The organism is Halomicrobium sp. IBSBa (genome assembly GCF_017612575.1).
Lineage (GTDB): Archaea > Halobacteriota > Halobacteria > Halobacteriales > Haloarculaceae > Halomicrobium.
Genome location: NZ_JADPQC010000003.1, coordinates 54,227 through 111,897, shown reverse-complemented (window position 1 = coordinate 111,897; position 57,671 = coordinate 54,227). Strand labels below are relative to the sequence as shown.

The 57,671-nt window shown below is 64.2% G+C and carries 54 protein-coding genes and 1 tRNA gene (2 of these 55 running past the window's edge); 31 read left to right on the top strand and 24 right to left on the bottom strand.

Translation table 11 applies throughout. The features are described 5' to 3' along the window. From IL252_RS10125 to IL252_RS10110, 4 genes are all read right to left on the bottom strand, one after another. Positions 1-537: the 5' portion of a DHH family phosphoesterase gene (locus IL252_RS10125; protein ID WP_208627904.1), read on the bottom strand. The gene continues 954 nt to the left of window position 1, outside the view; 537 of the gene's 1,491 nt are visible here — the first part of the coding sequence; the start codon lies at positions 535-537; the stop codon falls past the left edge of the window. 35 nt (positions 538-572) lie between these two features. Continuing rightward, positions 573-1,001, bottom strand: coding sequence for an HTH-type transcriptional regulator LrpA1 (gene lrpA1 / locus IL252_RS10120; RefSeq protein WP_153553435.1), 429 nt, complete (start codon positions 999-1,001; stop codon positions 573-575). A gap of 73 nt (positions 1,002-1,074) precedes the next feature. Beyond that, complete coding sequence (locus tag IL252_RS10115) at positions 1,075-2,013, bottom strand: thiamine pyrophosphate-dependent enzyme (RefSeq protein ID WP_208627903.1); 939 nt, start codon at positions 2,011-2,013, stop codon at positions 1,075-1,077. A 3-nt stretch (positions 2,014-2,016) separates the two neighbouring features. Continuing rightward, positions 2,017-3,918: a 2-oxoacid:acceptor oxidoreductase subunit alpha gene (locus IL252_RS10110; protein ID WP_208627902.1), complete on the bottom strand. Its 1,902-nt coding sequence runs from the start codon at positions 3,916-3,918 to the stop codon at positions 2,017-2,019. Positions 3,919-4,151: 233 nt separating this feature from the next. Between IL252_RS10110 and IL252_RS10105 the strand changes: the two genes are divergently transcribed. Beyond that, positions 4,152-4,871 carry a DICT sensory domain-containing protein gene (locus tag IL252_RS10105; protein ID WP_170094149.1) on the top strand — a complete coding sequence of 240 codons (720 nt, stop codon included), beginning with the start codon at positions 4,152-4,154 and terminating at the stop codon, positions 4,869-4,871. A gap of 45 nt (positions 4,872-4,916) precedes the next feature. On the opposite strand, the gene IL252_RS10100 is transcribed toward IL252_RS10105, so the two are convergent. The 6 genes from IL252_RS10100 to IL252_RS10075 form a co-directional block, all read right to left on the bottom strand. Continuing rightward, on the bottom strand, positions 4,917-6,071 hold the full coding sequence (locus IL252_RS10100; RefSeq protein WP_170094148.1) for an acyl-CoA dehydrogenase family protein: 1,155 nt from the start codon (positions 6,069-6,071) through the stop codon (positions 4,917-4,919). Between the two features lie 69 nt (positions 6,072-6,140). Then, positions 6,141-6,743 (bottom strand): chemotaxis protein CheC, encoded by a 603-nt coding sequence (locus IL252_RS10095; protein ID WP_170094147.1) that lies wholly within the window; start codon positions 6,741-6,743, stop codon positions 6,141-6,143. A gap of 133 nt (positions 6,744-6,876) precedes the next feature. Next, positions 6,877-7,542 carry an O-methyltransferase gene (locus IL252_RS10090; RefSeq protein WP_208627901.1) on the bottom strand — a complete coding sequence of 222 codons (666 nt, stop codon included), beginning with the start codon at positions 7,540-7,542 and terminating at the stop codon, positions 6,877-6,879. Between the two features lie 91 nt (positions 7,543-7,633). Further along, the gene (locus IL252_RS10085; RefSeq protein WP_208627900.1) at positions 7,634-8,431 is read right to left on the bottom strand and encodes a BtpA/SgcQ family protein; all 798 of its coding nucleotides are present in this window, start codon (positions 8,429-8,431) and stop codon (positions 7,634-7,636) included. A gap of 47 nt (positions 8,432-8,478) precedes the next feature. Next, positions 8,479-9,069, bottom strand: a complete 591-nt coding sequence (locus IL252_RS10080; RefSeq protein ID WP_208627899.1) for a thioredoxin family protein — start codon at positions 9,067-9,069, stop codon at positions 8,479-8,481. A 61-nt stretch (positions 9,070-9,130) separates the two neighbouring features. Then, entirely contained in the window at positions 9,131-9,451 is a 321-nt protein-coding gene (locus tag IL252_RS10075) for a hypothetical protein (RefSeq protein ID WP_153553443.1), read from the bottom strand. A gap of 100 nt (positions 9,452-9,551) precedes the next feature. On the opposite strand from IL252_RS10075, the gene IL252_RS10070 reads away from it, so the two are divergent. From IL252_RS10070 to IL252_RS10030, 9 genes are all read left to right on the top strand, one after another. Continuing rightward, on the top strand, positions 9,552-10,046 hold the full coding sequence (locus IL252_RS10070; RefSeq protein WP_208627898.1) for an Lrp/AsnC family transcriptional regulator: 495 nt from the start codon (positions 9,552-9,554) through the stop codon (positions 10,044-10,046). Beyond that, positions 10,043-11,194: a pyridoxal phosphate-dependent aminotransferase gene (locus IL252_RS10065; RefSeq protein WP_208627897.1), complete on the top strand. Its 1,152-nt coding sequence runs from the start codon at positions 10,043-10,045 to the stop codon at positions 11,192-11,194. The genes IL252_RS10070 and IL252_RS10065 overlap by 4 nt, the downstream gene beginning before the upstream one ends. Before the next feature lie 109 nt (positions 11,195-11,303). Next, complete coding sequence (locus tag IL252_RS10060; RefSeq protein WP_208627896.1) at positions 11,304-13,799, top strand: type II/IV secretion system ATPase subunit; 2,496 nt, start codon at positions 11,304-11,306, stop codon at positions 13,797-13,799. Continuing rightward, positions 13,796-15,835: a type II secretion system F family protein gene (locus IL252_RS10055; protein WP_208627895.1), complete on the top strand. Its 2,040-nt coding sequence runs from the start codon at positions 13,796-13,798 to the stop codon at positions 15,833-15,835. The genes IL252_RS10060 and IL252_RS10055 overlap by 4 nt, the downstream gene beginning before the upstream one ends. A 432-nt stretch (positions 15,836-16,267) precedes the next feature. Continuing rightward, positions 16,268-16,690, top strand: a complete 423-nt coding sequence (locus tag IL252_RS10050; RefSeq protein ID WP_244257038.1) for a hypothetical protein — start codon at positions 16,268-16,270, stop codon at positions 16,688-16,690. 2 nt (positions 16,691-16,692) lie between these two features. Beyond that, complete coding sequence (locus IL252_RS10045) at positions 16,693-17,271, top strand: hypothetical protein (protein WP_208627894.1); 579 nt, start codon at positions 16,693-16,695, stop codon at positions 17,269-17,271. Continuing rightward, positions 17,265-18,167, top strand: coding sequence for a hypothetical protein (locus tag IL252_RS10040; RefSeq protein WP_208627893.1), 903 nt, complete (start codon positions 17,265-17,267; stop codon positions 18,165-18,167). Before IL252_RS10045 ends, IL252_RS10040 begins: the two co-directional genes overlap by 7 nt. A 14-nt stretch (positions 18,168-18,181) precedes the next feature. After that, entirely contained in the window at positions 18,182-18,613 is a 432-nt protein-coding gene (locus tag IL252_RS10035; RefSeq protein WP_244257036.1) for a hypothetical protein, read from the top strand. Positions 18,614-18,636: 23 nt separating this feature from the next. Beyond that, on the top strand, positions 18,637-19,347 hold the full coding sequence (locus IL252_RS10030; protein ID WP_244257024.1) for a hypothetical protein: 711 nt from the start codon (positions 18,637-18,639) through the stop codon (positions 19,345-19,347). Between the two features lie 508 nt (positions 19,348-19,855). Here the strand turns inward: IL252_RS10030 and IL252_RS10025 are convergent. The 4 genes from IL252_RS10025 to IL252_RS10010 all read right to left on the bottom strand — a co-directional run bounded on the left by IL252_RS10025 (position 19,856) and on the right by IL252_RS10010 (position 25,522). Further along, entirely contained in the window at positions 19,856-23,704 is a 3,849-nt protein-coding gene (locus IL252_RS10025) for a CARDB domain-containing protein (protein WP_244257021.1), read from the bottom strand. Between the two features lie 982 nt (positions 23,705-24,686). Further along, positions 24,687-24,944 (bottom strand): hypothetical protein, encoded by a 258-nt coding sequence (locus IL252_RS10020; RefSeq protein ID WP_208627891.1) that lies wholly within the window; start codon positions 24,942-24,944, stop codon positions 24,687-24,689. 110 nt (positions 24,945-25,054) lie between these two features. Next, positions 25,055-25,246 carry a hypothetical protein gene (locus IL252_RS10015; RefSeq protein ID WP_208627890.1) on the bottom strand — a complete coding sequence of 64 codons (192 nt, stop codon included), beginning with the start codon at positions 25,244-25,246 and terminating at the stop codon, positions 25,055-25,057. A gap of 204 nt (positions 25,247-25,450) precedes the next feature. Continuing rightward, positions 25,451-25,522 (bottom strand) — tRNA-Ala (locus IL252_RS10010). A gap of 226 nt (positions 25,523-25,748) precedes the next feature. Between IL252_RS10010 and IL252_RS10005 the strand changes: the two genes are divergently transcribed. Genes IL252_RS10005 through IL252_RS09985 form a run of 5 tightly spaced genes read left to right on the top strand, consistent with a single transcriptional unit; the run spans position 25,749 to position 29,007 of the window. Beyond that, positions 25,749-26,243: a hypothetical protein gene (locus tag IL252_RS10005; RefSeq protein ID WP_244257010.1), complete on the top strand. Its 495-nt coding sequence runs from the start codon at positions 25,749-25,751 to the stop codon at positions 26,241-26,243. Further along, positions 26,240-26,833 carry a hypothetical protein gene (locus tag IL252_RS10000; protein WP_208627888.1) on the top strand — a complete coding sequence of 198 codons (594 nt, stop codon included), beginning with the start codon at positions 26,240-26,242 and terminating at the stop codon, positions 26,831-26,833. Before IL252_RS10005 ends, IL252_RS10000 begins: the two co-directional genes overlap by 4 nt. Beyond that, complete coding sequence (locus tag IL252_RS09995; RefSeq protein ID WP_208627887.1) at positions 26,821-27,816, top strand: hypothetical protein; 996 nt, start codon at positions 26,821-26,823, stop codon at positions 27,814-27,816. The genes IL252_RS10000 and IL252_RS09995 overlap by 13 nt, the downstream gene beginning before the upstream one ends. Further along, positions 27,813-28,256, top strand: coding sequence for a hypothetical protein (locus IL252_RS09990; RefSeq protein WP_208627886.1), 444 nt, complete (start codon positions 27,813-27,815; stop codon positions 28,254-28,256). Before IL252_RS09995 ends, IL252_RS09990 begins: the two co-directional genes overlap by 4 nt. Beyond that, positions 28,249-29,007 carry a hypothetical protein gene (locus tag IL252_RS09985; RefSeq protein ID WP_170094127.1) on the top strand — a complete coding sequence of 253 codons (759 nt, stop codon included), beginning with the start codon at positions 28,249-28,251 and terminating at the stop codon, positions 29,005-29,007. Before IL252_RS09990 ends, IL252_RS09985 begins: the two co-directional genes overlap by 8 nt. 91 nt (positions 29,008-29,098) lie before the next feature. On the opposite strand, the gene IL252_RS09980 is transcribed toward IL252_RS09985, so the two are convergent. Continuing rightward, positions 29,099-30,841, bottom strand: coding sequence for a hypothetical protein (locus IL252_RS09980; protein WP_208627885.1), 1,743 nt, complete (start codon positions 30,839-30,841; stop codon positions 29,099-29,101). Positions 30,842-31,161: 320 nt separating this feature from the next. On the opposite strand from IL252_RS09980, the gene IL252_RS09975 reads away from it, so the two are divergent. The 5 genes from IL252_RS09975 (at position 31,162) to IL252_RS09955 (ending at position 34,815) form a co-directional block, all read left to right on the top strand. Further along, positions 31,162-31,626, top strand: a complete 465-nt coding sequence (locus IL252_RS09975; protein ID WP_208627884.1) for a 30S ribosomal protein S15 — start codon at positions 31,162-31,164, stop codon at positions 31,624-31,626. Positions 31,627-31,629: 3 nt separating this feature from the next. Next, entirely contained in the window at positions 31,630-32,730 is a 1,101-nt protein-coding gene (locus IL252_RS09970; protein WP_208627883.1) for a hypothetical protein, read from the top strand. Further along, positions 32,727-32,963, top strand: coding sequence for a KEOPS complex subunit Pcc1 (locus tag IL252_RS09965; RefSeq protein ID WP_170094123.1), 237 nt, complete (start codon positions 32,727-32,729; stop codon positions 32,961-32,963). Before IL252_RS09970 ends, IL252_RS09965 begins: the two co-directional genes overlap by 4 nt. Further along, positions 32,960-33,580, top strand: a complete 621-nt coding sequence (locus tag IL252_RS09960) for a 30S ribosomal protein S3ae (protein WP_153553458.1) — start codon at positions 32,960-32,962, stop codon at positions 33,578-33,580. The genes IL252_RS09965 and IL252_RS09960 overlap by 4 nt, the downstream gene beginning before the upstream one ends. Before the next feature lie 101 nt (positions 33,581-33,681). After that, on the top strand, positions 33,682-34,815 hold the full coding sequence (locus IL252_RS09955) for a GNAT family N-acetyltransferase (RefSeq protein WP_208627882.1): 1,134 nt from the start codon (positions 33,682-33,684) through the stop codon (positions 34,813-34,815). A 192-nt stretch (positions 34,816-35,007) separates the two neighbouring features. Here the strand turns inward: IL252_RS09955 and IL252_RS09950 are convergent, their stop codons facing one another. Continuing rightward, positions 35,008-35,421, bottom strand: a complete 414-nt coding sequence (locus IL252_RS09950) for a plastocyanin/azurin family copper-binding protein (protein ID WP_208627881.1) — start codon at positions 35,419-35,421, stop codon at positions 35,008-35,010. 91 nt (positions 35,422-35,512) lie between these two features. Between IL252_RS09950 and mvaD the strand changes: the two genes are divergently transcribed. The 5 genes from mvaD (at position 35,513) to IL252_RS09925 (ending at position 39,610) form a co-directional block, all read left to right on the top strand. After that, entirely contained in the window at positions 35,513-36,484 is a 972-nt protein-coding gene (mvaD, locus tag IL252_RS09945) for a phosphomevalonate decarboxylase MvaD (protein WP_208627880.1), read from the top strand. Positions 36,485-36,626: 142 nt separating this feature from the next. Continuing rightward, positions 36,627-37,451: a YqcI/YcgG family protein gene (locus IL252_RS09940; RefSeq protein ID WP_208627879.1), complete on the top strand. Its 825-nt coding sequence runs from the start codon at positions 36,627-36,629 to the stop codon at positions 37,449-37,451. Between the two features lie 4 nt (positions 37,452-37,455). Then, on the top strand, positions 37,456-38,004 hold the full coding sequence (locus IL252_RS09935) for a cysteine hydrolase family protein (protein ID WP_208627878.1): 549 nt from the start codon (positions 37,456-37,458) through the stop codon (positions 38,002-38,004). Between the two features lie 58 nt (positions 38,005-38,062). Further along, a complete protein-coding gene (locus tag IL252_RS09930; protein ID WP_208627877.1) occupies positions 38,063-38,794 on the top strand; it encodes a GNAT family N-acetyltransferase in 732 nt (243 codons plus the stop codon). Between the two features lie 168 nt (positions 38,795-38,962). Further along, complete coding sequence (locus IL252_RS09925; protein WP_208627876.1) at positions 38,963-39,610, top strand: hypothetical protein; 648 nt, start codon at positions 38,963-38,965, stop codon at positions 39,608-39,610. 138 nt (positions 39,611-39,748) lie between these two features. Here the strand turns inward: IL252_RS09925 and IL252_RS09920 are convergent, their stop codons facing one another. Then, on the bottom strand, positions 39,749-40,624 hold the full coding sequence (locus IL252_RS09920; protein WP_208627875.1) for a hypothetical protein: 876 nt from the start codon (positions 40,622-40,624) through the stop codon (positions 39,749-39,751). A gap of 311 nt (positions 40,625-40,935) precedes the next feature. Here IL252_RS09920 and IL252_RS09915 point away from each other — a divergent pair, with 311 nt between their 5' ends. From IL252_RS09915 to IL252_RS09905, 3 genes are all read left to right on the top strand, one after another. Beyond that, complete coding sequence (locus tag IL252_RS09915) at positions 40,936-42,153, top strand: NAD(P)/FAD-dependent oxidoreductase (protein ID WP_208627874.1); 1,218 nt, start codon at positions 40,936-40,938, stop codon at positions 42,151-42,153. A 47-nt stretch (positions 42,154-42,200) separates the two neighbouring features. Continuing rightward, positions 42,201-43,268: an mRNA surveillance protein pelota gene (locus tag IL252_RS09910; protein ID WP_153553466.1), complete on the top strand. Its 1,068-nt coding sequence runs from the start codon at positions 42,201-42,203 to the stop codon at positions 43,266-43,268. Positions 43,269-43,355: 87 nt separating this feature from the next. Next, positions 43,356-44,510 carry an ATP-binding protein gene (locus IL252_RS09905; RefSeq protein WP_208627873.1) on the top strand — a complete coding sequence of 385 codons (1,155 nt, stop codon included), beginning with the start codon at positions 43,356-43,358 and terminating at the stop codon, positions 44,508-44,510. Positions 44,511-44,551: 41 nt separating this feature from the next. Here IL252_RS09905 and IL252_RS09900 read toward each other — a convergent pair whose 3' ends face one another. From IL252_RS09900 to IL252_RS09890, 3 genes are all read right to left on the bottom strand, one after another. Then, positions 44,552-45,322 carry an MBL fold metallo-hydrolase gene (locus IL252_RS09900; RefSeq protein WP_208627872.1) on the bottom strand — a complete coding sequence of 257 codons (771 nt, stop codon included), beginning with the start codon at positions 45,320-45,322 and terminating at the stop codon, positions 44,552-44,554. A 179-nt stretch (positions 45,323-45,501) separates the two neighbouring features. Then, complete coding sequence (locus tag IL252_RS09895; protein ID WP_208627871.1) at positions 45,502-46,329, bottom strand: winged helix-turn-helix domain-containing protein; 828 nt, start codon at positions 46,327-46,329, stop codon at positions 45,502-45,504. Positions 46,330-46,441: 112 nt separating this feature from the next. Further along, on the bottom strand, positions 46,442-47,314 hold the full coding sequence (locus tag IL252_RS09890; RefSeq protein ID WP_208627870.1) for a dihydrodipicolinate synthase family protein: 873 nt from the start codon (positions 47,312-47,314) through the stop codon (positions 46,442-46,444). A 105-nt stretch (positions 47,315-47,419) separates the two neighbouring features. On the opposite strand from IL252_RS09890, the gene IL252_RS09885 reads away from it, so the two are divergent. From IL252_RS09885 to IL252_RS09875, 3 genes are all read left to right on the top strand, one after another. Continuing rightward, on the top strand, positions 47,420-50,164 hold the full coding sequence (locus IL252_RS09885) for an ATP-dependent helicase (RefSeq protein ID WP_208627869.1): 2,745 nt from the start codon (positions 47,420-47,422) through the stop codon (positions 50,162-50,164). A gap of 118 nt (positions 50,165-50,282) precedes the next feature. Continuing rightward, positions 50,283-50,744 carry a PH domain-containing protein gene (locus IL252_RS09880; RefSeq protein WP_208627868.1) on the top strand — a complete coding sequence of 154 codons (462 nt, stop codon included), beginning with the start codon at positions 50,283-50,285 and terminating at the stop codon, positions 50,742-50,744. Then, a complete protein-coding gene (locus IL252_RS09875) occupies positions 50,741-52,390 on the top strand; it encodes a PH domain-containing protein (protein WP_208627867.1) in 1,650 nt (549 codons plus the stop codon). Before IL252_RS09880 ends, IL252_RS09875 begins: the two co-directional genes overlap by 4 nt. A 46-nt stretch (positions 52,391-52,436) precedes the next feature. Here the strand turns inward: IL252_RS09875 and IL252_RS09870 are convergent, their stop codons facing one another. From IL252_RS09870 to IL252_RS09855, 4 genes are all read right to left on the bottom strand, one after another. Next, complete coding sequence (locus IL252_RS09870) at positions 52,437-53,273, bottom strand: phosphatase PAP2 family protein (protein ID WP_208627866.1); 837 nt, start codon at positions 53,271-53,273, stop codon at positions 52,437-52,439. 368 nt (positions 53,274-53,641) lie between these two features. Beyond that, positions 53,642-56,341, bottom strand: a complete 2,700-nt coding sequence (locus IL252_RS09865) for an AAA domain-containing protein (RefSeq protein ID WP_208627865.1) — start codon at positions 56,339-56,341, stop codon at positions 53,642-53,644. A gap of 60 nt (positions 56,342-56,401) precedes the next feature. After that, positions 56,402-57,577, bottom strand: coding sequence for an AAA family ATPase (locus IL252_RS09860; RefSeq protein ID WP_369334727.1), 1,176 nt, complete (start codon positions 57,575-57,577; stop codon positions 56,402-56,404). Between the two features lie 26 nt (positions 57,578-57,603). After that, positions 57,604-57,671 carry the final stretch of a glycosyl transferase gene (locus IL252_RS09855; RefSeq protein WP_208627863.1) on the bottom strand. Its footprint extends 1,468 nt past the window's final position, so 68 of the gene's 1,536 nt are visible here — the last part of the coding sequence; its start codon lies beyond the right edge, outside the window; the stop codon is at positions 57,604-57,606.

Here is a 57,671-nt window from a genome sequence, read left to right as displayed (position 1 = left end):
GACGGCCTGTGCCAGCCGCGACAGCGCGACCCCGCTCGCGATGGCGTCGGGGTCCGGGTTGTCGTGCATGACGACCGCCAGCGTGCCGTCCACGTCGCGCAACACGCGCTGGAGCTGTCGGGTCCGCAGACCGGCCTCGCCGACGCGTTCCATGAGGTGGTCGGTGATCGCCGCACCGGGATCGACGACCCGGTCGGCGGCGCGTTCGAGGGCCTCGTCGACCGCCGGATCGGTCTCCAGCCCGCTGTAGGCGACGAGCATCGCCGACGGGAAGACGGATCGCACCGCCTGCGCGACGGCTGCGTTGCGCTTGGCGTCGCCGACAGCGACGAACACCGTCTCTGGCGTCGGGTCAAGCGACGACAGCACCGAGCGGTCGGCCGGATCCGCCAACTGCACCGAGACCGCGTCCGTACGGAGCGTGTCGACCCGGTGTTCGTCCTCGGTGAGGACCGTCACCTCGCCACGGCCGGCTGTCAGCTCGTCGAGCAGTGACCGGACGAGCGGCCCCGCCCCCAACACCAGGCGAGAAGTCATACGCGAGAGTGAGCGATGGAGCGTCTAAAAACCACTTACTTGAGCCGCTCCTGGAGGAAGGAGGGATGTGCCGCCGTGACGCCCTCCGTCGAGAGGATCTCGTCTTCGATGATCTCGCCGACTTCGCCGCCGTCGGCGGCCCGCACTTCCGCCATGAGCATGTGGTCGCCACTGGACGTGTACAGCGACTCGACGGCGTCGATCGCAGAGAGTGCGCGAGTCACCTCGACGTAGCAGTCGCTCGCGACGTCCATCCCGACCAGTGCGATCGACTGGCTCGACAGCTTCTTGGGGTTCACGTCGGCCGAGTAGCCGACGATGACGCCCTCGTCTTCGAGTTTGTTGATGTACTTGCGAACGGTCGGTTTCGAAACGTCCGCCCGTTCGGCGATCTCCGCGTACGATGCCTGTGCATCGTCCTCCAGGACAGAGAGAATGCGGCGCTCCGTAGAATCGACGCTCATAGACGTTTCTTTGCTACGGACGAAAAAATACCTTCCGAATCCACAAACGAGGATGCAGTCCCGCCGAGCGGCGTTACTTGTGGTGTTCGAGCAGGGAGTCGGCAGTGCGCTCCCACTCGTAGTCCTCGTCGAAGTACCGCTCTGCGAGCGGTTCTTCGGGCATCTCACCGGTGGCCTGCTTCTCCTCCTGGTAGGACGGACTCTCGTCGTCGACGTAGTAGCGTCCGGTCAGGACTTCGCCCTCGTAGAGTTTGTTCTCCGTCTCGAACATCATCTTCTGGGCTTCCTCGCGGTTCGAGGTGTCGAAGTCGTAGTCGTCGGACTGCTGGATGTCCGTGTACGGGACGTAGTGCTTCGCGTCCTTGTTCCAGGTCGGACACTGGGTGAGGAAGTCGACGTGTGCGAAGCCGTCGTGTTCGATCGCTTCCGCGATGATCTCCTTTGCCTGGTTGGGGTTGACCGCCGCGGTCCGGGCGACGTACGTCGCACCGGAGGTCAGCGCAAGGTTGAGCGGGCGGATCGGGGACTTCGCCGAGCCCGAGGGCTGGGTCTTTGACTTGTGGCCCTTCGGGGAGGTCGGCGATGTCTGGCCCTTAGTGAGGCCGAAGATCTCGTTGTTGAACACGATGTAGGTCATATCGTGGTTCTCGCGGGCGGTGTGCATGAAGTGGTTCCCGCCGATCCCGTAGCCGTCGCCGTCACCGCCGGCCGCGATGACCTCGACGTCGGGGTTCGCGAGCTTCGCCGCACGTGCGACGGGCAGCGAGCGCCCGTGGATGGTGTGGAAGCCGTAGCTGTTGAAGTAGCTGTTGAGCTTGCCCGAACAGCCGATACCGGTAAACAGCGCGACCTCGTCGGGGTTGCGGCCGACTTCCGGCATGGCCTGCTTGAGCGCCTTCAGGACGCCGAAGTCGCCACAACCGGGACACCACGTCGCCTGTGGTTCGATGCCGGGCGTAAACTCGTCGCGGTCAACCTCGCGTTCGTCGCCGATTGCTGAGAATGCACTCATAGCTTAGTCACCTGCCGCTGGGAGGTACTTCATGTTGCTCGCGGCGAGATCCTCGCCGTTGATGCTGGTCTCGAAGCCCTCGACGATCTCTGCCGGTTCGAACGGGTTCCCGTTGTACTTCAGCAGACTGGAGAGCTTCGGACCGAAGCGGCCGATCTCTTTCTGCGTGAGGCCGCGGAACTGTGCGCTGGCGTTCATCTCGACGACGAGTGCCTCGTCGACGGATTCGAGCCACGCCGAGACCTCTTCGACGGGGTAGGGTGCCATATCGGAGACGCCAAGTGCCTTCACCGAGTGGCCGTCGTCGTTGAGACGGTCGACGGCCTCGAAGACGGTGTCCTGGTGGCTGCCCCACACGAGGATGCCGTAGTCGGCGTCCTCCGGACCGTGGTAGGTCTGGTGGGACGTGTTCTCGTCCAGGTCAGCACGGATGTCGTCGAGCTTGTCCAGCCGACGGTTCATCTGTGCGATCCGGTTGTCGGGGTCCTCGCTGATGTGGCCAGACGGGTTGTGTTCGTTGCCGGTCGCGAGGTAGCGACCGTCCTTCTGGCCGGGCACCGAGCGCGGGCTCACGTTGGAGCCGTCCTCCGGTTCGTGCTGGAAGCGCTGGAACTTGCCCGAAGCGTGGTGAGCCGCGTCGGCAATCTCCTCTTCGGTGAGCACGGAGCCGGGGTCGGCGTTTGGCTCGCGGTCGAAGAAGCTCTCGTCGACGTTGCGAAGCTCGCCCTGGAGCTTCTGGTCGTAGATCACGATCGACGGGATCTGGTACTCGTAGGCAATCCGGAAGGCCGCTCGCGTCTGGTCGTAGCACTCCCGGATGTTTGCGGGTGCGAAGACGACGCGAGCCGAGTCGCCCTGACTCGTGTACAGGACGTGTTCGAGGTCGGCCTGCTCGGGCTTGGTCGGCATCCCGGTCGAGGGGCCGGCGCGCATCGCTTCGACGAGCACGACCGGCGTCTCGGTCATCTCGGCGAGGCCAAGCGGCTCGCTCATGAGCGCGAACCCGCCGCCCGAAGAGCCGGACATCGACTTGACGCCAGCGTGGCTGGCACCGAGTGCCAGCGCCGCCGCGGCGATCTCGTCTTCGACCTGCTCGGAGATCCCGCCGAACTTCGGCAGGTGCTGGGACATGATCGTGAACACGTCGGTCCACGGCGTCATGGGGTAGCCCGCGATGAAGCGACAGCCCTCGTCGAGCGCACCGTAGGCGATGGCGTTCGACCCAGAGAGGAGGACCTGCTCGTCGTCGTGGTCCTCCGCTTCCGGCATCGTGAGGTCGTGAGTGTGTTCGAGTTCCTCGGCTCGCTCGTAGGCGTCTTCGAGCACCGCGAGGTTGTCTTCGAGGATGTCGCCCGACATGTTCTCTCGCATGAGCTCCTCGAAGAAGGCCGGGTCCGTATCCAGCAGCGCCGCCGTGACGGCGACGCCAGCGGTGTTGCGCATGACCTCGCGACCGTGTTCGCGGGCCATCTCGCGGAGGTTCATCGGGTAGACGTGCCAGTCGTTCTCCTCGGCACGCGCTTCGAGGTTCAGCTCGGCGATGGCGTCCTCGTCGAGGAGTCCCTCGTCGTAGACGATGACGCCGCCCTCTCGGAGATCGTGGAGGTTCTCCGAGAGCGGCTTGACTTCCTCCTCACCGTAGTACGCTTCTTCCTGTGGGTTCCGTGCGAAGGAGTCACCGAGGGCGAGGAGGAAGTTGTAGCCGTCACCGCGCGAGCGTACGTCCTCGTCGCTCGCGCGCACCTCTACGAACGTGTGGCCGCCTCGGATGCGCGAGGGATAGTGACGATGCGTGAAAACGTCAAGTCCCGAGCGCATCAGGGCCTTTGCGAAGTTTTGGCTCGTCGAGTCGATCCCGTCACCGGAACCGCCAGCGATTCGCCAGATTAGTTCATTATCTGTCATTTGAGATCATCGGCCCCAGTTGGGAAGCCGTATATCCACCGTTGGAGGGCCGTGACTAAAGATTTTCCACTACGTCGCACCCCATTAATCATGAACGTCACGCAGATGCCACTCAAATGGCCGTTTTCGACATGTCAAGTGGTCAGCTAGCACACGGAATACCATGAACAACGGGCAGACGGTGACGAGGCACAACCCCTAAGCCGACCCGGACCCTTACAATCATAGACTCAATGTCGCTTTCGGAACTCATCGCCGGGGTCGAAGACCACGAGAAACGACTCATCGTGTTCAACGCCGGAGATGACGCGGCCGCCGATCTTCGACAGCAGTTTTCCGACCGGAACGTCGCCGTCACGGCCGAGGAGACGGTCAGTGGACGGCCGGGGGAGTTCGTCACTCTCAGTGACGAGGACGGGGTGATCGCGGCGGCCAGCCTCGAACAGTTCACCGATCGACTCGCCCGAAACGACCGGCCCATCGGCGTCGAACAGAGCCCGTATCGTCCGATCCTCGACGAACTCGACGAGACGATGTTCACGTCCTGGAGCATCGGACAGATGATGGCCGCGACCAGAGAGATCGAAGACCGGGCGTTCCGCGTCGGTCGTGGCTCGCTACACGCCGGCTTCCAGACGGTGTCGACGCTGGCCGGGGAACTCGACAGGTACGAGCAGCTGGGCGACGGCGCGGTAGACGTCCACGCCTACGCCGCGCCCGACGAGGAGCCCCCCGAGACCGACAACTTCACGCTCCACATCGAGCGTGCGACCGAGATCGAAGAATCGTGGTTCGTCGTCTTCGACGGCGGCGGCGACGACGGCCAGAAGTGCGCGCTGCTGGCAGAGGAACGGGCTCCGCGAGAGTTCTACGGCTTCTGGACGTACGACGCGGACACCGTCGACTGGATCCTCGAACACCTGCGCTCGACGTACGGCTACGTCGAGCAGTGAGCGGACGGCCGGAAAACGAAAACTGGGGCTCGGAAACGCGACGCGCTACTGGGGCGTCTGGCTGTAGATGAGGTTGCGCTGGATGTCGTTCGCGCCCTCGTAGATGACCGGGATGCGCACGTCGCGGTAGACCCGAGAGATCCGGTTCTCGGTCAGGACCGAACGGCCGCCGTGGAGCTGCATCCCCTTCTCGGCACACTGGGTCGACACTTCGGTCGCCTTCGTCTTGGCCATGGCCGCCCAGAATCCCGCGTTCTCCTGGTTAGCCACCTTGTCGGCCGCGCGCCACGTGAGCGCTCGGGCGGACTCGAACTCCATGCGCATGTCTGCGAGCTTGTGCTGAACCGCCTGGAACTCGTCGACGGACTTGCCGAAGGCCTCGCGGTCGTGGACGAAGTCCCAGCCCTCCTCGATGGCGGCCGCGGCCAGCCCGAGGCCGTGGCCGGCGACGATCACGCGCCCGTGGTTGAAGAACTCCGCGAGCATGTAGAAGCCAGCGCCCTCGTGGCCGATGACGTTCTCCTCGGGAACTCGGCAGTCGTCGAAGACGATGTGGGCCTGTTTGGACGCACGGAAGCCCATCTTCTCCGGGATGTGCTCGGCGTCGTAGCCGTCGGTGTCGGTCGGGACGATAAACAGCGAGTAGTTGCCGTAGCGGTTGTTGGGGTCGTCGCCGGTCTTCGCGTAGACGGTGACCCAGTCGGCTTCGACGCCGTTGCCGATCCAGTACTTCTCGCCGTTGAGGACGTACTCGTCGCCGTCTTTCTCCGCCGTCGTCTGCATCCCGGCCATGTCGCTCCCGGTCTCGGGCTCCGAGACGGCCAGGCCGGTGAGCTGTTCGTTCTCCGCGACCGGACGAAGGTACTCCTCTTTCTGTTCCTCGTTGCCGTGGTCTTCGAGCATCTCCGCGCCGAAGCTGGCGAGCTGCAGGGTCAGGGCGATGCCGGCGTCGGCCTTGTAGAACTCCTCGGCCATCGCGAGGACCTGCTGGAGGGAGAGCCCGCGCCCGCCGTACTCCTCGCCGATGTCCTGTGCGACCAGCCCGGCCTCCATCCCCTGCTCCAGGATGTCGACCGGGTACTCGCCGCGCTCGTAGTACTCTGCGGCGTTCGGCTCGATGTGTTCGGCTGCGAACTCGCGGGCTTCCTGCTTGATGTCCCGAGCTTCTTCGGGAACGACTGTCTCTTCTAGGAGATCCATGTACAGTATCACGGGCCGCGTTCCCAAATAGCTCGTGGAACACCGGCAAACGATAGTGAGGTTTACGCCCTAGACTTCGATCTCCTGCATCAGTTCGACCAGCTCTTCGAGTTCCGGGAACGTGTACACCTTGACGTTGATGTCTGACTCCAGGGCGTGAACGCGGGAGTCGAACATCAGCGCCATGTCGGTCTCGCGGTCGCCGACGAGTTCGTCGACCATCCCGCTGCCGGGGCCGAAGGTGAAGTTCGGCGTCGAGATGTCGATGGTCGTCTCCAGGACGTTCGCCCAGCCGTCGATGAAGCCACTGGTCATGATGTTGCCGATCTCCTGGATCGCGGACCGCTCCATGTCGGTGAAGCCGTCGGTGGCGTCGCTGGTCTCGCCCATGTCGCCGATCATCCCGCTGGCCAGCTTCTTCGCGTTCTCCGCGTTGAACAGGAAGAGGATGTAGCCGTGTGGGGGTTCGAGCATCCGGATCGAGATCCCGATCTGGCGCTCGTCGCCGATGTGGGTCTTGATGTCGGGGATGTCGATGAAGTTGATCTTGGTGATCTCCATCTCCGTCTCCATCCCGGTCATCTGGCTCAGGTGGTTCGCGACGGTGTTACCGCCCTCCTTGGCCATCTTGTTGAACAGCCCCAGCTTCCGGATATCGATCATCAGGCTCATGAGTAGTCGATCGTTGGACAGGGGTTACCCGGCCTCACACATAAGCTATGTACCCCCATTTTCGGAGACGAGAATTGGGAACGAATCCGGAACCGAGCGGGGACGAACCGCAGTGCGTCCGACCGCCGTCCGATCAGATCCGGATCGAGACGGCCACTCCTTCGCCCAGCGGGAGCAGACTGGTCTCGAAGTCGGGGTCGTCTCGGACCGTCGCCAGGTAGTCGGCGATCCCGTGGCTCGACGCGGTCGCGTCGACGGCGTCGCCCGCCAGGAGTGCGCGCACGTCCTCGAAGTCGAGCGGGCCGGCCTCGATCGCGTTGTCGGCGGCGACGATGCCACCGACCGGGATCTTCTCGCGAACGGCCTCGAAGGCCTCGGCGTAGCGGTCCTTCTCGTTGTCGATCAACACGAGGTCGAAGGGGCCGTCGTACGCGTCGACGGTCTCGATGGCGTCGCCGTGTTCGAAGCGTGCTCGGTCCTCGAACCCGCCGGCCGCGAGGTTCTCACGTGCGTCGTCCAGTTCGTCGGCGTCGATCTCTGTCAGGACGATCTCGCCGTCCGCCGGGATCGCCGACGCGATCCAGTACGCCGAGTAGCCGTAGCCAGAGCCGAACTCGAAGACGCGCTCCGCATCGACGGCGCGAGCGAGTAGCCGGAGCCACCCGCCGACGGCCGGGCCGACGGTGGGAAAGCCCTCGCGGTCGGCGCGCTCGTCCATCGCACGGATCACGTCGTCGCGGCCGGGTGCCAGCGTTCGCGCAAACTCCTCGGTCACGTCGGGCAGCGGGTCCTCAGACATGTGTCGACGTTCGACAGCGACGGTAAAAAGCGTCCGCTACCGGTTCCGGCTGACCACGGAACAGACCGATTCGAGTGACCTGTGGGACCGCTCAGCGGACCGCCGCCACGAGTTCCGCCACACGGTCGGGATCGACCGGGTTCTCGACTGCCCCACCGGCTTTGAGCGCTGTCCCGACGATCAACCCGTCGGCGGTGTCGAGCAGCGAAGCGGCCGTCTCGCTCGTCACGCCGCTGCCGACGAACACCGGCACGGTCGGGTCGACGGCGTCCCGAGCCGTGGCGACGGTCTCCACGTCCGGCGCGTCGGCCTCGCTCCCGGTCGCAGTCCCCGAGACGACGACCCCGTCGGCGTGACCGCGCTCGATCGTGTCGGCGACGATCTCGGCGACGCCACGTGCTGCCAGCGGGGCCGAGTGTTTGACCGCCACGTCGGCGAGGATGGACACGTCTGCGTCGATGCGCTCGCGCAGGCGGACTGTCTCGTGGGCGCGTCCCTCGACGATACCCTGGTCGGTCAGGCGTGCGCCGGTGTGGACGTTCACGCGGACGAAGTCGGCACCGGCCGCCGCGGCGACCGAGACCGCTGCCGTGGCGTCGTTGCGCAGGACGTTGACGCCGACGGGGCAGTCGACGGCGTCGGTGATCGCACGCGTCACCGCCGTCATCTCGGCGACGACGTGGGGCGGTACGTCGTCGGGGTAGAACGGCGCGTCGCCGAAGTTCTCGACGACCAGCGCGTCGACGCCCACGTCGGCAAGCGTGCGAGCGTCTGCCAGCGCGTGTTCCCGGACTGTCTCCCGGTCCTCGAAGCCGGGCGCGCCGGGCAGTGCCGGCAGGTGGACCATCCCGACGAGCGGTCGGATCGCTCCGAGTGCAGTTTCGGTCATGCCCGTCGTTCGACTGGGCGGGAGAAAAGGGCGCTGGACGACCCGAGCTACGCGTCCCAGTAGTCGGGTTCGTTGCCCGGCTTCCACTTGATCGAACAGCCACGCGACGGCTTCGCTTCGGCCGTGATCTCCTCGCCGGCCAGCAGCGTCTCGATGTGAGCCTGCATCTCGCGCTCGGTGGGCTCGTCGTCGGGGTTCGTCGCGTCGTCGAGACGACCGTGGTAGGCCAGCCGGAAGGTCCCGCCGTCGTCGGCAAAGAGGTACGGATCGGGCGTACAGCGAGCGCCGTAGGCCGCCGCCGTCTCCTGGGACTCGTCGAAGAGGTAGGCGTCGTAGTCGACGGTCCCGTCGTCGACGAGTTCCTGCATCCTCTCGAAGGAGTCGTCGGGGTACTCCTCGGGATCGTTGGCGCTGATCCCGACGACGGCGACCTCGTCGTACTCCGCCGCGAGGCGGTTCAGCTCGTCGAACTTCGCCTGTGCGTACGGGCAGTGGTTGCAGGTGAACACGACGAGCAGCGCCTCGCGGTCGGCGAACCCGTCGAGGGTGTAGGTCTCGCCGTCCGTCCCTGGCAGTTCGAAGGCCGGTGCCTCGTCGCCACGCTGGAGAACGTCGTCCTCCGAATCGAGTGCGACCATCTCACCGAGGGTTTGTCGGGACCGCGTAAGAAACCTCGCCAGCGTCCCGATGCGCCAGTCGCTACGGTTCCGTCGACGCCGCCGCCCGGGTGACGTTGCCGAACGACCGGGCCGCCGCGAAGGCGTCGCTGTCGGCGGCGACCGAGTACAGCGGCTCTTCGCCGTCGCGCTCGCGCTTCTCCAGCAGGCCGAGCTCCGTGATCGCGTCCAGCGTTCCGTTGAGGTACAGCGACTTGAGCGGTACGTCCGCCCGATCGCTCAATTCTGTCTTCGTGAACGACGCATCGGGGTCGAGTTCGAGGAGCGTGTCTATCAGTGCCGCAGCGTCGTCGTGCTCCGCGACGACGTGCCACGCGGTGTCGTCGCTGTCGGGGCCGTCCATATCCGGTCGTCGGTCTGGAATAAGATAAACGTGTCCGAGCGTGTGTGTCGACCCACCACGGTGTAGCAACGCTTTAGTCGACCCCAGCGCGGGTATACGTATGAGCAATCGGAAGGACGTGCTGGCGGTCCTGCGCGAGAACGCCCGCCAGTCGAACGCGGACATCGCCCGCCAGACCGGCCTGACCGAGCCGGAGGTCGAGCGTATCGTCGACGAACTCGAATCCGAGGGCGTCGTCAAGGGGTACACGGCGATTGTCGACTGGGAGGCCGTCGAGGAGGGCGACGAGCCCGTGCGTGCCACCGTCGAACTGAACGTCACGCTGGACCGCGAGACCAGCTACATCGACATCGCCGAGCGGATCGCCAAGTTCCCGCAGGTGAAGTCGCTACGGCTGATTAGCGGAGATTACGACTTCGACATGGAGGTGGAAGGCGACTCGATGAGCGAGGTGTCACACTTCGTCAGCGACAAGATCGCGCCGATCCCCGAGATCACTCAGACCGTGACACACTACATCATGGAGTCGTACAAGGAACAGGGCGTCGAGTTCGGCGACGGCAACGACGACGATCGGCTCTCGATCTCGCCATGACGTTCGAGCCAGCCGACCGCGTCGATCAAGTGCCGCCCTCCGGAATCCGGCGGTTCTTCGAGCTGGCCGAAGAGATGGACGACATCATCTCGCTCGGCGTCGGCGAGCCGGACTTCTCGACGCCGTGGAGCGCCCGCGAGGCCGCGATCGCCTCGCTCGAACAGGGCAAGACCTCCTACACCGCCAACCGCGGCAAGCGAGAGCTGCGCGAGCGAATCGCCGACGACGTGGCCGAGCGGTACGACCTCGACTACGACCCCGACGAGGAGATCCTCGTGACGACCGGGGCCAGCGAGGGCGTCGACCTGGCCTTTCGCGCACTGCTGAACCCCGGCGATCAGGTCGCCGTGGCCCAGCCCTGCTACGTCTCCTACAAACCAGGGGTCACCTTCGCCGGTGCCGACGTGATCGACGTGCCCACGCGCGTCGAGGACGACTTCAAGCTCACCCGCGAGGTCCTGGAAGACAGCGGCGCGGCCGAGGCCGATGCGCTGATCTTCTGCTATCCGAACAACCCCACCGGGGCGACGATGACGGCGGCGGAGCTGCGCCCGGTCGCCGAGTTCGCCCGAGAGCACGACCTGCTCGTGTTCGCCGACGAGATCTACTCGGAGCTGTCCTACGAGCACGACCACACGTCGATCGCCACCCTCCCGGGGATGCGCGAGCGGACGGTCGTGTTCAACGGCTTCTCGAAGGCGTACGCGATGACCGGCCTGCGCCTCGGATACGCGCTGGCCCCGCCCGAGGCGATCGCGGCGATGAACCGTATCCACCAGTACACGATGCTGTCGGCCCCGACGACGCCACAGTACGCGGCGATCGAGGCGCTGGACAACTGCGAGAACGAACTCCGGGAGATGCGCGAGCAGTACGACCGCCGCCGACAGTTCGTCCTCTCGCGGTTCGACGAGATGGGGCTGGACTGCTTTACGGCCAAGGGCGCGTTCTACGCGTTCCCGGAGTGTCCCTGGGACGACGCGGACGCGTTCGCCGAGGCGTTGCTCGAAGCCGAACAGGTCGCCGTCGTGCCGGGCTCTGCCTTCGGCGTGGGCGGGGACGGTCACCTCCGCGTGTCGTACGCGACCGGGATGTCGGACCTGAAGACGGCGATGGACCGAATCGAGTCGTTCCTCGCCGACCAGTAGCGCTCCCGCGATCGGGCCGCTGGCATCGCGGTGGCGACGGCGGGCCGAGTATCAGCGACCACCATCGATGCCGTAAAGCTTTTTCACCGGTAGGGGCAGAGGAAACACAATGGCAATTGATGACACGGGGGGGAGCGGATCCGAAGTCACTCGGGGAGAGGTGACCGAGGATCCGCCGGCCGTGGTCGGTGAGTACACCTGGGAAGATCTTCGGCGAGACCACCACAGTGGTGGTCGGTTCGATCGAAGTCAGTACTTGGGATTCGACCCGAACGACATCGAATCGGTACTGACAGATGCCGCGAGCAACGCCAAGACGCTGAAACAGCCCTTCGACGCCTACGTCGACCCGGAGGCGACGCCGGTCACGAAAGGGGTCTACACGTGGGAACACTTCAAGCAAGAGTACTACTACGAGGAAGACAGTACGCCGCCCACGGACGGCGACGGCGAGAAGATCCCGTTCGACCCCGCCGAGCATCTCGGCTTCGAGCCCGAAAAAGTCGAGCACCGGCTGTCCGAAGCCAGCGGGGCCGCCGACCTGCTGGACAACCTCGTCGAACAGCGGACCGTCGACGTCAATCCGGAACTGGACGAAGACGCCTTCTTCTCGACACAGGAGGGGCACACGACCGTCGTCAACCGCTACGATCTGGAGAAGGCGGTCCCGATGAAGAAGAAGACGCACTTCAGTGAGATCGAGCGCTACTGGGTCAACAAGCCCTACGCCTGCGTGATCATCTTCCACTCTCGGAAGGAAAACGAGAAGAAGTACTACGTCATCGAGCCCTACCACAACGAGATCGAGGACAACCTCAAGGGGTTCCTCTCGAACAAGCTGAAGACCGCGATCAAGTACTCAGAGGACGACGTGATCGTCCAGGGATCGGAGGCCGACCGGGCCGACGTGATCCAGCGAGAGGCCGAGCAGCTGCTGAATCGCTACGATCTGTACAGCGGCCCCGTGGGCAGCGCCGAACTCGGCGTGCTCGATCAGTTCAAAGAGTTCCTGGGCATGGAGGTCGAGGACCAGGCGGTCGGGACCGGCCAGCTCGACGGTATCAGTGCCCGACCCGAGCCGGCCGTCCTCGAAGACGATCCCGAGCAGCTCTCCGAGTACCAGGTCGAGAAGCTGCTGTACGTCCTCAAACGGGACTTCATCGGCTACCAGAAGATCGACCCGGTGAAACACGACATCAACGTCGAGGACATCTCCTGTGACGGCTACGACTCGCGCGTGTTCGTCTACCACACCGACTACGAACAGATCATCTCGAACGTCGAGCACGGTCGCGAGAGCCTCGACGACTTCGTCGTCAAGCTCGCCCAGCGCTCGGGCAAGGGCATCTCGAAGCGCCAGCCCCAGGTCGACGCGACCCTGCCGGACGGTTCGCGCGCGCAGCTGACGCTCGGGCGAGAAGTCTCGGATCACGGGACGAACTACACCATCCGGCAGTTCAAGGACGTTCCCTTCACGCCGATCGACCTCATCAACTGGAACACCTTCTCGCTCGACGAGATGGCGTTTCTCTGGCTCTGTATCGAGAACAACAAGAGCCTCATCTTCGCTGGCGGGACCGCGTCGGGGAAGACGACCAGCCTGAACGCCGTCTCACTCTTTATCCCGTCGAACTCGAAGATCGTCTCCATCGAGGACACCCGCGAGGTCGAACTGCCCCAGCGCAACTGGGTCGCCAGCGTCACCCGACCCTCTTTCGGCGACGACGACAAGGGCGACGTCGACGAGTTCGATCTACTGGAGGCCGCGCTCCGCCAGCGCCCGGACTACATCGTCATGGGCGAGATCCGCGGCGAGGAAGGGCGTGTCCTCTTTCAGGTCATGTCGACGGGCCACACAACCTACACCACCTTCCACGCCGACTCCGTCGGCGAGGTCATCAAGCGGTTCACCACCGATCCGATCAACGTCTCGAAGACGCTGTTTACCGCGCTGGACCTCGTTTCGATCCAGACCCAGACCCGCGTCGACGGCAACAAGGTCCGCCGAAACAAGACTCTGACCGAGATCAACGAGTACTCCGCCGAGAACGACGAGATCAACGTCCGTGACGTCTACGAGTGGCGCGCCGAGACCGACGAGTACATCCAGATGGGCAACTCCAACACCCTCGAAGAGATCAAGTTCGACCGCGGGTGGACCCAGGAGAAACTCGACGAGGAGCTGTTCAAGCGCAAGGTCGTGCTGGCCCACCTCATCGAGAACGGGCTCAACACGTACACGCAGGTGGCGGCGACGATCCAAGCGTTCATCAACGATCCCGGAACGATCCTCACGCTGATCGCCAACGACGACCTGGAGAGTTCGCTGGAGGACCTCCGAGAGATGGAGTCGGTCAAGATCGACATCGACGAAGCCAAAGAGGAGATGGTCCCCAGACCCGAGGCACCACCGGAGATGCTCGACGAGACCGCCGACATCCTCGACAACGCCGGTCCGCTGTTCGAGAAGTTCCAGGAGCGTGAGACGCCGGACATCGTCTCGGCGCTGATGAGCGGCGACGAGGACAGCGAACAGACGGACGACGAGGAGGTGGACTTCGGACAGTTCGTACCCAAAGCCGGCGCGGAGGCCGAAGGCGAATGAGCCTCGACACGCGCGGCCAGCAACAGCTCTCGGGTGGGGCGCTCGGGGACACGTTCTACCCCCTCTTCCAGTGGCTGTTCAACGAGGACGGCGACTTCGTCAGGAACGTCGAGAAGAAGCTCGCACAGGCCCGAATGGCCGACAACGTCGAGATGTTCCTCGCACGCGCGCTGGCGATCGGCGTCATCTCGGGACTGGCGCTGTGGCTCGTGGGCACGCTGATCGGCTACCTCGGCGTCACCTTCCTGCTGGGCGGGACGGGAGCCGAGGCACCGACGTTCATCGGAATTCCGGTGCCAGAGGGAGTCTCGGCCGTGCTCGACGTGATCAAGATTCCAGCGCTGATCCTGGTCACCGGGCTGGTGTTCGGTGTCATCGGCTTCGGTATCGGCTTCGGATCGCTGGTCTCGATCCCGTACTTCCGGGCCAGCGCACGCGAGCGAGAGGTCAACGTCCTGCTGTCGGACTCGATCTCGTTCATGTACGCGCTGTCGGTCGGGGGGCTCAACCAACTGGAGATCCTCCAGGCGATGGCGAAGGCCGACGACACCTACGGAGAGTGTGCAAAGGAGTTCCAGTCGATCGTGCTGGAGACGGAGTACTTCGACACTGACTACCGGACCGCGATCCGCAATCAGGCACTCGAGACGCCCTCGGACGAACTCTCGCAGTTCCTGACCGACATGCTCTCGATCATCAACTCCGGCGGGGACATGACCTCCTTCCTCGAAGACCAGAAGGACAAGCACATGCGGACCGCAAAGCAGGAACAGCAGAAGATGCTGGACACCCTCGAGCTGTTCGGGGAGATGTACATGACCCTGTCGCTGTTTCCGCTCTTGCTCATCATCATCCTCGTCATCATGTCGATGATGGGCGACGCGCAGAATCGGCTCCTCTATGGCACGGTCTACGGGCTGATCCCGCTGACCGGTGCCGGCTTCCTCGTGCTCGTCTCGACGGTGACCCGAGACGAGGTCGGCGACGGCTACTTGCGGCCCGACGGCAAGGACGACGACTTCGTCGTCGACGACGGACTGGGCTTTCTGAACCTCGGACTGGTCGAGAACTACACCGGCCAGTACACGATCTTCGACCGCATCAAGAGCCGCGAAGGGACCTACGAGTTCATGCAGGTGCTCAAGCGCCCGGATCTGTTCTTCCGCGATCACCCGCTGTTCGTGCTGGGCGTGACGGTCCCCGTGACGATCGTCGCGTTGCTCCTCGTCGTCGTGTTCGATCTCGCGCCGATGAGTCTCGACGGGATGATCGCACGACCAGTGCTCGGGACGTTCTTCTGGGTGTACGTGCCACTGTACATCAACCTGCTCCCGCTGGCGATCTTCCACGAGTGGAACGTCCGCTCGCGCAAGACGATCATCGGCAGCCTCTCGGAGAACCTCCGGAAACTCGCCAGCGCGAACGACACGGGGATGACGCTGCTGGAGTCCGTGCAGGTAGTCTCGACGACGTCCGGAGGCAAGCTCTCGGAGGAGTTCGAGATCATGCACGCGAAGGTCAACTACGGTACCAGCCTCAAAGACGCCCTCAGAGAGTTCAACAACAAGTACCACGTCCCGCGACTCGCCCGAACGGTCAAGCTCATCAGCGAGGCACAGGAAGCGTCCAGCCAGATCCAGAACGTGCTCTCGACGGCCGCACAGGCCTCGGAGAATCAGGACGACATCGACCGCGAGCGGATCGCCCGGACCCGGATGCAGGTCGTCATCATCCTCATGACGTACCTGACGCTGCTGGGCGTGATGGCACTGCTGAAGACGCAGTTCCTCGACGTGATGGCGGGACTGTCCGAGAGCGCGGCCAGTGCGGGCGGCAGTGGTGCGACCGGGCAGAGCTTCGGGGGCAACGTCGACACGGACCTGCTCTCGCTGCTGTTCTTCCACGCCGTCACGCTGCAGGCGCTCCTCTCGTCGTTCATCGCGGGGTACATCCGGGACGTGAACATCATCTCGGGAGTGAAGTTCGCGGTGATCCTGCCGACGATCGCACTGATCACCTGGATCGCGGTGGGATAGCGACCTGCACCTACAGCTGGTGATTGAGTATGTCGTACTGTTTTACATCCCTACAGTAGCAAAACACTAATGCCCCACGAGGTAAATTCTGAACTAATCCAGTCGCATCGTCTGGGGTGCGCGTGACACCGATCACTTTCGTATATCGAGGATAGAAAATGTCAAACACTGTAGAACACCACTGCCCGGGGATCACGGACCATCTTGGATGGTATTCGTCGGGTGGGACGGCTACGACGAGTGGCAGTTGTGAATTAGACGATTTCGTGACAATACGAGAGAGTGCAGGTATACTCGGGGGAAGTAAGATTGTCAATACGAAACTATAAGCCGGCGAACGACCGCGGACAGACACCCCAAGACTTCGCAGTCGGAGTGGCTGTGCTGTTAGTGACAATTATTGCGACATTCGGCTTCGTCCAGAGCAGCGTCGTGACGACCTACGACCGACCGGTCAGCGGAGACACACAGGAGTCTGCAGATCGAGTCGCGTCCTACGTAGTCGAGAACTACAGCGTCGAACACAGAGACAACGTCTTACGATTCGACTCATCTGACGGCATAGAACAATCGTTGAATGCAGATACCGACACACTGGACGGGTTACGTGCGGCTGCCGGTCTCGACGTAGCCACAGAGCGGCGCGTCAACTTCTCGGTCAACGTTACGATCGTCGGCAGCGACTCGCTTGCAGACGGTACCCAGAGCCCAGCCACCGGAGTGTCAGACGATTTGACGTGGGGAGAAGCGTACCAGAATCAGGAGGGGGCAGCTAGTACGGCCAGAGCAGTCACCCTCGAAGACGAGAACACGATCTGTTCGAGCAACTGTCTACTGGTCGTCAGGGTCTGGTAATCATGGACAGAGGACAGGCATATACGCTAGAGGGGACGATCGGGGCCATCGTCGTTGTAACTGCTGTTTTGATCGGACTCCAAGCAGTGGATACTGGACAGTTACAGAGCTCAGAAGATAGGGTCTCTGAACAACTCACCACCCAGAGCGAGGACGTACTCACCGTTGGAGCCGAAACGGGTGCGCTGTCCCAGGTTATCCGCTGTTGGGGAGCAGACAAGAGTGTCGTCGACGGTGCGGTCAACAGTGACGAGAACGCACGGTTCGAGCGGATGCTTAATCATACCTTCGACAGACAAAACCGGAATTACAACATTTACTTAACTTACTGGAACAGGTCCGTCGACGATCGCACAGAGCGTGTCATCTCTACCAGCGAGAATCAGGCACTCGCTGCACCGGGACGGAGTACTGCCGTCGCGACCCAGCGAATTACCCTCTACGACGATCAGCAGATTCAGTTCGGTGATGGCTGTACGACACCAGGATATGAGATCGGAGAAGGAGCGTTCAAGATCCCAGATGTCGACACGGAGTCCCCGCTGTACAACATTGTGGAGGTGCGAATAGTCGTATGGTAGCCAATCGTGGCCAACTCCTACTCATTGGAGCAATCCTCTTTTCGGTCGTCGTCGTCGGTGTCGTCATCCAAATGAACGATCTCCAGTACGCCGACTCGACGGCATCGGACTCCCAAACCGATGCAATCGACCGAGCCGCACAGACAGAAGCGGAGACGCGGGCAGCTCTCGGGGGGCTAGCGACCAGAGTGCGTGCCGGAACTGATGACTCGGAGTTCTTGGAAGCATTTCGAAAGAACGTTTCGACCTACCAGAATTACTCGTACAATATGACTGCCACAGGAGGCGCGACATACACGAACGTCACCGTCAACGGAGCGGCGTCGATCAACGAGACCGTGGTGACGCAGTCAAGCGGAGACTATCGGAAACAAACGAGTCCCAGACGGCCCGATTGGGACCTCGTTACCGACGCGGATAGAGTCTCACGTTTCTGGCTCAACGAATCGTCAGTCAAGACTGGTGGAGAGTCGTTCGAAGTTGTTGTTAGCAATGCTGCTGGTGACGAGTGGAAACTCCGACTCAACGGAGTGCCAGTTGCAGGACCAGGGCCTGACGATATCGATATCGTCGTCGAAACACCGTCGTCAACGAATTCAGTTTGCACGAAGTCAGATAGTAGCGACATCGATCTGAATTTAGTCACTGGAACTGGTAGCTGTTCGTTCACCTCGTTTACTGATGTGTTCGACGGACCGTACACGATCAAATTCAACAAAGGAAACAGAGTAGACGATGGAGGATACGAGATTGGTGTCGTCGGCGGCTCTGTAAAGGCGGGTAACTTTGTAGGCACCCCCGACGAACGAATCCTCTATCCCGGTATCGACTACCAGTACCGCAGTCCCTCGATAGCATACAACCGAACCTTTGCCGCAAGGGATATGGGATCATGATGGACAATCGTGCAGTGACCCCAGCAGTCACGCATGCATTGACAATCAGTATCTCAGCTATCCTGATCACTGGCCTACTCGTAGGTGCCGGAGGGTTACTGGACGATCAGCGTTCGTACGTGGTAGAGAATGGGCTAGAAAACATCGGCGGAGCTGTCACGAGCGAACTCGTCAAAATGGATCAGTTCAACACTGATAGCCTCGACGCGGACGTGGCATATACGACGGGCCATCCAACAAGGATTGGGGGACGGACCTACGACGTGATTCTAGAACCGAGCTCACCAAAGTCAACTCTGTACCTCAACGCGACCGGAGAGTCCGAGTTGACTGTACTCTACCGCTTTGAGAACCAGACCAGTATATGTGAGAGTACCGTCGACGGCGGCGAGATCACCATCGCTTTCGACGTCTCAGAATCGTGCATCGAATTGAGGGATCCATAGTCATGAGTGGGACTGATCGAGCTGTGTCCGACACACTGGCGTTTACACTGGTATTTACCATTATCATTACGTCAGTCGGGTTTACTGGCCTTTACGGTATCGACGCCGTTGAAAACATCCGTGACAGTGCACAGGCAAATACGGCAGAACGGTCGATGAGCGACTTCGCGATGGGTGTTAGAGAAATTCAAAACGACGGTTCCCCCCAGCATGTCCAACGATTAGAGCTGGGCGGTGATCGACTTCAGACCACCGACTCGAAGATACGCGTCGAAATCGGATACGACGACGATAGCTACACTAATGAAACTGTTCCGGTCGGAAGTTTCGTTCGTCGGACTGACAGTGACACACAATTGATCTACACTACTGGTGCGACGTTCCGAAAAGAATCGAGGGGCACGATAATCACGGGAACGCCGGCGTTCCGCTGTGGAAGCGACACGGCTCATGCATCGCTCATCGAAGTCCGCGGACAAGTGAGTCAGAGCAGCGATGGTCCCGTAATGGTTCGAACGGTCACACAGAACCGCGAGTCAATCACGCCGCTTCGTCCCGACAAGAACACCAAGAACGTGACCATCAATGTCCGTAGCACGGAGTACCCCGACGCTTGGAACCGACTGTTCGAGTCAGAGCTTACAAAGTGGAGCGGCACAGACGGTCGCTACACATGTGATGGAATCGAACGAGTGGTCGTCCATAATACAATCGTCGAGACGACGGTAAACTGAGGCGGAAGCAGTCAACTTCGGATAGATCTCTCGGAATCGGCATTGGTTCAGACGATTCCGTGAACGGAGACACTGCTTTGTCGGAACTAATCTGAGTGAGAGACGATTTGCGGAACTATCCGAAGAAGATCGTGTTCAGAGAAGAAGCGGAGTTAAGAGTGATTGCGCAATCAAAAGTCCTCGTACAGTTGAGGTCCCGCGGACCGCTGTCGGCCGAAGGAGCCGTCGGGCTTTCATGATGACGATAGTCTCGAAACACGCGCGCGCTCCGCGTGCTTGCCGCGGAGGGGGCTCCGTTCCCCTTCCGTTCGAACGGCGCTTGTGCTGTGTCTAGACATCCTCGGAGTTCCTGAAATGGCCGACCGGCTATCAGTCGGCGACGCCGTCGCCACGCTACACTCGTTCTTTCGGTGTCAGCAACCAGAACAGGTCTCGCATCTCTGAACACCGCACCGAAGAGGTGAAATATACCCGCCAGACTTCGTATATGTGGCGAGAGGTGAAGGTTTCAGTTACCGATCTCGATCTGGCCCGAGTCGACGTTGACTGGCGAGTCAGAGTCAGAAGACTGGTCGACAGTTCCGTCCTCGTGGACGAACAACTCACCCGTCCACGAATCGACGGTGTTACCATCGTCCTCGACTGTCACATGGTACCGGTAATATCCTTCGGAGACTCCCAGAGAAGAGGTATCAAAGGTAGCGTAGCCGGGATATGGTGGTTTGATTTCTCCTTCACCAATTGTCACGGTCTCACTCGCAGAGGTCGTAGTTCCGTCAGATCGATTCGTGATCTGGAGAGTGACATCACGTTCGCTGCCCAGTCCACCGTGGTTGTTGAGTTTGACGCTCAACCGTGGCACAGACTTGCGCTCGATGAGTTCACTCTCGTTATAGGCCGTCAGTCCAACCTCAGTCTGGTTGATTTTCACATGTGATTCGTTTACGTAGACTTGCTGTGGAATAGCACGGTCGTCTTCGGTCGAGATCGTGTACGCGAGTGTGCCGTTGGTATGAGTCGATAGATCGAAGGAGAGCGTGGTGTCGCTGTTGCCCGATAGAGACACGCTGCCAGCACTGTCGACAACCGTGTCGTTACTGCCAGTCACGTTGCGGAGTTCGACAGTCTGGCTATCACTCACGGCACCAACATTGTCGATCGTCGCATCAACAGTGACTGGTTCACCACGTTCGACAGCCGTCGTGTCAGGCGCAAATTCAGAGACCTGGAAGTAGGGCGACGGCGGCGAACCGACAGTCAGTTGCCCCGCGCGGTTCTCGTCAGGTTCGTTTTCGACAGCTACGGTATAGCCGAACGTGCCGGTCGATCCTGTCGGGAGATCGAAAGTCACAGTTGTCTCCTCTCCGGGTTCGAGTGACCCGGTCGATTTCGTCTCGACGGTCGTCCCGTCAAACGTAAAGTCGATGCCTGTCTCTCCTTCTTGTCCACCAGTGTTGTTGATGGTTGCAGTGATCGTCTCGTGCTCACCGCGTCGAACGCTGGCGGGTGCGTCGAGATCAGTGATCTCGTAGGACGGTGGCGGTGAGATTGTCCGGTTCTTCGATAGCACTTTGAACAGGACGATGGCGTCGTTGTAGTCTGGATCTCCGGGCTGGCTGGCCTGGTCGATTGTCGCGTCCCTGTCAGACAGTTCGTAGATCAGGACCCGCTCACCGGGTGCAAGATCAAGATGACCAGTTTCGTTTAGCCGACCTTGCAGCATTTGTTTGACGTTGCGCTGGTAGTCATCAGCCTGTGGCTGGAAATCTTCGCCCCCACGAATGCTCTCACCATCCTTTCTGAGAACTACCCTCTCGTCTTCGCTATCACCGTCGATCGTGAGACGTGAGCCACCACGTCTAGCACACTCTTTACCAACAGCGTCCTGATTACTATTACCAAAATCAATGAGATCCGGGAATCTCACATCTGTGTACTGGTAATAGTCACAGTAGTACGACGTTGCAGTCACAATTGCCCGGTCGTCTTCCTCCAGAGTGGTCGTCTGGTTGTACGGATTCATCCCGTCAAGTAGTTCCTGCTCTGCCTCGGGATGATTGATGTCACCATTGCCCGGGAGTGAGCGCCAGAGTTCGGTCTCAGTCACACTGTTGATTAAGAGAGACATTTCGACGGGATCGTTTATGATACCGAAACGCTGATGTCCTCCGTTGACTCTGAAACTGCCGAGACACGAACGATAGCTCGGGTCACACCAGTCTCGCTGTTTCCCTTCCAGTTCTGCCCCGAGCAACCTGACGCTGACATCGAGCCGCTCGTTAGCAATTATTTTTCCGTCCTCGCTTTCGCTGATCGGTTCTTCAGCCAAGACATCCAGATTCTGAGAGACGGTGTTGTTGTCTGTTTGGACAGTAATTTTGTTAGCCTCGCCGAGAACGAATGTCGGCGACTGTACATCGATAGTAGTGCTAACTGTCGTTGCAGTTCCAGGATCGATGTGTCGATTCGGCGCCGCCAAGATATCACGCTCGGTAGATATTTCGATCGGTTGTGTGTCGTCTACTTTCCCAGTGTTCTTCACGTCAGCTTCGATAGACACCTGTTCGCCCTTCACTACCGGGTCATCCGAGAATCGTACAGATGTAACGATGAAATTCGGATACCGTGACGGCCCAACGGTGAATCCGCCGGTTTGGACCGTATCTCCCGTGTCGATTTTGTACTCGTATGTCCCCGCTGTGGTAATTCTCCCCGATGCATTGACTGTCGCTGTATCACCACTGTCTGCGATCGTCCCCCGAACACTGACTTGCTGGTCGACATCTGTGACGACGTTGCCGTTAGTGTCGTTTCTAATAGTTAGATTGATATCCCGTGTGCCGTCCAACTGGCCGGTGTTGTTGATCGTAGCGTTGAGCCAGAATTTATTCCCAGAGGGCGCATTCTTCGGCGCTTCGGTGTCGTGGATCGTGAACGTTGGACCAGTCCCCACAAAGATAGTTCCCTGCTCGACAGATCCGTCAGTCCGGACAACCCAGCTGTAGCTTCCGTCTGCAGTCGTAGAGAGGGAGTACGTCAACGTCTTCGTTTGGCCGGGATGGAGTGTCAATTTGCTTGTGTTTTTAGTCGAGCCTCCGAACTCGTAACTGATAGTTCGCGTCCCGGTCATACCGCCTTGGTTCTCGACTGTGACATCAACTGTTAGATCGTCACCGATCTGTCCCTCCGACGGCGCTGAGACAGAATCAATGTGGAAGTCGGGTACCTGACTCCCCCCAGTGAATTGGAGTGTCTTCGAATCAGAGTCGTTTTCTGTCGCGATTGTTGCGTCGTATGTCCCGGACGGAACACTCGAACTCATCTTACTGTTAGGGACCTTGAACTTCACCCGATCTGATTCACCACCATTGAGAGAGACAGTCTTTGTGGTCCGTATGATCTCAGACCCTCCGGCGTCTTCGAAGGTGAACGTTACTTCCTGCTCGCCGTCCAGTCCGCCTTCATTTTCGACAGTTCCGTTAACGAGAAGCGGACCGGTATTGCTGTATCGTTTTGCAGTCACGTTGCGGGTAGAAAATTCGGGTAGCGACACGTCGCCGAGTTCAAACGTGATAGAGACATTCTCCCCTGGACTCACTGAACCGCTGGGCTCTACACTGACACGCTTGTCGTTGAACGTATCCTCAGCGTAGCGTACCCATCCGCCAGCGAACTTGCTGTCGTTGATGAATACGGTAGCGTTCTCTACTTGTGCAGGAGCACAGGTTAGGCTATACGATGAGTCGCTACTGACATTTGATGGCGTGAGGTTCGTATACAACAACAACGACAGTTCGTCGTTGATCATGCGTTCCTCAGTACTGTTGACCTGTGCAGTGATTTCGTTGGAGTCACTAATGTTGCCAGCGACCCGCTGGAAACGGACATTGAGACTCCCATCTCTATACGTGAGTGCCGGTGGAGACTCCATCACAGTACCACCCTCTGTAGACTCCCAAACGCCACCACCTTCGTAACCGACTAACGTCCCGTCATCATCTTCATATTGCATCGATCCCAGTGCTCGCACGCCTGAATCACAGGCAGGACTCCCATTCAGCCGTATCCGATAGGTCGTGTCGTTGTTCGTTTCAACGGATCCACGGACACTCTGTGGAACTTCGACTGACCGCGACCCCGCGTTGCTCTCGTTACGTGGTATCGACTGAAACATCGAATCAACCTGCTTAAACATATCCGATACCACTTCGGCGTTCTGCTGGTTTTGGGTGTCCTGAATCGTCGTTTGCCCTGCAGAGAGGAGCAATACTGCCCCAGTTATCGAGATAGCCACCAGCAGGATAACGCCAACGAGATTCGAGACACCACGTTCGTCCAGATTATGTTGACCCCACATGTTTACCCAGTAATCGCTAACCCCTTATTATACTATAGAGACCAAAAACCCACCGGATAGTGAGTGTGCGAATTTAGCTTCGATTATCGATCAATTAGAGGTTACTCACGTCAAACTTGTCGCAGGGGTAGCTCGTATGTAATAGCTAGAGCCGTACGCTCAACCAGTCAGCGGCGTAGGCCAGATGCCACATCGGAAATACAATTGCGATGCAGATCGATGCCCCTACCTTCGCAATGTGCGGCGAATCAGCGGCTAGGCGAACAGAGAGAAAGGGAGTGGACTCGCCGGGGTTCCATCCCGATTCGCACAAACCCTCTCTTAGATTCGACGCACCGCCAGCACAGCACGACGAGGGCCGCCTCCCGCTAGTCGGCGGCGTGCGGCCTGGCTTCCGGGTCGACCCACAAGGGGTCGCTTCCGGCTGTCGGTCCCGATGCGGACGCGATTGGCACTCGCGTCCGTTCCGGGCTCCCGGGCATACGACTCGCTCCTTTCAGTCGCTCGTCGTTCCGGGGTGCCGGGCAGATCGGGACAGCCTCACCAGGCCTTGCGGTGGACGATCGGGGCTGGGGCCAGCAGGAGGGCAGCATTCGAGGTGAGTACTACACGGCAATTTTACACGTACCGTAGAAGTTACGGTATCCAGATGTAAAATCGATATTCGCACCTACAGACTCTAGTTCTGCTATTCTGTGCACAGAGGCGAGCTGTTCCGGACATCGATAGAGACCGAGAATCAGCACTGTTTGAGTAATGCCTGCTAAAATCAAGTCAAGAATGATCGGGTGGGGCCGCCCGGTTCGAACGGCGACTGCTCACCCCCGTGAAGGGGGTTGCGCTGCCGACGTTCGAACCGGCCGGGCGATTGCCCGGCCGACCGCTAACCGAACTGAGAGGGACGGGCGGTCGGTTGACGAAGCGCCACCACCCGATCAGGCCACGGCCGCCGAACGAAGTTCAGATCGCCCTGGCGGCGTTCTCACTGGTTTTCAGCAGACTCCAGAGCCTCGATAGCGTACTCGGCCTGCTGGAGCGCGTAGCGCAGGTCACGAATATCTTTCCGGGTGATCTCGTCACCACAGGCTGCGCGGCGTGCTACTCGACTGAACTCCGAAGCCACCTGCTCCTGCACTCGGTCGAGCTCGGACTCGACGATCGTGCGACCTGCTGCTTCCCAATCAAACGATGCACCGTCAGCTCTTTCCTCCGTGGCGGAGGTAATACTATCTGCGTCCATGGATTCGGGCGCACGGTTTCAGGGAGAGCTTCAGTCTCCCTCGCGCTTCTTCAAGCGGAAACCCGTGCTGAGTACCACGTCAGATAGCTGTTTGATAAACTCTTTGTCAGCTACTCAACTCGATCCGCGAGCATATCCACGAGATCAGCGGCCTCGAGCTGGTCCTCACGGGCCAGCGTCTCGTTCACAGCGTAGTTGACGGCTTCCGCATAGCTGTCACAGTCCGTTTCAGCGACGATACGGGCCAGTTTCTCTACTACGTCGTCACTGAGAGTGAGCGACGTGTAGCCATCTGGTGGCATACAGGTACTTGTTTTACTTCTACTGTAAGCTTTACCGTACCGTCTCCCTCGGAACAACCAGCAGACAGCGTCGGGTGCATCCCGAATTGGCAGCAACTATCGCTATTCGGGTACCTCAATCAAATAGAGATTCTACCGAAATCAGGGGGTTAGAACACTGCTAAACAGGATCTACGTTCCCTGATTACGGCGTAGAAATCCAGATGGACTCGCCGGGATTTGAACCCGGGGCCTTCCCCGTGCCAGGGGGATGATCTACCACTGATCTACGAGCCCTCGCATCGTTTCGTACCGGGTGGGTTTTCTTAAACCCATCGAAGGGATCGGACCGTGGGTCACGGTGTCGTCCGCCGTCGCCGAGCGTGTCGTGTCTCCATTTTGACTGTTCGGCCACAATAGATAAGGCGGGCAACAGCCACTCTCCACCAGAGTCAGCGCGGTTTCGGGTCACAGTATGCGGGGTCACACACGCGGACAGACGACGTTGGATTTCGCGTTCGGCATGAGTCTCTTCCTCGCCGTCGTGTTGTTCGTCTTCCTGTTCGTGCCCGGCGTAGTCGAGCCGTTCACCGCGGGGGCACAGGAGGAGACCGTCGCCGTCGACAGAGTGGCCGACGATCTCTCGCGGGCGACGCTGGGCAGTGCCGAGCGTCCGAAGGTCCTGAACGCCACGTGTACGGCGGCGTTTTTCGACAATCGCTCGGAGAGTGGCTGTCACTTCGCGGGCGAGACGACGAACGAGCGGCTGGGGCTGGACGGCCGCCAGCGGGTCAACGTCACGGTGACGCGAAACGGGACGACAGCCCGCGAGGGGGCGAGTCCGCTGTGCTGGGACGCGGATGCCGCGGCGCTGCAGGACCAGAGTGACTGCGAGAGTGGCGACGTGTCTCTCCAGGCGGGCGAGCCGACGACGGACGACGTGGACGAGTCGGTGACCGCGCGTCGAGTGGTGTCGCTGCATCGCGAGGTCGTCACGCTGGAGGTCGTACTGTGGTGAGTCCGGAACGCGGGCAGGCCCACACGCTCGAAGCGGTGATCGCGGGGCTACTGCTGTTGAGCAGCGTCGTCTTCGCGATGCAGATGACGGCGGTGACGCCGCTGTCGGCCAGTACGTCGAGCCAGCACATCGAGAACCAGCAGCGTTCAGTCACGCAGGGCGTGCTCGCGACGGCGGCCGACCAGGGCGCGCTCTCGACGAGCGTCCGGTACTGGAACGATACCGACGGCCGGTTCCACGGCGCACCCGACATCGGGTTCTACACGAACGAGCCGCCGGACACGACCTTCGGGCGGATCTTGGAGCGGACCCTCGACGAGCGCAGCATCTCGTACAACGTCTACCTCCGGTACCGCAGGCAGAGCGGCGGGATCGCCACCCGGCGGATGATCTACCGCGGTCGGCCGAGCGACAACGCGGTGTCGGCCGCACGGACCGTGACGCTCAGGCCGGACGATCCGCTAATGCGACCGGACGAGACCGCCAACGAGTCGGTGACCGTCGGTTCGGCGAGTCGCTATCCCGTCCAGCAGGTCGGCACGTCGGTGTACAACGTGGTCCGCGTGGAGGTGGTCGCGTGGCGGATCTGAGCCGCCTGGGTCGCCGCTGTCGCTCGCTGGGCGAGGACCGCGCACAGGTCATTCTGGTGGCGGCCTTCGTGATGGCGGTCACGTTCGTCATGCTGGCGCTGGTCGTCAACTCGGCGATCTTCACGGAGAACCTCGCCAGTCGCGGCGAAACGGCGGGCAGCGACGACGCGTTGCTGGTGCGCCAGTCGGTCGAGCAGTCGACCGGCCACGCGATCGAGTACGCGAACACGCACAACGCCAGCGACACGACGACGCTGGCGACGAGCCTCGACGAGAGCGTCGAGACGCTCTCGGCCCTGTCGGGAGAACACCACGCCTCGGGCGGGAAGGTGGTCAGCGTCGCGGGACCGACCGACATCGAGAACGGAACCAGAATCAGGGACGATGCACCCGGCGGCTCCTCGTTCGAAAACGCGAGCGAGGGTGGCGCGACGAGTGTCGACTGGCGCGTCGCCCACGGCGTCGCGGAGACACGCGCCTACAGGATGAACGTGAGCGGCGTCAATCGAACGGGCAACTTCGGCGGCCCGGCCGACCAGTTCCGTGTGCGGATCGAGGACAGTGCGGGCGCGACCTGGATCATGAACGTCACCCACGACACCGCAGACGGGACGTACAAGATCGGCGTCGAGGACGGTACCGGACGACAGGGCGTCTGTGCGGTCGACGACGGAGTCGACTACTTCCACGTCGATCTGACGGCGGGGCTCGTCGACGGGACACCGTGTCCGGCGCTGTCGTTCGGCGAGGGCGTGTCGGAACCCTACGAGATCGCCTACGAGGAGGGCGACGAGGTGACCGGCAACTACTCGCTGATCGTCGGCGAGGACGCCACCAGCAACGGGAACCTGCCGTCGTCGTCGACGGGAGACGATCCGTACGCGACGCCCGCCATCTACGCCGCGAACGTCACGTACCGCTACGACGGGGCGAAGTTGCGCTACGAGACGACGATCCGGGTCGCGCCGGGTGAGCCGACGTGAACGATCGCGCCGTCTCCTCGACGTTCAGCTACGTGCTCAGCCTCGCGATCGCGACCATGCTGGTGACGGGGCTGCTCGTCGCGTCCGGCAGCTTCGTCGAGGACCGCCAGCGACAGGTCGTCAGGTCCGAACTGCAGGTGATCGGCCAGCAGGTGTCGGCAGACATCGCACGCGCGGACAGGCTCGTCAGAGCCAGTGACGATCGGGCCGGTGCGACGGTGCGGATCGAGCAGCAGTTCCCCGCCCGAATCACGGGCACGACCTACCGGCTCGAACTCGTGGCGACGCCGTCGCCGACGATCCGCTTGCGGTCGAGCAGTCCCGAGGTTCGTGTCACGGTGGGCGTCCAGAACAGGACAGCACTCAGCAACTCGTCGGCCGACGGCGGAACGGTCGTCGTCGGCTACGACGGCAGCGCTCTGGGGGTGCGCAATGACTGATCGCGCGGTCAGCGAGGTGCTCGGGTTCGCCCTCGTGTTCGGGATGGTCGTCGCCTCGGTGGCGATCATCTCGGTCAGCGGACTGGGAACCCTCCAGGACGTGCGGGATGCCGAGCAGACGAACAACGCACAGCGGGCCTTCGACGTGCTGGCGGACAATATGGCCGACATCCACCAGCGTGGGGCCCCGAGCCGTGCGACCGAAGTCAGCCTCGGCAGCGCGCAACTGTACACGGGCGAGAACGTGACGATCAACGTGACCGCGATCGACCGCGACACCGCCGACGGGAACGAGAGCGTCGAGCGGTCGGTCAGACCGATCGTCTACGAGGGCGACGGAGCGCAACGGCTCGTCTACGAGGGTGGCGCGGTGTTTCAGCTCTCCCGTGACGGCGGATTCACCACCGTCGAACCGCCGCTGGTGGTCCGAGACGGCCGTGTGCTCGTCCCGATCGTCCAGACGCGGACCGAGCGCGTCCGGAGCGTCGCCGGGTCGACCGTCCTGGTGCGTGCGAACCAGCAGTCGTCGGCCGTCGCCGTCGCCGGTACCGGCGGGCAGTTCGAGAACGTCAGCGTGACCGTCACGTCGCCGCGGTGGGAACTCTGGCAGCAATCTTTCGAGCAGACCGCACTCTCGGCGTGTGCGCCCGACCCGGGCGCGGACAGCGTGACGTGCTATCTGGAGCCTGGGACGTCGCCGGATCGACTGTACGTCCCCGTCCACGAGATCGATCTGACGATCGAGCTGTGACGACCGAGGAGAGCACACTGTCGGCTGTCCATCTGTGACCGATTTCGCTACCCCGGCGACGAATATCGTCACGACGTGACAGCCAACAGTGTCAGTCGCGGGCCTCGATCTCGATCTCCGAGACGTGGAGGTAGGTCAGCCGGACGATATTCTCGGCCGGCGGGACGGCGTTGACCCGCTTTAGCGATCGGTCGTAGTGGACCTGTCCGCCGTTGTCCATCGTGACGGTCCCGGTGACGACGCCGCCGTAGAGGCTTCCCTTCTCGACCGTGAACGAGCTACTGCCGAGCGTGCCGCCGGGCGCGAAGACGACGCCCTCGAACAGGTGGGTGTCACCGGAGGTGCCGTCGATCCGTCCCTGGAAGTCGCCGCGGCCGTAGAGCCAGAACTGCGAGGCGTTTTGCCCCTCGTCGACGTCGATCTGGCCGCCGCTTCCCTCGATCGAGAAGTGGTGGTCCGACGCCGTCGTCGCCTGCCCGTCGACGTACAGACGGACCGTCCCGTTTCCGACGACGTGGATGCGGCCGTCGTTCTTCAGCTGGACGTAGTCACGGACCGCGACACTGATCGTCCCGTCGGTCCCGGTGTCCAGCGTCAGCGTCTCGCCGTCGAGCACGAGTCGATCGAGGTGGTACTCGCCGGCCGAGAGCGTCTGGTCGCCGTCGTCGAGAGTCGTCCCCGAGATCGCGCTCGCGTCGCCGTTGTCGTTGTCCTCGGTCGCGTTCTCGTATCGCCGCTCGATGACGGCGTCGACCGGACCGATCCCGTCGACGCCCGAGAGCTGTTCGATCGAGCCGTCGACACCGCCGCTGCCGGTGACCTTGATGTCGTCGGTGTAGCCGGCGTCTCGGGTCACCACACCGCCCCCTTTGACAGTCACCTTGCCCCCCGACGCCAGCGAGCCGTTGACCTGGCTGTTGCCCTTGACCGTCACGTCGCCGGCCGTCCGGATCGAGCCGTCGTGTGTCTTCGTGTCGGCGTACAGCCCGGTCCCTTTCGAGGAGTTGTAGCTGTCCGTCCGGGTCTGATCGCCGCTTCCGGCCAGTACGATCTCGCCGCCCGCCGACGTGGCCGCGACGGCGTTCGTGACAGTCTGTGGCCCGGCCGGGACGACGAGTGTCACCGTCGCCGTCTCGTTCGCGTGGTCGAGCGTGGCCTCGCCGTCCGTGCGCTCTTCGAAGAACTGGCCCCACGCCCGGTAGTACTCACTCTTGACGGTCACGTTGACGCGGCCGCCGTCCAGCGGGTTCACCCACTGCTCGTCGGCCGAGGCGTTCGGAAAGTATTGCGTCGAGCGCCCGCCCGGCCGAACCGCGATCCGCCCGTCGAGCGACTCCTCGCCGGAGACGGTCACCAGCGGGAGCGTCAGCGTCGCGTCCCGGTAGTGAAACTCCGGTGGCGAGACCATCAGCGACCCCCCGTTGCCGTCCGTCTTCCAGACGCCCCCGCCCTGGTACGCGACCGAGCGGCCGTCGTTCTCGTAGGCGATCGAGCCGAGCGTCGCGTTCATCACCGTCTTCGTGGAGTCGTTGGACGTGTTCGTCACCGCGACGGTCATCCACCCCGCGTCGTCCCGGAGCCGATAGGCGGCCCCGTCCGTCCTCGACAGCGAGAGTTCCTGTCCGCCGGCACTCCCCAGCGCGACCATCGCGACGTTCGAGTCCAGTTGTGTCAGGCCCTTCTCGGCGCGCTCGACGTCCATCGTCTCGCGGGTGTCCGACAGCGACTGGGCACCCAGCGTCACGACGGCCAGCGAGCCGGCGACGACCATCGAGAGGACGAGAACGACGGCGATCGGCGAGGACTGCCCGCGCCGGCCGAGGCCCCGGTACATACCGTCACGGATGCGACTGGAGGGAATAAGGCGCGCGACCGTTCGAACCGTTTAGGACCGTTCAAACGGTTATCGCCGGTGATATTCGAGGAGGAGAGGAAAGCGCTGGGCCGGCCCGTCGCCGTCGACAGAGCGTCGCCGGCCGCAGTAGAAACGGTTTTACGCGCCGAGTGGGGAGAGTACGTCGGGAACAGCACGACCGCAAATCTGACCCGCCACGCGGTTGCGTGGCTTCGAGATTGCGGCCGTGTCCGGTGTTTCGACACCACACGCTCGCGCTGCGAGTAGCACGTAGCGGTCTGTGCCGTTCCAACCTAACAATGGCACGAATGCACACACGACGCCGCGGCTCGTCCGACTCGGACAAGCCCGTGGCAGACGAACCGCCGGAGTGGAGCGACGTAGACGAAGACGCGATCGAGGAGCGAGTCGTCGAGCTCGCAGAGCAGGGCCACTCGCCCAGCGAGATCGGCCTCAAGCTCCGCGACGAGGGCGTCCAGGGGACGCCGATCCCGGACGTCTCGCTGGCGACGGGCAAGAAGGTCACCGAGATCCTCGAAGAGAACGACGCGACCGACGAACTGCCCGAGGACCTCCGGAACCTGATGAAGAAGGCCGTCCGCCTGCGAGAGCACATGGACGAGAACCCGGGCGACCACCAGAACAAGCGCGCGCTCCAGAACAACCAGTCGAAGATCCGCCGTCTCGTCGACTACTACCGCGGCGACGAGATCGACGCGGACTTCACCTACAGCTACGAGCGAGCGAAGCAACTGGTCGAGTAATCGATGTCCACAGCCGGTCGCGATCAGGCGTCCGCCACGCCGCCCAGTGACCTCGCCGGCACGCTCGACGGGGCCGACTTCGTTCGGCTCGTCGCACGCGCCGACGGTGACGGACTGGCAGCGACGGGACTCCTCGCACGCGCTCTCACGGCGCGAGAGACGCCATTCCAGGCGTCGATCGCGCGAACGGGCGAGGCGGGAGCCCGGACGACGGACGCCGACGTCACGGTCAGCGTCGGTGCCGACGGCGTCGACGCGACCGCGACACTCGCGGACGAGCCACTGAGCACCGCGGCCGTCGAGACGGTGCGGGCGCTGGGCACCGAGCCCGATCTGGCGCTCGCGCTGGCCGGCGCGACCGTCGCCGATGGCGACTCCGACGGGGCCACGCTGGCCGATGCCGGCGGGTTCGAGCGCCGCCCCGGCGTCGCCGTCCCGGTGAGCGAGTACGTCGACGGGCTCGCACACTCGACGCTGTTGCACGCGCCGTTCTCCGGCGAGCGCGCGGCCGTCGAGGAGGCGGTCGAGGCGCTGGGCTCCGAGGCCGATACGGACCGACACCGTCGCGTCGCCTCGCTGGTCGCGCTGGCGATCGCGGGCGACGAGACCGCCAACGATCGGGCCACCGAGGCAATCGAGCGGGCGCTACACCCCTACGTCGGCGGCCCGTTCGAGACGATCGGGGGCTACGGCGACGTGCTGGATGCCGTCGCACGCGAACGGCCCGGACTCGGCGTCGCGCTCGCGCTCGGCCACGACGACGTGCGCGAGCAGGCACTCGACGTCTGGCGGACCCACGCGAGTCGGGCCCACACTGGTATCCGAACAGCGTCGACCCAGCGCTACGACGGCCTGTTCGTCGTCCGGGGCGACGCGATGCCAGTCGAGACGGTCGCCCGACTCGTCGCGCGGTTTCGCTCGCCCGAGCCGGTGACGCTGGTCGTCGCTGGCGACAGGGCCGCGGTTCGCGGGACCGACGACCGATCCGTCGCGCCCGCGCTCGACGCCGCGACGGCCGCCGTCGGCGGAACCGCGACCCGCACGAGCGCGCAGTTCGAGGGCGACACCGACGACCTCGTCGAGCAGGTCCGGGAGGCACTATGAGAGAAGCGACGATCCGGACGGCCCACGGCGACGACGCCACGGCCGAACGGATCGCCAGCGCGCTCCGCCCGGACAACACCGACGAGATGGCCACGCGCGTCGACGGCGACGAGATCGTGACCACGATCGACCGCGAGACGACCGGCGGACTCCACTCGACAGTCGACGACTACGTCGTCAACCTCCGCGTCGCAGCACAGCTTGCCGACCAACACACAACACACACATCATGAGCGAACGATCCGTATCCCGACAGAAGCAGCAAAAGCGGTGGTACACCGTGCTCGCTCCCGAGCAGTTCGACCGGGAGGAACTCGGTGAGACCACGGCAGACGAGGCAGAGAAGGTGCTCGGACGCACCATCCAGACAACGCTGGGCGATCTGAAAGACGACGCCAGCGAGAACAACACGAAGCTGACCTTCAAGATCAACGAGGTCGCCTCCGACTCCGCGTACACGGAGTTCATCAAGCACGAGCTGACCCGCGACTACCTGCGGTCGCTCGTCCGCCGAGGCTCCTCGAAGGTCGAGGCCTTCATCACCGTGCTGACGACGGACGACTACCGCGTCCAGATCCAGCCGGTCGCGCTGACGACCAAGAAGGCCGACGCCTCCCAGGAGAAGGCGATCCGCCGACAGATGATCGACATCGTCGAGGAGACGGCCGAAGACCGCAGCTTCGAGCAGCTCGTCGACTCCATCGTCGAGGGGCGACTCTCCTCTGCACTGTACAGCGAGTGCAAGGACATCTACCCGCTTCGCCGGGTCGAGATCCAGAAGACCACGATGGAAGCCCGTCCCGAGGAAGTCGCAGCCGAAGAAGAGACCTCGGTCGACGTCGAGGAGTAACTGCGCTTTCGCCGCGTTTTTTCGACGCAACCCTCGTAGCAGCCGGCTAATCGCTGGTAGACGGAGCCCAACGAAGGGGCCGTCGGCAGAACCACGCCCCAATGAGTCACCTCGAACAGAGGCGGTCGAGCTACGAGTACCGGCCCGTCGAGCCGACCGACGTACAGGGGTTTCTCGACCTCCACGAGACGGTCTGGGGACACGAGCGGCGAGCGGCGTGGTTCCGCTGGCGGTTCGGAGAGAACCCGTACGTCGACGAGATTCCGATGGTCGTCGCCGAGTGCGACGGCGAGGTCGTCGGTGCCGAGCCCTGTCTGACGTTCAGAGTGCGGCTCGGCGAGGAGACGGTGCTGGCCTTCCAGCCGGCCGACTGGGTCGTCCACCCGGACCATCGCGAGCGCGGGGTGTTCACCGGAATGACCGAACGGTTGCTCGAACGGTACAGCGACGGCCCCGCGCAACTGTACTTCAACTTCCCGACGGCCGCTCTCGTTCCGGGCCTGGAGTCGTTCGACTGGACGCTCAGGGACGGGCCACGCACCCACTACCGGATTCAGAACCCCCAGCGTCTCGTCCGACACGGCTCGGGCTCTAAGCGTGAGTTCCGATCGATCGCGTCCCGACACCTCGGCCGGCTGGCGACGCCCCTGGCTCGGGGCTATCTCTCCGTCCGGGACCGACTCCGCCGCGACGGGGCGGCGATTGGCGTCGAGCGACACCACAGCGTTCCCGCCGACCTGCTCGCTGGACTGAGCGACGGCGAGGGACGGGACCCCGTCCACGTGGTCAGAGACACCGACTACTACCGGTGGCGCTTCGCGAACCCTCGCTGGGAGACGACGACGTACGTCGCCCGGCGCGACCAGAGAGCCGTGGCAGCCTGCGTCGTCTGTCGAGAGCGGCGCGGCGGCATCCTGACAACTGCCGTCCTCGATACGGTGCCACGCGGGAGCGCGGTCGCGCCGGAGGTCTTCGAGGCGCTGCTGACGCCGATCGTCGCCGACGCGGCCGACTCGGACGTCGTCAAGGTCGGCGAGGGACCGATCCCGTCGTCCGTCCTCGACGCGTTCGGCTTCCGGGCGAGTGACGCGTTCCCGCTGTCGATGCTTTCCGACAGGTCCGTCCTCGCGGTGCGTCCGGCGCACCGCTCGGCGGACGGGCCGGTCGACGGTGCCGGCGTCGATCCGACCGAGCGAGAGTGGGAGCTGGCGCTGGCAGATCGGGACGTTGGCTGATACTGCCGGCTGTACCTTCGTGACGATCTTCGCCACCCTGGGGTGGCGAAATCGGTCACAGATGTACAGCCGGTCGTATGAGACGGCGGTCGCAGCGATGGCGCGGTGAACGACGAGAACGCCGACGAAAACGAGGTAGCGGCCCGGACGAGACAGCGACCCAGACGAGAGAGCGAGCGGAGGTCCTCTTCGTTACTCGACGACGACCGTCCCGATCATTCCGCCGCGCTCGTGTGGGATACAGAAGTAGCGGTACCGGCCGGCGACCTCGAAGGTGTGGCTGTACGTGTCCCCCTGATACAGCGAGCCGTCTGTCGCGTTCGTCCACCCGTCGCGGGCCGACGGTTCGTCGTCGAACCCGCCGGAAGCGAAGTAGTCTGCTCCGTCCGGAATGGCGTCCTCGTAGGCAGTCACGGAGTGGGCGTGAGAGCTCGTGTTTCGCCAGACGACGGTGTCACCGGCGGCGACGGTGATCTCGGCGGGATCGAACGCGTTGCTCGTCATCCCGACGTCGTAGTCCCCTGACTCGGTGAGGCCACCGAGACACCCCGACAGTCCGACCGCACTCGCCCCGACGACCGTTCGCAGGTAGGCGCGACGCTCCATAGCCCAAGTCGGGGCTGGACGATCAAAGACGGCTCGGTTCCGGACGGCCTCGGTTCGGAACTGCAAAGTGGAGTCGCCGGGAGGCTGAGGTATGAAAGCGACCGCGAAGGCACACCCGATCCAGGGGATCGTCAAGTATCACGGGATGCGCGACGAGGAACTGCGCTTGCCCTACCACGACAGCATCAGCGTCTGTACGGCACCGAGCCACTCGAAGACGACCGCGGCGTTCGATCCGGAACTCGACGCCGACGAGTACGTCATCGACGGCGCGGCAGTCGAGGGTCGCGGGGCCGAGCGCATCGCGGCCGTCGTCGACCACGTTCGCGAACTGGCGGGGATCGACCACCGCGTGCGCTTCGAGTCAGAGAACTCCTTCCCGACGAACATCGGCTTTGGCTCCTCTGCCTCCGGGTTCGCGGCTGCGGCGATGGCACTCGTCGAGGCGGCGGGCCTCGACATGACTCGCCCCGAGGTGTCGACGGTCGCGCGTCGCGGTTCGTGCTCCGCCGCGCGGGCGGTGACGGGCGGGTTCTCCCACCTCAAGAACGGCATGAACGACGCGGACTGTCGCTCCGAGCGCATCGAGACCGAACTGGAAGACGAGCTTCGGGTCGTCGCCGGCATGGTCCCGTCCTACAAGGAGACGGAGGCGGCCCACGAGGAGGCCGCGGCGAGTCACATGTTCGAGAACCGGATGGCCCACATCCACGGCCAGATCGCAGAGGCACGCGACGCCATCGCGGGCGGCGAGTTCGACCGGACCTTCGAGCTGGCCGAACACGACTCGCTGTCCCTGGCCGCGACGACGATGACCGGGCCGGCTGGCTGGGTGTACTGGCAGCCCCGGACGATCGAGATCTTCAACGCCGTCCGCGAACTCCGAGCGGAGGACGTCCCGGTCTACTTCTCCGTCGACACCGGCGCGAGCGTCTACGTCAACACCACGGCGGAGTACGTCGACCGCGTCGAGGAGACGGTGGCCGACTGCGGCGTCGACACCCGAGTCTGGGAGGTCGGCGGCCCCGCGCGGATTCTCGACGGCTCCGAGGCGCTGTTCTGAGACGGCTGGCCACGAATCGGTGGCCGATCTCGCCACACCGAGATAGCGAATCCGTTCGCGAAGCGACAGTACGGCCGGAGCGACGGCGCTTCCGTCGCCGATACCGACGCATAAATGCATCCACGGACCGTACGCCACAGCTATGTCCGACCGGATCGTCGGCGAGCTTCAGGACCAGGCGACCGTCGAGGAACGGGTGGCATCGGGCGCGACGACCGACTGGGTTGTCGATCACTGGACCACGTTCCGTGATGGCCTCCTCGGCGAGCGAAACGGCACGCCGTTCCCGTGCTTTTTCGGGGCCGAATCCGTGGCCAACGGGGACCCGCTGTACACCGCGGTCCCGTCGATGACCGACAAGGACGCGTTGCTGGATCTGGGCCGGACCCTCCTGCAGTATCTGGACACGTACCAGGAACACAGCGACCGCGCGTCACTCGTCGCGTTCTTCAAGCCACCCGAGCGCGACCTCACGGAGGCCCAGTACCACGAGGCGCTGTGGAACATCCTGCAGTTCCTGCACGTCCACGATCCAGCACCCTGGCCCGAAGCCATCCCGACCGATCCAGACGATCCCCACTGGGAGTTTTCCTTCGGCGGCGAGCCGATCTTCCCGACCTGCCGGGCACCCTTCTACGACACCCGAAAGAGCCGGTACTGCCCGGTCGGACTGGAGATCACCTTCCAGCCGCGGGCGCTCTTCGAGGACATGGGCGTGACCGCCGATACCGAAGCCGGCGAACACGCCCGGGAGATCATCCAGGACCGACTCGAAGGGTACGACGGCGTCTGTCCGCACGCAGACCTCGGGGACTGGGGCGTCGAAGGGGATCGAGAGTGGCCACAGTACATGCTCTCGGAGGACGAACGACAGGCACCGAGCGAGTGCCCGATCGCGATCAGCCGCGAGCACCCCAAGTCGACGCGGCTGCTGGACGCTCGCGAGGGCGTGGGCCACCCCAACTGAGACGATGGCGGAGACACCGGTCCTGGTGCTGATCGACTTTCAGCAGGGGTTCGACGAACCCGGCTGGGGAACGCGCAACAACCCCGACGCCGAGGCGAACGCGGCACGACTCCTCGCGACGTGGCGGTCGCGTGACCAGCCCATCGTCCACGTCCGCCACGACTCGACGGAGCCCGACTCGCCGCTGCGGGGAGACGCGCCCGGGTTCGACTACAAGCCCGAACTCGCCCCCGCCGACGGTGAGGCGACGTTCCGCAAGCAGGTCAACGGTGCGTTCGTCGACACCGGCCTGGAGGCGTGGCTCCGCGAACGAGGTCACGAGTCGATCGTCGTCTGTGGGCTGACGACCGACCACTGCGTGTCGACGACCGTCCGGATGGGCGAGAATCGAGGGTTCGAGGTGTTCGTCGTGGCAGACGCGACGGCGACGTTCGACCGGACGCTGGAAGACGAGCAGTTCGACGCGGCACTCGTTCACAGAACGGCGCTGGCACACCTCGACGGGGAGTTCGCCACCGTCCTCTCGACGGCGGCGGCCGTCGACCGCTGGTGACGGTCGAGGTATGTGATACCATAGCAACCATTAAGCGCCCGCTCCACCAAACGGGGGTATGGAGACAGTCGAGCGACCGACGTTCGAGTCTGATACCAGTCGCCGCATCTACGAGTACGTCGAGCGCCACGGCACCGCGAAGCGACACATTCTGCTGGAGCAAAGCGACGCGTCGGCAGAATCGTTCGGCGAACACCTCGACGAACTGAAAGAGCGAGGGTACCTCAGCGAGGACGGCGGGACGATCCGCGTCGCGCTGGACGTGGGGGCAGTCGAGCAGTACGAGACCGGCGACCTGTCGGTGACGATCCGGCCGGCCCGCCACGAGGACTTCGACGGCCTCGTCCGGACGATCCGGGACGTCACCGACGAGGAGACCTACGTCGTCGCCGAGACCGTCGCCGAGGAACTGCTCTACGAAGACACCGTCAACCGCCACACGACCGTCGAGTCTCGCGTGTTCTTCGTCGCGACGGTCGACGGCGAGGTCGTCGGGTGGACCCACCTGGACCTGCCACAACTGGACTCGCTGGCCGGGACCGCCCAGCAGACCGTCGGCGTCGACAGCGACTATCGAGGACGGGGCATCGGCAGCGAACTCCTCCAGCGGGGCCTCTCCTGGGCCGAGGCCAACGGCTACCGGAAGGTGTACAACAGCCTCCCGATGACGAACGACCGGGCCATCGAGTTCCTCACCGACCACGGCTGGGACACCGAGGCCATCCGCCGGAACCACTACACGATCGACGACGAGCAGGTCGACGAAGTGATGCTGTCGACGACGATATAGCACAGTTTCGACCACCCAGAGACAGTAACGCCGTCACCGGGACGTGGTCACTGTGTCACACGTCTCGACTTGCTGCTGGCTGACACTCTCATCAGTTTCGTCATCGACTCCGACAGGACCGCCGCTGCCACGATACGTGAACGTGTAGGAAGCGATCGTGCCGGACGCGTGGACGATACCGATTTCTCCGGTGCGTTCTGTTCCATCACAGCCACCGTCGGGTGCGCCGTTCTCGAACGCGAAGGGACGGTACACCGTTTCGAACCGAGCGGTGTCGCCCGGCCCGACGACGAGATCTCTCCTCGACGGATCGAGCGGCCGGTTCCCTCCGGAACCAACGATGCTCGGTCCCAGTTCGAACTCATCACGGTCGAACGAGTCGCTCTGCAGATCGACAGTGGGGTTCGGGACATCCCCGTACATTCCGACGAATCGAACGAGAAGGGGAGCAGTGCCGGCGTTGTGGATGTCGAAGGAGACACTACCGTCCGACTGTACGTCGATATTCTTCGCGACGCCGTGGACTGGTTCCCAGACCCACTGACTGACCCACCCGTCGGCGGTCTTGGCTTTCACGTAGAGGTTCTTCGAGAGGTAGGAGACAAACTGATCCGGGAACACGACATCGAAGCGAGCCTGGTCAGAAGGGCGGGTGATCCGCTGGTACTGACGGTCGAGCGCTCGATCTACCAGTACGGCCTCCTCGATGTCGGCGTGCTCTCGAAATCGTACGATCAGTTGTCGTCCCTCGTAACGATGACTTTCGAAGACGTCTGCTCCGGTCTGATCGTCGTCCGCCGATATCCCCAGACTTAGGCAGCCACTAGTCATTGGCGTGGCACCGGCGATGACCGTGACGAATTTTCTCCGTCTCATAATGCGGGATGTGGTTTTCGATAATATTCAGATGATTTACTTGAAAATGCCTATCCAACGGCGTCAGAGACCGCCCCACTAAAAGTCGGTCTCAACTTTGTAGTTCCACACGATTCCGGTGTCTTCGTCGTCGAAGTCAAGTTTTGAATCAGATCCGATGTCGACAAAAGCGATAATGTCTTGTATTTGCTCTTCCTCCCCGCTCCAGGACACGGTATACGATCCTTCCGGTCCAGGTGTCCATTCGATTGCTCCGAACAGCCCGTCGTTGAATCGAACAACCTCGTCACCCCCAAATGCAACACCGCTAACCTCGGTATAGTGTCGGACAGATATGCGTTCATCATTGACTCGCTCAGTGCCGGTGGGATCACGCCCGTGAAAGGTTACATCACCGTCCTTGTCGTTTATATTCGATCTGAGAAGATTAATCTCTGCATCAGCACAAAGGACCCCGCTACTATCCGATTTGGTGCACTGCTGCCACAGTTCGACAATGTACCGGTACTGGCCGTTACTGTCTTGAACGATAGCCCCTTCATCATCGACCGCTTTGTACACTGTGCACAAGTGTTCGGCACTGAAGTTCGGATTGTCTCCTTGTGGACAGTTGGGCGCCAGGTCTGAGGTCTGTTTCCAATGATCCACATACGTGAGGTTTTGCAAATTCGCGTCTGCACTAGAAGAACTCACACCTTCGTTCACGGCAGGGTGGACGATATCCCGCTGTTTCATAATTGATACCCACTCCTGCTTGGTTCCGCTGTTCTCGGAACTGAGTTCTACGGATCCACTGTCTCTGGTGCGACTCCCAGCAGTTCGACGACCATCGCTTTCTCGACCGGTATTACTGTCAGCACGAACACTTTGAACGCCTGCTAGTCCCGTGAATGCGAGTGCGCCGGTGGTCGAAAGTACGGTTCTCCGACTGATATTGTCAGATTTTTCTGACATGCATATGTAAATATTCTCGGAAGGGTTAAAAAATTTTCTATTAGTTAGAAATTTATAATATATTAGATTTAATATTAAGTTTTTGGCATAGAGCACACCAGAAAACCTCTATTACAGCATCTCAGATTCAGAGTTGTGTTTCTCTAATACTTCTGATAACGCGTCAGCCGATCTTTTTTGGCACAGTTCTTCCACGAACCTGTGTCTGCGAAATCGGTTGAAAAAGTGGTATAGGCATAAGAATGACTACAGCAAGGGTCGGCTCAACCACCCCAGCTAAGGTTGATACGACGGCGCGCCCAACCGACGGTATGCACGTCGCCGTCCTGGGTGCTGGCTACGCCGGCCTCACACTCGCCCGGAAGCTCGAATCGTCGCTGCCCGAATCGGTCGACCTCGTCGTCGTCGACGAGTCCGAGACCCACGTCGTCCAGCACGAACTCCACCGCGTCGTTCGTCGGCCCGCAGTCGAGGACGAGATCTCGATCCCGCTGACCGACCTGCTGGACTGCGAGGTCCGGCAGGCGACAGTGACGGACGTGGACCCCGAGGCGGGCGTCGCTCGACTGGACGGTGCCCCGGACCTCGACTACGACGTGGGTGCGATCTGTCTCGGTGCCGAGACGGCGTTCTACGACATCGCGGGACTCCGAGAGCACGCCACGCCGCTGAAGCGCCTCGAACACGCCCGTGAGATCCGCGAGCGGTCCCTGGACGTGCTCGACGAGGGTGGGCGCGTCGTCGTCGGCGGTGCCGGCCTCTCGGGGGTGCAGGTCGCTGGCGAACTCGCGGCGATGGCGCGGGAACACGGAGACGAGACAGCCGACGAGGAGGGGGCAGACGGTGGAGACGCCGAGATCCTCCTGCTCGAACAGCTCGACAGCGTCGCGCCGAGCTTTCCCGAGGCGTTCCAGCGGGCCGTCGCCGATCAGCTCGGCCAGCGCGGCGTCGAGATCCGCACGAACGCGACCGTCGAAGCCGTCGACGGAGAGACGATCACGGTCGCCCACGGGGAGGACTTGTCGTACGGGCAGCTCGTCTGGACCGGTGGACTGCACGGACCCGCTGCGCTGGACGACGAGCGGCCGGTCGTCAGGAGCGACCTGCGGCTCGCGGGCGACACGTTCGCTGTCGGCGACGCCGCGAGGGTCGTCGACACGGACGGCGAGCCGGTCCCGGCGAGTGCGCAGGCGGCGATCCGAGAGGCCGGAGTCGCCGCGGAGAACGTCACGGCGTTGGTCGAGCATCGGCTGGCCGGGGCCGGCGGCTTCGAGCCTCGACTAGCTCGCTACACCTTCGACTCGCTCGGGTGGCTCGTCAGCGTCGGCGACGGCGCGGTCGCACAGGTCGGCGACAGCGTCCTGACCGGGCGGGCGGCGCTCGCGCTCAAGACCTCCGTCGGCGCGGGCTATCTCGGCAGCGTCGGCGCGGTCGAGAACGCCGTCGAACTGGTCCAGTCGGAACTCGGGCTGGCAGTCGACGATGTGGACGAGGCGGGCGATCCCGAGGCGGTCGACACGGAGCCCTGAACGGCGAAACCGGAGGGCACTTACCACCGACGGGCCCACCACAGTGCATGCGCATCGCCGACCGCCAGCAGGTCGAGGGCGGGCGCGAGCGGCTGACGCTCGTCCCCGAGACGCTCGACGATCTGTGGCACCTGACGTACGTGATCGAGCCGGGCGACCACGTCGCGGGCGACACCACCCGGCGGATCCAGCGCGACGACGATCAGTTGCGCGACAAGGGCGGGGAGCGCGAGCCGATGTGGATCGCGGTCGCGGTCACCGACGTGGAGTTCGCGAAGTTCGCCAATCGGCTGCGCGTCGGCGGGACGATCGTCGACTGCTCGCGGGAGGACCAGCTGGACTTTCACCACACGTTCAACGTCGAGGAACACGACGAGATCGAGGTCGAGAAGGTCTGGAAGCCCGACCAGATCGACCGCGTCGAGGAGGCGACCGAGGCGACCGACCAGCCCGACGTGGCGATCGCCACCGTCGAGGAAGGGGAGGCACACGTCCACACCGTCGCCCAGTACGGCACCGAGTCGCGCGCGTCGATCACCTCGACGACGGGGAAGGGCGACTACGCTCGACCGCGAGAGGAGCTGTTCGCGGAGCTTTCGGACGTGCTCCGGCGGATGGACGTGGACGCCTACATCCTCGCCGGCCCCGGCTTCACCAAGCAGGACGCGCTCAAGTACATCCAGGACGAGCACCCGGATCTGGCAGCGGAGATCACGACGGTCGACACCAGCGCCGTCGGCGACCGCGGTGTCCACGAGGTGCTCAAGCGCGGTGCGGTCGAAGACGTCCAGGAGCGGACCCGTATCGCGGAGGAAGCCGAACTGATCGACGAGCTGATGGAACGCATCGCGACGGGCGCGAAGGTCGCGTACGGCCCCGACGCGGTCGCCGAAGCCGCCGAGTTCGGCGCGATCGAGGAACTGCTGGTGCTCGACGAACGGCTCCGCGAGGAGCGAGGCGAGGAAAGCGAGTGGGACGTAGACGTCGACGAGATCGTCACGACGACGGAACAGAAAGGCGGCGACGTGACCGTCTTCTCCCACGAGTTCGATCCCGGCCAACAGCTCCGTAATCTGGGCGGCGTGGCCGCGCTACTGCGATATCGGCTGCAGTAGAGGGCGAACGGGGCGAAACGGTTTTCATTGGCGATATCTATCTTCAGGTACTAACAGTTCAGCTACCGACCGGAGCCAGTCACCAGAATGTCATTTGAGAATCAGACGGACTTCGCCAGGCAGGTCGCCGATCTCAACAAGTACGGACAGGCGTTGAACCGCTGTGAGAGCGTCGAGGAGGTCGTTTCGATGACCCTGGAAGCGATGTCACTGCTGTTCGAGGCTGCCGACAACACGTTCGTGGAAGTGCGAAACGACGATCTGCAGGTCGTCCACAGCACGAATCCAGCGTTGTCGGTCGGTGAAGCGCCGACGAGCGTGGCGCGGCGGGCCTACGAGTCCAGAACGACCGAGGTAGCGAGCGGTGCGGACGCTCGTGTCGCCGCCGACACAGAGACGACCGCGGCACTGGCCGTCCCGGCGACGATCGTCGACGAGGTGACGGCGGTGCTCGTGATGCGCTCGACGAGTCGGTCCGAGTTCGACGACGCGGTCGTGCGCCCGATGGAGATTCTGGCGTCTCACGCCGCGACGGCAATCAGCAACATCCGGTCCCGGGAGCGACTCGAACGGGCCAGACAGGACCTGGAGACGAAAAAGGAGATGATCGAGCTGTACGACCGGCTGTTGCGCCACGACCTGGGCAACGACCTGCAGGTGATCACCGGGTTCTCCGAGGTCCTCGCCGACAAGACCGACGGCGAAACCGCGGCCTACGCCGATCGGATCAACGAGGCCGCACACAGCTCTGCCGACCTGATCCAGCGGGTCGGGAACCTCGTCTCGACGCTGGAAGAAGAGGAGGAACCGGAACCGAGAGACGTCGCACCCATACTCGAACGGACCGTCAGCGAGGCCGAGACCGGCTACGACGAGCTGACCGTCGAGTTCGACAAGGCGGCCTTCGAGGAGACGGTGTACGCCGGAGACCTGCTCGGATCGGTGTTCACAAACATTCTCACGAACGCCGTCGTCCACAACGACGGAGAGATCACGGTCCGGACGAGCGTCGAGACGAGCGTCGACGACGTGGTCGTCTGCTTTGCCGACAATGGGGCGGGCATCGACCCGTCGATCCGCGACGAGCTGTTCGAGATGGGCGAGAAAGGCCCCGACAGCAGCGGCAGCGGGTTCGGCCTCGGCTTCGTCCGTGCCCTGACAGAGTCCTACGGCGGCGACGTGACCGTCACCGAGAGCGATGCCGGCGGCGCGGAGTTCCGCGTTCGGCTTCAGCGTGCCTGAGACGACCGCGTGTCGCGGTGCCAGGCGGAGCGTGCCGCAGGTCAGGACCCTGTCGGATCGATCGTCACCGACAGCCCGTCGGCGGCAAAGCGAACGTCGCCGTCGTAGGCCGTCCCGATCGAGTCCAGCATCTCCTCGTGGCGACCCTCCGTGTGAGGGTAGAGGTGGGTGAGGTAGACGCGGCCGACGGTGGCCTCAGCCTGGTCCAGGGCCGTCCCGAGCTGGGCGGGCGTCGGATGATTTGACACGTCCACGTCGTCCGGAAACGAGCAGTCGTGGACGAGCACGGCCGCCCCGTCCGCGAACTCGATCAGTTCCGTGAACGCCTCCGAGTCCCCGCTGTAGACCAGCGCCGGCTCCTCGCCCCCGGCCCGAAAGCGATAGGCGAAACACGACATCGAGTGGCGCGTCTCCATGGCCTCGATATCGAAGCCGGCGAGCGCGAACGGCGCGTCGACGCCGACCTCGTCGATCGTGAGGTCGAGCCGGCCGCGCATGTAGCCGTGCAGATCGAGGAGCCCCTCGATCAGGTCACCGGTCCCCGGCGGTCCGGCGATCGTCAGGTCGGTTTCGCCCGCGAGCCACCGCGCTTTCATGAACACGTCGAGGTCGGAGACGTGATCGAGGTGGTGGTGGGTGAGCAAGACGGTGTCGACGCCCTCGTAGCCAACGTCGGTGCGTTCGAGCGCGTGGAGGACGCCGCTGCCACAGTCGACGAGCAGCCGGTCGGAGCCGTCTTCGAGCAACAGTCCGGACTGGAAGCGGGTGCCGGTCGGCATCGCGCTGCCAGTTCCGAGAAAGGTCAGGCGCATGTCGGATCGCTCGGGGTGGAGGGCCTAAGCGATTTGGATGGGGTCAGCGGGACTGTCTGTCGGGGTGGGCAGGCGGCGGCCATCGGCGAGGGCGGCGGGTGACGGGAACCGCCCGCCGACGGCGCAGATACGCCTACGACGGGTATCCATAAAGCCCCACCTGTGGCTCAAAATCCAGTTTAAGCGTTCCTCGTGTACGCCCACCAGACGCCGAGCACCGCGACGACCGTCATCCCGCCGAGGAAGAAGGCCAGCCCCGGAGAGAGCTCCAGTCCGCCGTTTGCCGCCAGATCGGCGGCCTGGGTGGTCGTCTCGGCGGCCAGATCGATCGTCTCCTCCTCGGGGACCGGCGTGTCGGTCTCGGGTGGTGGAGTCGGCGTCTCCGTCGCCTCGGCGATGCCGATGTCGCCGCCGTCGCTCGCCGTTTCGGTGGGCGTCGGCGTGTCCGCGGGCGCTTCCGTCGGTGTCTCGGTCGCGCCCGTCGTGTTCGTGACGCCGCCGGAGTCGCTGCCACCCGCGCCGTCGCCGCCCTGCGAGGACGGCCCGGCGGAGCTGAACCCGACCGAGAGCCCGTTGCCGAACAGTTGCTCGATGACCAGACTGCCGAGTGCGACGACACCCACCACGGGCAACAGGCGCTTGACCATCGTCGTCAGGGACCGCTTTCGCTCCTCGGTCCCGACGAACAGCACCGTCGGATCGTCCGGCGGCTGGTACACCGTCATCTCCTGGCCCTTCTCGGAGTACTGGGTGCCAGCGACAGCGATCAGGTCCTGGTCGTCGAGCTTCTCGATGTGATAGGAGACCTTCTGGATCGACATGTCCAGTCTGTCGGCGATCTCCGACGGCGTGCCCGGCTCGTCGTAGATCTCGTTGAGAATCGCGCGGGCAGTCTCGGAGTTGAGCGCGTCGAGCAGCGGGGCCACCTCGTCGTCGACGCCGACGACCTGGAGTTCCCCCTCCTGTGACGTACTCGTATCGGGGCCTCTGGAGGGCAACAGCGACATATCGAAACCACAGACGGCCAGTATAATGAATCTCGTGGAGTGTCCGAGCGACGTTTGACCGATTAGCGAGCGGACGAACGGCCGAGTAAGGGACTCCTACCGGCCGACAGTATCAGTCTTCTAACCCCTCGACCAGTTCGCTGGCGGTCGCGTCGTCGAGTGCAATCAGTGGCGGACGGACCGCGGCGTTCTCGACGACGCCCCGCCTGGCGAGGATCGCCTTACAGACTGGCGCGAATCCGTGCTCGGCTGCCGACCGGAACACGGGATCGATCTCGTCGAACTGGACCGCTCGGGCAGCGGCCACGTCGCCGTCGGCGACGGCGCTACCGGCCCGCCCGAGGGCCGCGGGCCGGACGTGCGTGACGGCGTTGATCCCGCCGTCGCCGCCCATGAGCAGCGAGGGGACGTACTGGGCGTCCCAGCCCTGGAGCACCTCGAAGGAGTCGGGCGTCCGGTCCAGCAGTTCGTCGAAGTGAGTCAGGTCGCCACTGGAGTCCTTGATGCCGTCGTAGCGGCCGCGTTCGGCCAGGGACGCGACGGTCTCGACCGCGAGTGACTGCCCGGTCGCACTGGGGATGTCGTAGAGGTACAGCGGGATCGACGCACCGGCCGCGACGGCGTCGAAGAACCGCTCGTTGCCGGCAGGGGCGGCCTGACCGCCGTAGTACGGAGCGACGACGAGCGCCGCGTCGGCACCCGCGTCGGCGGCGGCCGCGATGCGCTCGCGAACGTCTTCGACCGCCGTCCCGCCGACCCCGGCCATCACGCTCGCCCGGCCGTCGGCGGCCTCGACGGTCGTTTCGACGACGGCCCGTCGCTCGGCATCCGTCAGCGACGCGAACTCGCCCGTGGTGCCACAGGGGACGAGCCTGTCGACACCGCCCGCGACGAGGTGGTCGACGAGCGACCGGAGCGAGGCGCGATCGAGCGTGCCGTCGTCCTCGAACGGAGTCACCATCGGACAGCCGACGCTGTAGTCCATACCGGAGTCCGGAGTGGCAACGAGTTAGCGCTTGGGAATCGAGATTTTACTTTCACCGTGCGGTCCGAAGGCACTTGTCGTCCCAGTCCTACCCCTCGACAACGAATGGAGGGACGCGAATGGCTCGCGGGCGTCGACCCGGCGTTCGACCCCGAGAGCGTCGCGATCGACGACGGCGACGTGCTGGACCGGCTCGCGCCGGTCGTCCAGGAGTGGTGGGTCGAGCAGTTCGGCGAGTTCGTCCCGCACAACGGGGGGTTCTTTACCCCGCCACAGAAGGAGGCGATCCCGCTGATCCACGAGCGGGAGAACGCCCTGATCGCAGCGCCGACCGGCAGCGGCAAGACGCTCGCGTCGTTTACCGGCATCGTCAACGAGCTGTTCGCGAAGGCCCGCGAGGACGCACTCGACAACAGCGTCTACTGTCTGTACGTCTCGCCCCTGAAGTCACTGGCAAACGACATCCACCGGAACCTGGCGGTCCCGCTGAGCGACATCACCGAGAAGCTCGACGAGCGGGGCGAGACCGTCGAGATCCGGCACGCGATTCGCCACGGGGACACGAGCGACAGCGACCGCCAGCAGATGCTGGAGACGACGCCACACATCCTCAACACGACGCCGGAGACGCTGGCGATCTTGCTCAACAGCCCGAAGTTCAAAGAGAAGCTCCGGACGGTGGAGTACGTCGTCGTCGACGAGATCCACAGCCTCGCCGAGAACAAGCGCGGGACCCACCTCTCGGTGTCTCTGGAGCGCCTGGAGGCGCTGGCCGACGGCTCGCCGACCCGGATCGGCTGCTCGGCGACCGTCGAGCCACTCGACGAGATGGCCCAGTTCCTGGTCGGGTGTGAACGCCACGGCGCGGGCGGCGACGACTGGTCACCCCGCGAGTACGAGATCGTCGACGCCCGCTTCGCCCGTGACTTCGACGTGGAGTTGACGACGCCCACGGACGACCTCATCGACACCCCGCGAGACGTGATCCAGGGGCGGTTCTACCAGCAGCTCCACGAGCTGATTCGGGAACACACGAACACGCTCGTGTTCACGAACACGCGATCGGGGGCCGAACGAGTCTTGCACAACCTCCGCTCGGAGTTCGACGACTACGGGGAGGACAACTCCGGGTGCCACCACGGGAGCCTCTCGAAAGAGCGCCGCCAGGAGATCGAGGAGCGTCTCAAAGCGGGGACACTCGACGTGGTGACGACCTCGACGAGTCTGGAGCTGGGAATCGACATGCCCCACGTCGATCTGGTCGTGCAGGTCGGCTCCCCCAAGTCCGTCGCCGCGCTCCTCCAGCGAGTCGGGCGAGCGGGCCACCAGCTCGGAGAGACCGTCACGGGGCGGGTCGTGGCGCTGGACCGGGACGAGCTGATCGAGTGTGCGGTGATGCTGAAGAAGGCCACGGAGGGGTTCGTCGACCGGGTGTTCGTCCCCGAACGCGCACAGGACGTGGCGACACAGCACGTCTACGGCATGGCGATCAACGCCGTCCGGCCCGAGCGCGAGGCCGAGGCGATTCTCCGGCGTGCCTACCCCTATCGCGAGTACACCGACGACGAGTGGGAGCAGCTCTGTCGGTACCTCACCGCCGACTATCCGGGGATGGAAGACAAGAACGTCTACGCGAAGATCTGGCGAGACACGAACGATCCTCCCGACGGCGAGCACCACTACGAGGAGTATCCGGTGGGCGAACACCTGATCGGCAAGCGCGGGCGGATGGCCCGCGTCATCTACATGACCAACATCGGGACGATCCCCGACTCCTTCACCTGCGACGTGTACACCCGGGCAAGCGACGAGTGGGTCGGGCAACTCGACGAGGGCTACCTCGACACGCTGGAGAGCGGCGACGTGTTCGTGCTCGGGGGCGACAACTTCGAGTACCGCTACCGTCGGGGCTCGAAGGTGTACGTCGACCGGACCAGCGCGCGGCCGACGGTCCCGTCGTGGTTCTCCGAACGGCTGCCGCTGTCGTACGACCTCGGCCGGGAGATCCTCGCCTTCCAGCGCCAGCTCCTGGCGCGACTGGAGGAGGGCGGCCCGCCGGCCGTTCGACTGTGGCTCCGGGAGTTCCCCCTGGACGAGAACACCGTGCGTGCGATCACGCGGATGTTCTCCGAGCAGGTCGCGTACGCCGGCTCGGAGAGCGTCTCGACCGACGACCGGCTCGTGATCGAAGTCGCGCTGGACCACGACGAGTACGAGCGCCACTACTACGTCCACTCCGGGTACGGCCGACGGTTCAACGACGGCTTCTCGCGGCTCGTGGCCTACCGCGTCGCCCAGCGAGCCAGCGCCAACGTCCAGGTCGCCGTCGCCGACAACGGCTTCACCCTCTCGATGCCGCTGAACAGGAAAGTCGACATCGAGGGGATCGTCACCGACATCGATCCGACGGCGGTCCGGGCGGATCTGCGGGCCAGCCTCGACGGGACGGACCTGCTCCAGCGATACTTCCGGATCAACGCCACGCGGGCGCTGATGATCCTCAAGCGGTACAAGGGCTACGAGAAGTCGGCCAGCGAACAGCAGGTCAACGCCGAGATGCTGCTCTCGTTCGCCGAGGAACTGGGCGAGTTCGCCGTCGTCGAGGAGACGTATCGCGAGATCCTGGAAGACAAGCTCAACGTCGACGCCATCGAGGACGTGACCGGGGCGATCCAGGCCGGCGAACTCGCCGTCGAGACCGTCCGGGTCGACTCGCCCTCGCCGCGTGCGTTCGGGCTGGCGACGCTGCTGGCCAGCGACGTGGTGCTGGCCGAAGACGAGTCCGCGGTGTTACAGGCGTTTCACGACCGGGTGCTGGCGGCCATCGACGACGACGCTGGCGAGGTCTGATACCGGCGACGACACGACAGCACTGCGCCCTCGGCAACGCCGCCGGCAGTGACCGGGACGAACCGAACGACGGTGGACCACACCAACCCTTTTCACCGCGCCGCCCCGGAAATCGCGCATGGAGAGGGTCAACTCCCGCGTGCAACTGCTGTGGATCGGGCGGGCGGTCGTGGTCGCGGCGGTACTCGCGGGCGTTGCCGTCGCGATCGACCGCTTCGCGGTCCCGGTAGACCCGCCACTGATCGCCGCCGTCGTCGTCGTGGCGGCCGTTCTCGGGACCGTCCACGCCGTCCTCAGATTTCGACGCTGGCGCTTCGAGATTCAGGACGACGCGCTCTTTCTGGTCCGCGGGGTCGTGACGCAGGTCGACACCTCGGTCCCCTACGTCCGGCTCCAGCACACCGACACCCAGCGCGGGCCGGTCGAGCGGCTGGTCGGCCTCTCCAGCGTCGTCGTCTACACCGCCGGAACGCGAGGTGCCGACATCCGTATTCCGGGGCTGCGTCCGGAGCGAGCGACCGAACTGCGCGAGCAACTGCGCGAGCTCGCGGCCGAGAGCGAGGCCACCGACGCCGTATGAACCGTCTCCACCCGATCAGCGCCGTCGGGAGCGTCGTCACCAACGTCGTCCGGTTCGGGAGCATCGGCTTCTTCGCCGGCATGATGCTTACGGGTCCACTGGACGTGCTCCCGCTCGGAGCGGTGTTCGTCCTCGCACCCGTCGGTGCCCTCGTCGGGGCCGCCTACGCCGTGGCGCGGTACTACCGCTTTACCTACGCACTCGCAGGGGGCACGCTGTCCGTCGACTCCGGCGTCTTCGACCGGCAGGAACGGGAGATTCCGCTGGGACGGATCCAGAACGTCGACATCGAACGTGGCCCCGTCCAGCGGCTCTTCGGTCTCGCCGTCGTGAAGTTCGAGACGGCCGGGGGGAGCGCGACAGAGGCGGTCCTGAACGCCGTCGACGTCGACGAGGCCAGAGCGCTCCAGTCGGCCGTCGCTCAGTACCGACGGGAGGACGACGAGACGGAAGGCGACGAGAGCGAGCCAGCACACGACACGGTGGCCCGAGAGCCGACAGGACCGGAACAGCGTCGGCTCTACGAGCTCTCGACCAGGGACCTGCTGACGCTCGCGCTCGTCTCGTTCCGGCCCGCAGCCCCCGCGGTGGTCCTCTTCGGCGTCCCGTTCGCACAGGAGTACGCGCTCCGACTGCTCTCGGCGACCGTCGAGACACTGGGCGGCCCGTCGACGGTCTCGCTGTCGGGGCTCCCGACCTACTCGACGGGAGAGGCGCTGTTGACCGTCGGCGTCGCCGCGGCGCTGTTCGCACTCGCGGCCTGGCTCCTGAGTGCCGCGTTCACGATCACGGAGTACCACGGCTTTCACCTCGACTACGTCGGTGACGACCTGCGATACGAGCGGGGACTGATCCAGCAGTACAGCGGCTCGATCCCGCTGGAGAAGGTCCAGACGGTCACCGTCCGCGAGAACCTACTGATGCGACAGGTCGGATACGCCGCCCTGGCCGTCGAGACGGCCGGTTACGCGCCGGGTTCGGGGAGTCAGGACGCGAGCAACACGGCGATTCCGCTGGACGATCGCGAGACGGTGCTGGCCGTCGCCGAGGCGCTGACCGACGCCGACGTGCCGGCGATGGAGCGACTCCCCGACAGGTCGCGCCGACGCTACGCCGTCCGGTACTCGCTGCTCCCGCTCGTGGCGACGGGGCTGTTGCTTTCCGTCGACACGCTGGTCCAGACGGTCCCCTACTGGTACGCGCCGCTGGCGCTGGTCCCGGTCGCGGTACTGGCCGGGCACCTGAGCTGGAAGCACCGCGGGTTCGCACTGCTGGAGCACCTGTTTGCCACCCGGAGCGGCGTCCTCGTGCGGTCGACCCGGCTGGTGCCGTACTACCGCGTCCAGACCGTGATCGACACGCGAACGATCTTCCAGCGCCGTCTCTCGCTGGCCAGCGTGACCGCCGACACCGCCAGCACGGCGAGCCTGCTGGGCGGGGACGCGACGGCGTACGATCTCGACGACGAGCGCGCCCGGACAGTCCACGAGACGCTCCGCGAGCGCCTGATGGCCGACCTCCGGGCCGGCGAACGAGGCGACCGACAACAAGGGCTGACGGCGCTGCTCGACGAGGCCGACGCCCCGGACGAGGGGGGCGACGCGGGTGCGCCCGAGCCGAGCGAATCGTCCACTCGCGAGCCGTAGCACGGCGACAGCGTGCTACATCGCCCGCGGTCGGCCGTCGAGTCGATCAGGCACTGGCGGCCCGGTCGGCAGAGAGCGGAAGCCGGGCGACGGCGACCGGCAAGAGGAGGATGCCGGCGACGAGTGCAGCGTAGACGACGGCCGCCAGCGGCGGCGCGACCGCCTCGCCGGCCCGATCGAGCACCAGTGCGTACGGGACGCCCACCGCCGCGAGGATCGCGCCGTCGAGGCGAGAGCGGAGTTTGCTCACGGCGTCGATCCAGCGGCTCCCCACCGCTCCACCGACGCTGCCACCGAGCGCGAGGATCGACTCGGAACTGCCGCCGGTGACCAGTACGGCACCGACGGCCACCACGCCGGCCACGAGGAAGCCCCGTCCCGGACGCCGGCCGACGAACCGCCAGCAGGCCGCCAGCACGACGAGCCCGAGCCCCGTGCCGACGATCACGTCACCGAGGTAGTGCATCCCGAGGACTACCCGCGAGAGCGCGACGAGTGCCACGGCGAGCGCGACAGCGGCGACGACGCGGACATCGTCGAGACGGTCCCGGACGGTCGCGAGGCCGCCGTAGACGACGACCGCCGCGACCGCGTGGCCGCTTGGAAAGCCGTAGGGGTCGTTGGCCAGCGGAATGGAGCGGACCGAGGCCGGCGGTCGCCCCATGCCGATCGCGGCCTTCAGGAGGATCACGACCGCCAGGGCGACGAAGGCGTAGCTCACGACCGTGGCCGTCGAGCGCCGCTCGTCGAGCCAGTACAGCAAGGAGAGGACGAACAACAGCGCCGTCGCGCCGCCGAAGGCAGTGACGACGCCTGCCGGTTCGATCAACCACCCCGGCGTCGCCTCCCAGATCGACCGCGACAGTGCAGTGAGACGAATCACGGACGAGGGGTCGTCACATCGGTAGTTAAATCGAACGCCTCTGACGGCTGACCGTGGCCGAGCGGGAGGCAGACCCATCGAACTGGAAACAACGGCTACAACGCGTCCCGCCGAACCGACGACCGGAACGTGAGCACAGATGTGTGATACCGAATCGACCGCTTCACGGCCGAGAGCGCCCATCGAGCGACGAATCGAGGGAGATGGCAGAACTCTCTAAGAACCGCGTGGCCACGTACCGGTGTCGGACCTGCGGGGTGCGATTCAGTATCCCACAGCACGAGACGGCCGTCTGTTGTCCGGTCTGTCGCATGAACCGAATCAAGCGATTGACAGACTGACCCTGACGAGGGTCACTGGGAGGACCGTCAGCGAGCCCACTCGACCATCCGTTCGTACAGTTCGTCCGTCGAGAGCGCGCGTTCGTCGCCGACCAGCACGAGCGCCTTCTTCGCTCGCGTCAGGGCGACGTTGATGCGACGGTAGTCCTCGAAGATCGGACCGTCGAGCGAACCCGTAGCGACGAAAGAGACGACGATGACCTCCTTGCTCGATCCCTGGAAGCGATCGACCGTGTCGACGGCGACCCCCTCGGGGACGTGTTTGTCGATCTCGGCGACCTGCGCGCGGTAGGGCGCGATCACGCCGACGGCCTCGGTCTCGACCCCGGCAGCGAGGTAGGCATCGACCACGTCGGCGACCGCGCTCGCCTCCGCCGGGTTCGTGTTGCCGTCGACGTGCCCGTCGGGATCGACGAAGTTGACGCCGTCACGCAGCGTCTCCGGGAGCGCGTCGAGCGTGACGCCGTCCAGGTCCGCGATTCGCTGGGCCGCCACCTCGCCGGTGGCCGGCCGGAGCTGGCCGTCGTAGAACTCCCGGGAGGCGAACGCCTGGATCTGCTGGGCCATCCGGTACTGGCGGTCGAGCAGGACACTGGCGTCGGGATAGGCCTCGATGAGCCGCTCGAACAGCGACCGCGAGAGCGTCTCGTCCTCGCTCTGGACGACCGGCGGGAGCTGCTGGTGGTCGCCGACGAGGACGAACCGATCGGCCAGCGTCGTGGCGGCCAGCGTCCCCGGCTCAGTGAGCTGGCCGGCCTCGTCGACGATCGCCACGTCGAACGACTGGGTCTTGGCGACCCGAGAGCCACAGGAGGCCGTCGTCGCCGCGACGACGCTCGCGTCCTCCAGCCGGCCGACGCAGTCGTCGGGATCGCCGGCAGTCTCCAGACGGTACTGCTGCATGTCCTCGCGGACGCCGCTCTCGGTGCCCAGCCGGACGATGTCGGTAAAGCCCTGCGCTTCGAGGGCCTCGATGCAGTTGTCCACCGCGCGGTTGGTGAACGCCGAGAGCAACACCCGGTCGCCGCGGGCCACCAGCGCCCGGACGATCCGGGCGAGCGTGTAGGTCTTGCCCGTTCCCGGCGGCCCGTGGACGAGCGCGCAGTCGTCGGCTCCGACGGCGAGCCGGACCGCCTCGTTCTGGGCGTCGTTGTTGTCGATGAACGTCTCGTCGATCGATCGGAAAGCTGGCTCGCGTCGGCCGAAGAGCACGTCCTTCTGTTCGGGGGGCTGGGTGAGCAGGCCGTCGTGCAGCGCCGTCAACATCCGGTCGGTGCCGATCTCGGAGGGGTACACGTCCAGTCGGCGCAGTTCGACCGGCTCGTCGGTCGTGACGACGATCTCTGGGCGGGCGTCGTCGCTGCGTCCCTCGCTCGTTTCGCTCCCTCCACCTAACCGCTCGACGCGAGCCATCTCGGCGTCGCCGTCGATCGGGTCGCCGTCGCTGGCGAGCGCGATGTCGCCCTCGCGGATCTTCGAGACCGCACCCGTGCCGCGGGCTCGCAGCTCCCAGCGGCCGCCGTCGAGTCGACGCTTGCCCGTCGGTTCGAGGTCGATCAGGGCGCGGTCGTCGTCGGCTCGCTCCTCGGGGCGCTGGTCCCACAGCTTGGCGTACTCGCGGTGGACGGCCCGGCGCTCGGCCTCGATGGCCTGATAGAACCGGTCGAAGTACTCGCGCTCTTCGTCGGGGATGGCCGTGCCGACCTGGCCGGCCTTCGACTCCTGGTCCAGTCGCCCGGAGACCGCCATACAGGTGTCCTGCTCGAAGCAGTACTCGCACTTGGCGTCGGCCTCGTAGCCCGTCGGGACGCTCGCGTCGTACTCCATGGCCGCGATCTCGTTGCGCGTTCGGACGACGAAGTTCAGCAGGCCGTCGTTGATCGAGAACTCCTTGGCCGGCGAGAGATCGCCGGACTCCTCGGTCCGCTCGACGGCGGCGTTCTTGGTGTACAGCAGCGTGCCGGTGTCGGGCGCTTCCTCGCGGCGCTCGCCGAGGAGCAACGCGTAGCAGGCCGCCTGGATCTTGTCCTGGAAGCGTGGCTCTCTGCGGGTGTTCTTGCCGGTCTTGAGTTCGACCGGCATCCCGCGCCGGACGGCGTCGGCCCGCCCCTTGATGCCGTAGCGAGCCGAGAGCAGCGTCATCTCGGATCGCCACTCGTCTTCTTCGGTCAGGGTTCCCTGCCTGAGCCAGCCGTCGATGGCCGCGGCGTGGTCGCGAACGTCGGCGGCGACCTCGTCGGCATCGCGGCCGAGCAGCCCCAGGTCGAGCCCGGCGTCCTCGACGTGGGCCGCGACCGCCTCCTCCACGTCACGGCCCCGGAGCAGGTCGCCGAAGACCTCGTGGACGATGGTCCCCTTGACGACCGGGTAGGCCTGGGGGGTCCCCGAGAGCTTGTTGAGGTAGTACATCCGCGGGCACTGGACCCACGAGCGAACGTCGGTCACGTCGACCAGAAACTCCGGCTCGACGACGATCCGTGCGTCGCTGCCCACGGAGTACTGGGTCTCGCCTCTGTACTCGCGCGGTTCGGCGTCGTAGACGGCGACGCTCATGCCGGGTTCGAGCACCGCGCCGGTCTCGGTCCACTTCCCCCACAGCGTGACGGTGACGGGCTCGCCACGCCCGTCGTCGGGCCGAACCGTCACCTCACAGAGATCGCTCTCGCCGTACTGCGTGTCGACGGTCTGCTCGTCGCTCACCTCGACTGCGACGCCGCGTAATTGCACGCACGGAGCCTGGCGGGCAGGCCGAAAAACGCTGTCGGTCGGGGTGGGCTGGCGGCCGTCTCAAAACAGGTCGTCGTCCGATCCGTCGGGCTCGGCGTCGCCGTCGGTCGTCGCGGAGTCTGGAGCGGGCGCGTCCGTCGACACGTCGCCAGACGGCTCCTCGTGTCCGTTGGTCGCCTGCTCGGTCGCAGGCGTCGTCTCGGCGGACTGCTCTGGCGACTCCGCGACCGCCTCGTCTACGCCGGCGTCCGACTCGGGGGCGTCGGGCGAGACGGCCGGCACCTCGACGCGGTCCAGCGCGTCGCGAACGATATCGGCGGCCTCGGTGCCTTCGACGGTGGCGTTCGTCGAGAGCACGACCCGGTGGGCCATCGTCGCCACGGCGAGACGTTTCACGTCGTCCGGGACGACGTAGTCCCGACCCGCGAGGACGGCGCTGGCACGCGCCGCCTCGAACACCCGCTGGACGCCGCGGGGAGAGACGCCGACCTCGGATCGCTCGTCGGCCCGCGTCTCTCGGGCGATGTCGACGATGTACCGCCGGACCGGGACCCGCACCGAGACGTCCTCGGCGAGGTCCTGTAGCTCGCGGACGGTGGCCTCCTCGACCACCGGCTCGACGCTCGGGGCGAGCGTCCGGCGCTGCGCTCGCCGGTCGAGCAGTTCCATCTCGCCGTCGACGGAGGGGTACCCCAGCGAGGTCTTGACGCTGAAGCGGTCTCGCTGTGCCTCGGGGAGCCGAAAGGTCCCCTCCTGTTCGATCGGGTTCTGGGTCGCCACGACGACGAAGGGGTCGGGCAGTTCGTGTGTCGTCCCGTCGACGCTGACCTGTCCCTCCTCCATGGCCTCCAGCAGCGCCGACTGGGTCTTGGGCGGCGCGCGGTTGATCTCGTCGGCCAGCACGACGTTGGCGAAGATCGGCCCCGGAGCGAACTCGAAGGCACCCTCGTGTTCGTTGTAGACGTTCGAACCAGTCACGTCCGCCGGCAGCAGGTCCGGCGTGAACTGGATGCGGGTGAACTCCAGGCCGAGCGCCTCTGCGAGGACGCGGGCGGTGACCGTCTTGCCGGTGCCGGGCACGTCCTCCAGCAGGACGTGGCCCTTCGCGAGGACGGCAGACAGGACTTCGTGGAGGACGGTGCGTTCGACGACGGCGGCTTCCTCGATACGCTCGACGACGGAGAGGCAGGTCTGGGCTGCATCTTCGACCGTGTCGCCGCCGGAATGGTGGACCATGCGCGGTGGCTCGTCGCCCGCCCCCATCAATCTCTCCCTTCCCCGGCGACGTATCCCCGCAGCGGCGTCAGTAACACCAGGACGCCGAAGACGG

Coding starts and splice junctions, on each gene's coding strand:
- IL252_RS10105 (WP_170094149.1), top strand. CDS start 4,152: ATGTCGCTTTCGGAACTCATCGCCGGGGTCGAAGACCACGAGAAACGA.
- IL252_RS09960 (WP_153553458.1), top strand. CDS start 32,960: ATGAGCGAACGATCCGTATCCCGACAGAAGCAGCAAAAGCGGTGGTAC.
- IL252_RS09965 (WP_170094123.1), top strand. CDS start 32,727: ATGAGAGAAGCGACGATCCGGACGGCCCACGGCGACGACGCCACGGCC.
- IL252_RS09905 (WP_208627873.1), top strand. CDS start 43,356: ATGTCATTTGAGAATCAGACGGACTTCGCCAGGCAGGTCGCCGATCTC.
- IL252_RS09900 (WP_208627872.1), bottom strand. CDS start 45,322: ATGCGCCTGACCTTTCTCGGAACTGGCAGCGCGATGCCGACCGGCACC.
- IL252_RS10070 (WP_208627898.1), top strand. CDS start 9,552: ATGAGCAATCGGAAGGACGTGCTGGCGGTCCTGCGCGAGAACGCCCGC.
- IL252_RS09885 (WP_208627869.1), top strand. CDS start 47,420: ATGGAGGGACGCGAATGGCTCGCGGGCGTCGACCCGGCGTTCGACCCC.
- IL252_RS09935 (WP_208627878.1), top strand. CDS start 37,456: ATGGCGGAGACACCGGTCCTGGTGCTGATCGACTTTCAGCAGGGGTTC.
- IL252_RS10045 (WP_208627894.1), top strand. CDS start 16,693: ATGGACAGAGGACAGGCATATACGCTAGAGGGGACGATCGGGGCCATC.
- IL252_RS09970 (WP_208627883.1), top strand. CDS start 31,630: ATGTCCACAGCCGGTCGCGATCAGGCGTCCGCCACGCCGCCCAGTGAC.
- IL252_RS10085 (WP_208627900.1), bottom strand. CDS start 8,431: ATGACCGAAACTGCACTCGGAGCGATCCGACCGCTCGTCGGGATGGTC.
- IL252_RS10025 (WP_244257021.1), bottom strand. CDS start 23,704: ATGTGGGGTCAACATAATCTGGACGAACGTGGTGTCTCGAATCTCGTT.
- IL252_RS10100 (WP_170094148.1), bottom strand. CDS start 6,071: ATGGATCTCCTAGAAGAGACAGTCGTTCCCGAAGAAGCTCGGGACATC.
- IL252_RS09890 (WP_208627870.1), bottom strand. CDS start 47,314: ATGGACTACAGCGTCGGCTGTCCGATGGTGACTCCGTTCGAGGACGAC.
- mvaD (WP_208627880.1), top strand. CDS start 35,513: ATGAAAGCGACCGCGAAGGCACACCCGATCCAGGGGATCGTCAAGTAT.
- IL252_RS10110 (WP_208627902.1), bottom strand. CDS start 3,918: ATGACAGATAATGAACTAATCTGGCGAATCGCTGGCGGTTCCGGTGAC.
- IL252_RS10020 (WP_208627891.1), bottom strand. CDS start 24,944: ATGGACGCAGATAGTATTACCTCCGCCACGGAGGAAAGAGCTGACGGT.
- IL252_RS09915 (WP_208627874.1), top strand. CDS start 40,936: ATGCACGTCGCCGTCCTGGGTGCTGGCTACGCCGGCCTCACACTCGCC.
- IL252_RS10055 (WP_208627895.1), top strand. CDS start 13,796: ATGAGCCTCGACACGCGCGGCCAGCAACAGCTCTCGGGTGGGGCGCTC.
- IL252_RS09980 (WP_208627885.1), bottom strand. CDS start 30,841: ATGTACCGGGGCCTCGGCCGGCGCGGGCAGTCCTCGCCGATCGCCGTC.
- IL252_RS10115 (WP_208627903.1), bottom strand. CDS start 2,013: ATGAGTGCATTCTCAGCAATCGGCGACGAACGCGAGGTTGACCGCGAC.
- IL252_RS10060 (WP_208627896.1), top strand. CDS start 11,304: ATGGCAATTGATGACACGGGGGGGAGCGGATCCGAAGTCACTCGGGGA.
- IL252_RS09860 (WP_369334727.1), bottom strand. CDS start 57,577: ATGGTCCACCATTCCGGCGGCGACACGGTCGAAGATGCAGCCCAGACC.
- IL252_RS10095 (WP_170094147.1), bottom strand. CDS start 6,743: ATGAGCCTGATGATCGATATCCGGAAGCTGGGGCTGTTCAACAAGATG.
- IL252_RS09895 (WP_208627871.1), bottom strand. CDS start 46,329: ATGTCGCTGTTGCCCTCCAGAGGCCCCGATACGAGTACGTCACAGGAG.
- IL252_RS10090 (WP_208627901.1), bottom strand. CDS start 7,542: ATGTCTGAGGACCCGCTGCCCGACGTGACCGAGGAGTTTGCGCGAACG.
- IL252_RS09955 (WP_208627882.1), top strand. CDS start 33,682: ATGAGTCACCTCGAACAGAGGCGGTCGAGCTACGAGTACCGGCCCGTC.
- IL252_RS10075 (WP_153553443.1), bottom strand. CDS start 9,451: ATGGACGGCCCCGACAGCGACGACACCGCGTGGCACGTCGTCGCGGAG.
- lrpA1 (WP_153553435.1), bottom strand. CDS start 1,001: ATGAGCGTCGATTCTACGGAGCGCCGCATTCTCTCTGTCCTGGAGGAC.
- IL252_RS09875 (WP_208627867.1), top strand. CDS start 50,741: ATGAACCGTCTCCACCCGATCAGCGCCGTCGGGAGCGTCGTCACCAAC.
- IL252_RS10040 (WP_208627893.1), top strand. CDS start 17,265: ATGGTAGCCAATCGTGGCCAACTCCTACTCATTGGAGCAATCCTCTTT.
- IL252_RS09910 (WP_153553466.1), top strand. CDS start 42,201: ATGCGCATCGCCGACCGCCAGCAGGTCGAGGGCGGGCGCGAGCGGCTG.
- IL252_RS09950 (WP_208627881.1), bottom strand. CDS start 35,421: ATGGAGCGTCGCGCCTACCTGCGAACGGTCGTCGGGGCGAGTGCGGTC.
- IL252_RS10015 (WP_208627890.1), bottom strand. CDS start 25,246: ATGCCACCAGATGGCTACACGTCGCTCACTCTCAGTGACGACGTAGTA.
- IL252_RS09930 (WP_208627877.1), top strand. CDS start 38,063: ATGGAGACAGTCGAGCGACCGACGTTCGAGTCTGATACCAGTCGCCGC.
- IL252_RS10065 (WP_208627897.1), top strand. CDS start 10,043: ATGACGTTCGAGCCAGCCGACCGCGTCGATCAAGTGCCGCCCTCCGGA.
- IL252_RS09880 (WP_208627868.1), top strand. CDS start 50,283: ATGGAGAGGGTCAACTCCCGCGTGCAACTGCTGTGGATCGGGCGGGCG.
- IL252_RS09975 (WP_208627884.1), top strand. CDS start 31,162: ATGGCACGAATGCACACACGACGCCGCGGCTCGTCCGACTCGGACAAG.
- IL252_RS10080 (WP_208627899.1), bottom strand. CDS start 9,069: ATGGTCGCACTCGATTCGGAGGACGACGTTCTCCAGCGTGGCGACGAG.
- IL252_RS09920 (WP_208627875.1), bottom strand. CDS start 40,624: ATGTCAGAAAAATCTGACAATATCAGTCGGAGAACCGTACTTTCGACC.
- IL252_RS09985 (WP_170094127.1), top strand. CDS start 28,249: ATGACTGATCGCGCGGTCAGCGAGGTGCTCGGGTTCGCCCTCGTGTTC.
- IL252_RS10005 (WP_244257010.1), top strand. CDS start 25,749: ATGAGTCTCTTCCTCGCCGTCGTGTTGTTCGTCTTCCTGTTCGTGCCC.
- IL252_RS09940 (WP_208627879.1), top strand. CDS start 36,627: ATGTCCGACCGGATCGTCGGCGAGCTTCAGGACCAGGCGACCGTCGAG.